Consider the following 57,671-nt stretch of genomic DNA (forward strand, 5'->3'; position numbering starts at 1 on the left):
GCCGTCTCCAGTACCGGCCAGGCACCCTGGCCGGCTTCATCGCCAAGACCGGACTCGACCTACAACCCGCGACACCCGATCCGAAAGCCCTCTAGTTCGCCCAGCGATTTCCGCCTCGCTCTGATGGCGAATCCGATGGCGAATCTGATGGCGATGGCGATGGCGATAACCGATGGCGACGATACCGACCGGTGGGCAAGGGCGCGGCCGATCCGGCCGGACCTAAGCCGGAGACCGCCGCGCACTAGGCCGGTCCGCCTCGATCGGCCCCACCATCGATCCCGCCTCCCGCCGCCGCGGCTCGCGCCCCTGCGGCTGATGCGGCGGGGTTGTCGGGGGGATCCGGGCGATGGACCGGGTGACCGGGCTGTCCTCGGCGAGGGTGATCGGGTCGCCGTGGTGCAGGATCTTCAGCGCGGGGCCTTCCAGCAGCTGATACGTGACTGTTTCCGCCGTGATCTCCACGCGGATCCTGCTTCCGCGCAGGGCGAGGTTGACCGCCAGCCGCGTGATGCCCGAGGGCAGGCGGGGGCGGAAGGCGAGCGTGTCCTCGTGTTCGCGCATGCCGGCCAGGCCGGCGACCAGGGCGATCCAGGTGCCGGCCAGGGAGGCGACGTGCAGTCCGTCGCGCGTGTTGTGCTCCAGGTCGTCCAGGTCCATCAGCGCTGCCTCGGCCAGGTAGTCCTCGGCCAGTTGCAGGTGCCCGACCTCGGCGGCCATCACCGCCTGGACGCACGCCGACAGGGAGGAGTCCCGGACGGTGAGTGCTTCGTAGTAGGCGAAGTTGCGGGCCTTCTGTCCGTCGGTGAAGGCGTCGGGGCGCAGATACATCGCCAGGACCAGGTCCGCCTGCTTGACGACCTGCTTGCGGTAGAGGTCGAAGTAGGGGAAGTGCAGCAGCAGCGGGTACTGCTCCGGCGGGGTGTCGGCGAAGTCCCAGATCTCGTGCGAGGTGAAGCCTTCGGCCTGGGGGTGGACGTCGAGGACGTCGTCGTAGGGGATGTACATAGCCGCCGCCGCGTCCCGCCAGGAGGCCGCCTCCTCGGCGTCGACGCCGGCCTCCAGCGCCCGGTCGGAGTGGCGCTCGGCCACCTCGGCGGCCGCGAGCAGATTGTGCTTCGCCATCAGGTTCGTATAGACGTTGTTGTCCGCGATCGCGCTGTACTCGTCGGGTCCGGTGACGCCGTCGATGCGGAAGCGGCCGCGGGCGTCGTGGTGGCCCAGCGAGCGCCACAGGCGGGCCGTCTGGATCAGCAGGTCCAGCCCGATCGTCTGCTCGAAGTCGTCGTCGCCGGTGGCGGCGATGTAGCGGGTCACCGCGTCGGCGATGTCGGCGCCGACGTGGAAGGCCGCGGTGCCGGCCGGCCAGTAGCCTGAACACTCGGCGCCGGCGATGGTGCGCCAGGGGAACGCGGCGCCCTTCAGGCCGAGTTGGCCGGCCCGCTCCTGGGCCATCGGCAGCGTGTCGTGGCGCCAGCGCAGGGCTTCGGCGGCGGCTTCGGGCAGGGTGTATGTCAGCACCGGGAGGACGAAGGTCTCGGTGTCCCAGAAGGCGTGGCCGTCGTACCCGGTCCCGGTCAGCCCCTTGGCCGGGATGGCCCGGCCCTGGGCCCGGGCGCCGGCCTGCAGCACGTGGAACAGCCCGAAGCGCACCGCCTGCTGGATCTCGGCGTCCCCCTCGACCTCGACGTCGGCGCGCGCCCAGAAGTTGTCGAGGTACTCGCGCTGCTCGCTGACCAGACCGTCCCATCCGGTTCGGGCCGCGGCGTTCAGCGCGCCCTCCACCTGGGCCCGTACCGCGGGCTCGGACCGTGCCTGCGACCACCCATAGGCGACGTACTTGACCAGCCGCACCCGTTCTCCCGGCTTCAGCACGGCCGTCACCGTGTACCGGGCCAGGTCCTCGAAACACTCCACGGTCTCGTCCAGCGAGGGCGGCGCCTGGACCTGATGGCCCATGGCGGCGGCGACCCGCAGCCCGCTCACGGCGGTCTGGTGCACCAGCACCGCGCCGCTGGGCCGGCTGCTGTGCTCCTCCGGCACCAGCGGCGAGTCCAGGACGGCCGAGGTCCGGGGATCGCCGGAGATGTGGGGGAGCGCCTCGTTGGCGACCAGTTCGGACTGGACCACCACCCACATCTCGTCGACGGCCTCGACCTCGTAGCAGATCGCCGCGATCGCGCGCTGGGTCATCGACACCAGCCGGCGCGAGTGCACCTTCACCTTCTTGCCGCCCGGGGACTCCCACGTCACCCGGCGCTCCAGCAGGCCGGTGCGGAAGTCCAGCACGCGCTCGTGCTCCAGGACGTGTCCGTAGCGCAGGTCGAACGGCGCGTCGTCGACCAGCAGGCGGATCACCTTGCCGTTGGTGACGTTGATGACGGTCTGGCCCGCCTCCGGGTCGCCGTACGCGGCCTCGGCGTAGGGCAGCGGATGGGACTCGTAGACGCCGTTGAGGTAGGAGCCGGGCAGGCCGTGCGGCTCGCCCTCGTCGAGGTTGCCCCGCCAGCCGATGTGGCCGTTGCCCAGGGCGAAGACCGATTCGCTCTGGCCCAGGACGTCGAGGTCGAACTCGGTCTCGCGCAGGCTCCAGGGCTCGACGGCGTAGAACGAGTGACTGATCATGCTTTGCCGCCCTGGTCGGTGTTTTCGGCCAGCAGATCGGCCAGGTCGGTCACGACCGTGTCGGCGCCGTGCTTGCGCAGTTCCTCGGCCTGCCCGATCCGGTCCACGCCGACCACGAACCCGAAACGGCCGTCCCGGCCGGCCTGCACGCCGGCCAGCGCGTCCTCGAAGACCGCGGCCTGATCGGGCTCCACACCCAGCTTCTTGGCCGCCGCCAGGTAGGTGTCCGGGGCGGGCTTGCCCGGCAGGTCCTCCTCGGCGATGGTCACGCCGTCGATGCGGACCTCGAACATGTCGGCGATGCCGGCGGCCTCCAGGACGCTTTTGCAGTTGGCGCTGGAGGAGACCACCGCGCGGTGCAGCCCGGCGTCGCGGACGGCCTTCAGGTAGCGGACCGAGCCGGGGTAGACGTGGACGCCGTCGGTCTTGAGCAGATCCAGCACGATCTCGTTCTTGGCGTTGCCCAGGCCGTTGACCGTCTCGGTGCCCGGCTTGTCGTCGGGGGAGCCCTCCGGCAGCTCGATGTGCCGCGACTCCAGGAACGAGCGGGTCCCGTCGGCCCTGGTCTTGCCGTCGACGTAGGTGTCGTAGTCGTCCTTCGGATCGAAGGGGACGAACGGTCCCGGACGGGAGCGCAGGTAGGTGTCGAACATCTGCTTCCAGGCCGCGGCATGGACCTTAGCGGTCTCCGTCAGGACGCCGTCGAGGTCGAACAAGCACGCCCGGATCCGCTCCGGCAGACCGGTCGCCGGGGTTGCCGCTCCATCGTCCGTGTGCTCTATTCGTCTGTCCATGTGCTCTATTCGTCCATAGCCGACCCGGGCGTGTCGACCCGGAGGGCCCCGGTTGTACCGCGTCCGGGCCAATCCCGGACCGGTCCCTGCTTTGGATGGCTCTGAATGCCTCACTCCACCGGAATCGACTGCTCGTGGTGGAAGACGTCCGCCGGATCCCAGCGGTGCTTCACGGCGACGAGGTTCCGTTCGTTGCTCCGGAAGTTGTCGAGGAAGTACAGCCGCAGCGCGTCGTCGACGTCGCCCCGGGAGTGGGTGCCCAGGACGTTGTCCGGATAGTTGTAGTACGCGCCGGCGACCGTTCCGCTCGGGTCGTTGGCCGGGTCGGGCGTCCCGCCGTAGTCGGCGTAGACGTCCCGGTAGAAGTCGTTGATCCACTCCAGGTGGGCGTCGGACTGGACGTCGTAGGGCGGATGGTCGCCCTCGCCGGGGCGCGCGGAGTTGAGCCAGTAGGTCTGGTACTGCAACTTCATGATCGAGTCGCGTTGGGGGACCGCGGTCGCGTCGGGGGCCACCCGGTTGACGGCCCCTCCGTAGCTGTCGACCTGCAACAGGCTCTGGTTCATGTCCGCGTCGTCGACACCCTTCGGCGTCGTGTGGAGCCAGCGGTAGATCGCATTGATCTGATTCGAGGGGAAGGCCTTGTTCATGTACGCGGACTTGTACTTGCCGAACTGATTCGGCCCGGAGCTGTTCATCGTCTGCAACGCTTCGAGGTAGGTGACCTGCTGGACGCTGTAGGTCCCCATGGGCGCCGTCATCCATCCCGGATGGCCGCCGAGCGGGGCGCGCAGCGGTGTGGGCTCGGCGACCGTTCCGAACAGCGTCCGCGCCTCGGTATACCGTCGCTCGACCTCGGCGCGGTGGTCCAGCAGGGTGGCGCCCTCGGCCGACACGGCCTGGACCACCATGCCGATCTGCCCGGCCGACACGTGCGTGAGCTTCAGCAGGCTGAACTGCGTCTCGGGCATTTCGGTCACGTACTGCGTGTAGACCGCGAGCAGGTTCTCGAACGACGCCGGGTCGATCGTCGGCCAGTCCCAGGACAGGGTGAAGATCGAGGCGAACTCCGGCGCGTCGGGCAGCGCGTCGAAGTAGTAGCGCAGGATGACGCCGAAGTTGCCGCAGCCGGCGCCCTGCAGGGCCCAGAACAGGTCGCGCTCGTCCTGCGAGGGGCTCGTCGCCGCCACGTGGTGCAGCTCGGCGCTGTCCGACTTCGCGTTCCAGGTCACGATGTCGACCCCGGTGAGGAGGTCGACGGTCAGCCCGTGCAGCCGCGACAGGAGCCCGTACCCGCCGCCGGTGATGTGGCCCCCGGCGCCGACGGAGTAGCAGCTCCCTGCGGGCAGGGTCTTGTTGTAGGCGTTCAGCAGAGTCCGGTAGACGGTCCAGTTCTCGCACCCCGCCTCGACGAAGTAGGCGGACCGTTGCTCATCCCAGCCGACCCGGTTCATCGCGGCCATGTCCACCACGGCCTTGGTCGAGTCGTTGTAGATGAAGTCCTCGTAGCAATGACGCCCCGACACGACTTTGACATCGCGGCCGTACCGCGAGATCGCTTCGCCGACCTGTGCGACCGCCTCGGCATCGTTCTCGGGGATGTAGACCGTCTCGAGATTCGGGGCGAACCAGCGCCGGTTGAAGCCCTGCCGGTCGCTCGGGACAACGGGACGTGAACCCATGGTCCCGAGCGTGACAGGTCGCGCCGGGGCCGCAAGCCGAGGAGGCCGGTCGGTGGACGCCCTCGCGCGGCCGCATTGGCTGAGGCATTTTTGTCTGAGGCATTTTTGTCCGAGGCGATCCGTAGGGTGCGGGCATGACTGCTTCCCTGACCACACAGCCCGTCGTCGAGCACCGCGCCGAACAGCCCTGTGTCGGGATCACCGAGGTGGTCACGCTGGAGACGTTCGACATCGTCGAGCGGCGACTGCCAGAGGTCCTGACCTGGCTGGCCGCCCAGGGGCTCGAACCGGCCGGCCCGCCGTACTTCCGGTACCACGTCATCGACATGTTCCGGCGGCTCGAGGTCGAGGCCGGGGTTCCCGTCGCGACGGCTGTCGACGTGGCCGGCGGCGAAGCGGCCGGCGAGGTCCGCGCCGGCGTGCTGCCGGCGGGCCGTTACGTGGCCTACACGCACACCGGCGCGCCCGACACCCATATAGATGTCATCACCGCGATCCTGGAATGGGCCGCCGGACGGGAACTGGTCTGGGACACGACCCCGACCCCGGAAGGCGACGCGTGGGGCTGCCGGCTGGCGAGCGTCTTGTCGGAGCCGGGCACGCAGCCTCCCGGCGCGGAGCTGGTCACGGAGTTCGCTTTCCGCCTCGCCGACTGACGCCCGCGCACGGCTTCGCGCAGGGTTTGCGGGATCCGGGCCGCGTCAGCTGCCGCCGGTCGCTGCTTGTGACTCGGCACGGCCGGAAACCGCCCACCACTCGACCAGCCGCTCGGCGACCGCGCCTATCTCGGCGAGAACCGGCTCCAAGCCGAAGTGATCGGTCACCTCGTGCCGGAGGAACTCCTCGACCTCACGTCGGCCGGAGCCGTCGCGGAGCCGTTCGAGGAGCGGATCGATGAGGCAGTCGTACTCATCCGCGACGAGATCAGCTACACCGATCGGATCCCACTCGTTGAGCAAGTGTCGCAGGTCGCTGATCATTTTCTCCGGCGGAGTCCACGGTTCCATGACTCAAGATTGTCACCCTTGCCGTAGCCCGACCGGCTGCCTCACGCCCTACCCCCGCCGCAAATGCAGCACCGTACTGGCGTAATCCCCCTCCGGCAGCTCAAGCGCCAGTCCGGCGCGCGCCGTCGCCCCGCTGATGCGCACGTCCCGATCGACGTCGTAATACTCCGCATCGCCGTCGAGCGCGGTCAGCCGCACCACGGGATTCGGCAGTCCGGCGCCGGTCTGCGGCCGCCAGGCGATGACCACGTGCTCGTCGCCGTCGGCCGATGCGTAGTGCACCGCTGTCGTGTGGCCTTCGGTTGTAGGTCGGTGCAGTACTCCGTGCTGCACGACGCTGCGGATGCGCTTGTACGTCGCGACCAGGTCGGCGGCCTCGGTCAGCTCTTCCTTGCTCCACTCGGTCAGCTTGCCGCCGATGCCGAGGGCGCCGGCCATGGAGACGTGGAACCGGAAGCGCAGGGGGGTGCTGCGGCCGGTGGCGATGTTCGGGCTGTCGGTGATCCAGGCGGCCATGACCTGCGCGGGGAAGTACTGGCTGAAGCCGTGCTGGATGCCCAGGCGGTCCACCGGATCGGTGTTGTCCGAGGTCCAGATCTGGTCGGTGCGGGCCAGGACGCCGGCGTCGGCGCGGCCGCCGCCGCCCGCGCAGGCCTCGATGCGCAGGTGCGGGTGGTCGGTGCGCAGGCGGTCCATGATGCGGTAGACGGCTCGGGTGTGGTCGATCCACAGCCGGTCCGGGTCGGGGTGGCCGGGTCGGCCGGCGTCGGTGACGGCCCGGTTGGCGTCCCATTTCAGGAAGTCGATGCCGTTGTCGCGGACGAGCCGGTCCAGCCACTGGTGGGCCCACCGTTCCACCTCCGGCCGGCCGTGGTCCAGCATCAGCTGCTGGCGCAGTTCGGTCGCGTCGCGGCTCGGGGTGTGCAGCACCCAGTCGGGGTGCGCGCGGTACAGGTCGCTGTCGGCGTTGACCATCTCCGGTTCGACCCAGAGTCCGAACCGCATGCCGAGCTGGTGCACCTTCTCCACGAGCGGCCCGAGGCCCTGGGGGAACGCGCCCTGATACGGCTGCCAGTCGCCCAGGCCCGCGGTGTCGTCGCGGCGGCCGCCGAACCAGCCGTCGTCGAGCACGAACAGCTCGACGCCCAGCTGCGCGGCGGCCTCGGCCAGGCGCAGCTGTCCGGCCTCGTCCACGGCGAAGCCGGTCGCCTCCCAGGAGTTGTAGACCACCGGCCGGTCCTCGGCCGGCGTCGGGATGACGTACCGCCGCAGGTAGTCGTGCCAGGCCCGGGTGGCGCCGCCGAACCCGTCGACGGTGTGCACCCCGGCGAACACCGGGGTCTGGAGGCTCTGACCCGGGCCCAGGGTCCAGCTCAGGCCCTCGTGGCCGAGGCCGCCGGTGAAGGTTACCCGGTCGGTGGGGTCGCGGTGCAGCGCGATCCGCCAGCTCCCGCTCCAGGCCAGCGCCGCGCTCCAGACCGCGCCGCGGTCCTCCTCGGCGGTGCCGTCGTCGACGGCGAGCCAGGGGTTGGCGTGGTGGCTGGTCAGTCCGCGCCGGCTGGTGAACACGGTCTCGGCGACCGGGACCGGGGTCCGGCGCAGCTGGAACTCCTGGTTCCAGGTGCCGACCAGGTGGCTCATCCGGTAGTCGGCGAGCGGCGGGAGGGTCCAGGCCGCGGAGTCGGCGCGGCCGACGGTGACCGGTTCGCCGCCGTCGTTGATCAGGACGGTCCAGCGCTCGATGACGTCGGTGTCCGGGCGTACCCGGTAGTGCAGCTCGGCGCGCAGCGGATAGCGGCGGTCGTGCAGCGCGATCACCAGGTGCCCGCCGTCGATCTCGTGGCCGGCGCGGCCCCACTGCGCGCCGCGGGTGCCGTCGGCGAAGCGGATCTGCAGGCCCGCCGGGCCGAAGCGGGCGCCGGTCTCGATGCCGAGCTCGTCGGCCGTGCCGTCGCCGTCGAAGCTGTTGGTGAGTGCGGGCCGCGGTGACGCCTCGACGGCCTCGTGCGTGCCCCACGCGACGTGGCGGGGACTGCCGTCGGGATCCTCGCGGATCACGTAGCGGGTGCGGGGTGTGGTCAGCAGCCAGCTGCCGCGTGCGGGGTCGTAGGTCACAGATTGCGGGGGAACACGCACAGGTCAACCTCACCAGGCAGGCCGAAGGCAGATCTAAGAGAAGATCGCGGAGCAGATTGAAGAGCAGATCACTAAGCGGTGGTGAGCGTAGGGCGGGCCGCGGCCTGAAATCAATACTTGACGAAAGAAATTAATCAGCGTTACGTTTCCGCCGTGTCTCCGAACAGATCACCCCAGCCGCTGGCCGCCACCCCGGCCGCGACCGCCGTGCTGGCCATGGTCCTGACCGAGGGCCCGCTCAGCCGGGTCGATCTGGCGCGGCGGCTCGGCATCTCCTCGGCCGCCGTGACCAAGGCCGCCCGGCCCTTCCTCGACGACGGCTACCTGCACGAACTGGACTCCGAACGGACCGCGCCCGGCGCCGGCCGCCCGGTCAGCCCGCTGGCGATCACCCCCGACCGGGAGTTCGTCCTCGGGATGAAGGTCACCGCCGACGAGGTGATCGGCGTGGTCTGCGATCTGAAGGCCCGGATCCGGACCTCGGCGCACCGCTCCCTGCCGGACTGCGAGCCGGCCACCGTCCTGGACACCCTCACCGTCCTGGCCGGCGAACTGCTCGACTCCGATCCGCGGGTGCGGGCCAAGACGCGCTGCCTGGGACTGGCCGTCTCCGGCGACGTGGACCAGGCCGAAGGGCTGGTCCGGCTGTCCCCGCTGCTGGGCTGGGAGAACGTGGACCTGGCCGGCCCGGTGGGCGAGGCCACCGGTCTGGCCGTGGTGGTCCAGAACGATGTCAAAGCGCTCACAGTCGCCGAGCACTGGTTCGGCGAGGGCGTGGGCACCGACGACTTCACCCTGGTCACCGTCGGGGCCGGCATCGGCTGCGGCATCGTCACCGGCGGCCGGCTGCTGTCCGGCGCGTACGGGGTGGCCGGCGAGGTCGGCCACATCTGTGTCGACGCCTCAGGCCCGGTCTGCCACTGCGGCGCCCGGGGCTGTGTCGAGGCGATCGCCGCCACCGAGGCGATCGTCGGCCGGGCCCGGCAGCTGACCGGGCGCGGCGACCTCACCTTCACTGAGGCCGCCGAGCTCGCCCGGTCCGGGTCGGCCGGTTCGGAAGAGGTGCGCGCCCTGTTCTCCGAGGCGGGCACCGCGATCGGCCTGGGCATCACGGCCGTGGTCAACCTGATCGGCCCGGAGCGGATCGTGGTCTCCGGCGAGGGCCTGGACGCCTACGACCTGTTCGAGACCGAGATCCGCGAGGCGTACGCCACCCACGCCTTCGGTGCCGCGGCCCGCGCTCCGCTCACCATCCGGCCGCTGCCGTTCGAGGAATGGGCTCGCGGCGCCGCCGCGGTCGGCATCCAGTCGCTGTTCGCACCGGCTCGCCGCTAGCCACCGGCCGTATCGGCACGGGCGAAAACCACACATCACCCACGCACCACGGGGACCCGCTCTGCCGAGCGGGTGACCTCTCATACCCGCATTCCCTCATTCAGGAGGACGTCATGTCCCGTGGATCAAGCGCTTCACCCACAGATCGTATAGACGGCATAGGCCGCCGCAGCCTGCTGCGCGGCGCGATAGGCGGCGCGGGCCTGCTGCTCGCCGCCCCCGCCCTGGACGCCTGCGCCAAGAGCACCGCCTCGGCCTCCTCCGGCAGCGGCGGCGGAGGCGGCAGCCAGGTGACGTTCGGCTCCGACGGCTCCGACCCCACGCCCCGCAAGGCGTACGGCGCCCTCACCACCGCGTTCACCGCCGCCAGCGGCATGCAGGTCCGCACCAACGTCCTGGACCACAACAGCTTCGCCCAGCAGATCACCGCCTACCTCCAGGGCACCCCGGAGGACGTGGTCACCTGGTTCGCCGGCTACCGCATGCAGTTCTTCGCGCAGAAGAACCTGCTGCACCCGATCGACGACGTCTGGGACGCCATCGGCGCCAACTTCTCCGACGCCGCGAAGAAGCTGAGCCTGGGCCTGGACGGCAAGGCCTACTTCGTCCCGCTCTACAACTACCCGTGGGGCGTCTTCTACCGGAAGAGCCTGTTCCAGGCCAAGGGCTACCAGCCGGCGGCCGACTGGGACAGCTTCGTTGCGCTGTGCGGCCAGATGAAGAAGGACGGCCTGTCCCCGCTCGCGGCCGGCTTCGGCGGCGGCGACTCCTGGACCAACCTGGGCACCTTCGACTATCTCAACCTGCGGATCAACGGTTACGACTTCCACATGCAGCTGATGGGCGGCAAGGTCTCCTGGTCCGACCCGCGTCTGAACGCCGTGATGGACCACTGGCGGCAGATCGCGGCGTTCAACCAGGCCGGCGCCTCCGGGCGCAAGTGGCAGGACGCGGCGCAGTCGGTGTTCGACAAGAAGTCCGGGATGACGGTCACCGGCCTGTTCATGGGCCAGGCCATCACCGACGAGACGCTGCGCGACGACATGGACTTCTTCCCCTTCCCGGCCATCGACCCGACCCACGGCCAGGACGCCGTCGAGGCGCCCACCGACGGGTTCGTGCTGAGCGCCAAGGCCAAGCACGCCGACGCGGCCAAGAAGATGCTCGAGTGGATCGGCACCCCGGCCGCTGAAACGGTTTACGCCGGTGTCGACCCGAGCAACGTCGGGGCCAGCACCAAGGCCGACGCCGGCAAGTACAACGCGCTCCAGCAGAAGTCGGCGCAGCTGATCGCCTCGGCGAAGTACATCACCCAGTTCGGCGACCGGGACAGCGACCCCGGCTTCATCTCCGCCGTCGTCGAACCCGGATTCGCGCAGTGGCTGGCCTCGCCCGACGACGGCGCGTCCACGCTGAAGAAGATCGAATCGCAGCGCTCCCAGTACTTCACGTCCTGATGGCGGCCGGCGAGCGGATCGGTCGGAAATGGCCGGAAAGGGGAGTGGCATGGCCCTCACAGCCGAAGTGACCGGCAAGAACGCCAAGTCCAGGGCACCACGGCGCGGCTCCCGCATGCGGGTGCTGTCGGTCGGGGACAAGGCGTTCCTGGCAGTGCTGATCGGGGTGCCGCTGCTCGCGCTGCTCGCCTTCGTCTGGCTCCCGGCGCTGGCCTCGGTCGGGATCTCCTTCACCCAGTGGGACGGCATCGGGTTCGACTCGATCCACTGGGTCGGCCTGCAGAACTACAAGAACATCTTCACGAACTACCCGCCGTTCTGGCCGGCCGTGGAGCACAACGTCATCTGGATGGTGTTCACCGCGCTGGTGCCCACGCCGGCCGGCATCTTCCTGGCCTACCAACTGGACCGCAAGATCCGGTTCAGCCGGGTCTACCAGATGGCCATCTTCCTGCCGGTGGTGCTGTCCACGGCCGTCGTCGGGTTCATCTGGGAGATCATCTACGACCCGGACCACGGATTGCTCAACAGCGCGCTGGGGACCAACAACCCCTCCGGCAAGCACTACATCGACTGGCTCGGCAACCCGCACCTGAACCTGTGGGCGGTGCTGGTGGCCTCGGCGTGGCGGCACACCGGCTACGTGATGATCCTGTACTTGGCCGGCCTGAAGAGCGTCGACCCCTCGTTGCGCGAGGCCGCCGCGATCGACGGCGCCAACGGCCGGCAGACCTTCCTGCGGGTGATCGTGCCGGCGATGAAGCCGATCAACGTGACGATCATCGTCATCACGGTGATGGAGTCGCTGCGCGCCTTCGACATGGTCTACGTGCTCTCCGGCAACAACGGCAGCAAACAGGGCATGGAGCTGCTGTCCCTGCTGATCACCAACAACACCGTCGGCGAGTCGCCCCGTCCGGGGTACGGCTCGGCGCTGGCCACCGTGCTGCTGGTGGTGTCGCTCGGCGCGATCGTCACCTTCCTCGTGCAGAACTTCCGGAAGGAGCGCCAGGCATGACCACCACCACCGGGACCGGCCTGCCCAAGGCTTCATCGAGTTCACCGACGGCGGCCCGGGCCGGCCGGACGGGCAAAAAGGGCAGCGCGCCGTCCGGAACCCGCAAGCCGCGCGGGATCGGCCGGCACGTGTTCCTGGCAACCGTCTCGATCGGCTGGCTGATCCCGCTGCTGTGGGCGCTGTTCACCTCGCTGCGGTCCTACTCCGACACCGCCGAACACGGCTATCTGAGCTGGCCGCACGGGTTGAGCTTCGACAACTTCAGCACCGCCTTCGACCAGTCCGGGATGCCGCACTTCTTCTGGAACAGCCTGCTGATCACCGTCCCGGCGGTGCTGCTGACCCTGCTGTTCGCCTCGGCCGTGGCGTTCTTCGTCTCCCGGTTCGACTTCCGGTTCAACATCGCGCTGCTGATGCTGTTCACCGCCGGGAACCTGCTGCCGGCCCAGGTGATCATCACTCCGCTGTACAAGCTCTACCTGCAACTGCCTCTGCCGAGCTTCCTGAGCGGATCAGGGTACTTCTACGACTCGGCGTTCGGCGTCATCACCATCCACGTCGCCTACCAGTGCGGCTTCTGCGTCTTCGTGCTCAGCAACTACATGCGCACGATCCCGCGGGAGATCAGCGAGGCGGCGCTGGTGGACGGCGCGCCGGTGTGGCGGCAGTACTTCCAGATCATCCTGCCGCTGTGCCGGCCGGCGTTCGCCGCGCTGGCCACGCTGGAGTCCATCTGGATCTACAACGACTTCTTCTGGTCGCTGATCCTCATGGAGACCGGGGACAAGCGTCCGGTCACCTCGGCCCTGGCCGGGCTGTCCGGCGAGTACTTCACCAATCCCAACCTCATCGCCGCCGGGGCCTTGATGACCTGCGTCCCGACGCTGGCCATCTATCTGGTCCTGCAGCGCCACTTCGTGGGCGGCCTGACCATCGGGGCGAGCAAGACCTGAGCTGTACCTGTATCTGTTCTCGTCGTTCGCGGGGGTCACCGAAGGGGAAATCAGCATGCGTACACGTATCGAACGGCCGCGCCGCGCGGCCGTGCTCGCGGCCCTGCTCGGCACGCTGCCGGCGCTCGGCCTGATCCAGCTCCCGGCCGCGGCGGGCGCGTCCGGGAACGCCGGCGGTTCGGGTCGGGATGCAAACGGCGGCACCGTCGCCGCCAAGCCCTACATGGGCTGGAGCAGCTGGAGCCTGGAGTCCACCACCGCCCCCGGCGTCAACGCCGCCGGCCAGGGCGGCTCGCTCACCGAAGCCGAGGTGCTCGCGAACGCCGACGTCATGGCCGCCAAGCTGAAGTCGCACGGCTACACCTACGTCAACATCGACGCCGGCTGGTGGATGGACGACCAGTGGAAGACGGAGTACGACGGCAACGGCATCCCCAAGGCCGACCCGACGCGCTTCCCCGACGGCATCAAGGCCGTCGCCGACCACGTCCACAAGGAGGGCCTCAAGCTCGGCCTGTACCTGCCGGTCGGGCTGGAGATCGCCGACTACCAGGCCGGCAACTTCCCGATCGCCGGCGCGCCGCAGTGCCACACCCATGACATCGTCTATCCCGACCTGCGCACCACCAACGGCTGGGACAGCGCCTACAAAATCGACTTCTCCAACCCCTGCGCGCAGAAGTTCATCGACTCCGAGGCCAACCGCATGGCCTCCTGGGGCATGGACTTCCTGAAGCTGGACGGCGTCGGGCCGGGGTCGGTGAAGAGCGGCAACAACTACGACAACACCACCGACGTCGCCGCCTGGTCCCAGGCCCTGAAGAAGACCGGGCGGAACATCCAGTTCGTCCTGTCCTGGTCGCTGGACCACGCGCACGTGGCGACCTGGCAGCAGTACTCCAACGGCTGGCGGATCGACACCGACGTCGAGTGCTACTGCAACTCGCTGGTGACCTGGCAGAACTCTGTGGTGGGACGCTGGACCGACGTCATCCCGTGGATCGCCGACGCCGGCCCCGGCGGCTGGAACAACCTGGACTCCCTGGACGTCGGCGTCGGCTCGATGGACGGCCTCACCGACGACGAGCGCCAGAGCTACATGACGCTGTGGGCGATCGAGGCCGCGCCGCTGTACACCGGCGACGACCTGACCAAGCTCGACTCCTACGGCCTGTCGCTGCTGAGCAACGACGAGGTGATCGCGGTCGACCAGGCCGGGCACCCGGCGCGGCCGCTGACGCAGGACACCGACCAGCAGGTCTGGTACAGCCGCAACCCCGACGGCTCGCTCACCGTGGCGCTGTTCAACCTCGGCACCGCGCCGGCCACCGTCACCGCTCCCTTCTCTTCGCTGGGCATCGCCGCCGGCAGCTCGGCGACGGTGCGGGACCTGTGGTCGCACCAGAGCCTGGGCACCATGTCCGGCCAGTTCTCCGCGACCCTGCCGGCGCACGGCTCGCGGCTGCTGACGGTCGTACCGAGCGGCGGAAGCCTGGTGTCGTATGAGGCCGAGTCGCCGACCAACGTCCTGTCCGGCGGCGCCGCCGTCAGCGGGTGCAGCGGCTGCTCCGGCTCGCAGAAGGTCGGCAGCCTCGGACACGAGGGCGCCCTGACGTTCACCGGCGTGCAGGCCGCGAAGGCCGGCACGCGCACCGTCACCGTGGTCTACGACGACGGCGACACCAACGGCCGCCCGCTCACCTACAGCGTGAACGGCGGAGCGCAGACCACGATCCAGGCCCCCGGCACCGGCGGCTGGAACACGGTCGGCACCCTGACGATCTCGGTGCCGCTGCGCGCCGGATCCAACACCATCACCTTCACCGGCCCCGACTCGAACACCTACTCGCCCGACATCGACCGGATCATGCTGTGACCTCTCACGATCTGGTGCTGGCGTGGCCTCGACCGGCGGACAGCTGGTTCGAGGCCGCGCCGGCCGGGAACGGCCGGCTGGCCGCCATGGTCTGTGGCACCACAGTCATTGGCGGCCGGCGGCTGGGCCACTGGCAGATCAACGACTCCACGGTCTGGTCCGGCACCCCTTCGACTCCGGCCGAGGGGCTCACCGACGTTATGGCCGCCGGTGCGGGTCCGGACCGGCTGGAAGAAGTGCGTGCGGCGATCCGGGCGCAGGACTACCGGCGTGCCGAGCAGTCGCTGATGTCCTTCGAGGGCCGGTACAGCCAGGAGTACCTGCCGTTCGTCGACCTGTGGATGTCGCTCGACGGCGAGGGCGACTACCTCGGCCGGACGCTCAACCTCGACAACGGCGTCGTCGCCGAGGAGATGGTTCTCGACGGAGGTCGGCGCGCTGTTCGCCGGACGTGGGCGAGCCGGCCGGCCGGTGCGCTGTGCGTCGTGCTGGAAGTCGCCGAGGGCACCGCCGACATCGACCTCGAACTCACGTCCGAGCTGCGGGTCGTGCAGCGCACCGGTTTGAGCATCGCCGTCGAGATCCCCGTGGACGGCGCCCCGACCCACGAGCCGACCGCCGAGCCGCACCGATATTCCGACGGCCCCGTCGACGGCTACGACCCGTACGCCGTGGCCGCGATGGCGCTCGACACCGACGGCACCGTGCACGTCGCCGACGGCGTCGCGCGCGTGACCGGACTGTCGCGCCTGCTGCTCGTGCTGACCAGCTCGACCGGCGGCGCCGACTTCTGGTCGGGGAACGGCCCGGTGTCCCGCGAAGGACACCGCGACCGCGCCGCGCGCAACGCCCAGGCGGCACTGCGGCTCGGAACCGATCAGCTGCTGCACGACCACGAGAACGACCTGCGTGCCCTGCTCGGCGGCATGGAACTGACGATCGGCGGGCGCCGCGCCGGGACGTTCGACGTGGCCGAGGAGGTGTTGTCCGGCAAGGACGAACACTTGACGGCGACCGTGATCGTCCAGCTCGGGCGCTATCTGCTGGCCTCGGCGTCCCGGCCCGGCGGCGGACCCCCGCCGACGTTGCAGGGCATCTGGAACCGGGAGATCAGCCCGCCGTGGTCGTCGAACTACACCCTGAACATCAATACCCAGATGAACTACTGGGGCGCCGAGACGGCCGGGCTCGGCGCGTGCCACGACCCGCTGTTCCGGCTGATCGAGCGGCTCTCGGAGACCGGGGCGCCGGTCGCCCGGCAGCTCTATGACGCGCGTGGCTGGCTGGCCCATCACAACACTGACATGTGGGGCTGGGCGCTGCCGGTCGGGATGGGGCACGGGAGCCCGTCCTGGGCGATCTGGATGATGGGCGGCGTCTGGCTGACCCAGCATCTGTGGGAGCACTACGAATTCAATCAGGACCTTGACTTCTTGCGCCAGCGTGCCTGGCCGCTGATGCGCGGCTGTGCCGAGTTCTGCCTGGACTGGCTGGTGGAGGGCCCGGACGGGCTGCTCGACACGATCCCGTCCACCTCGCCGGAGAACCTGTTCATCTCGGCCGAGGGCACGATCGAGTCCCTGTCGGTCTCGACGGCGATGGACATGGCCTTGATCAGGGCCCTGTTCATCCGCTGCCTGGCAGCCGCCGAACTCCTCGCGGTCGAGGATCCGGTGTGCGCCGAGATCAGTACCGCGTTGTCCCGGCTGCGGGCGCCGGGCCTGACCGCCGACGGCCGGTTGCTGGAGTGGGGCCAGGACCACGTCGAGCAGGATCCGCAGCACCGGCACATGTCCCAGATGATCGCCGTCTACCCGCTCGACCAGATCGATCCGGACCGGACACCGGTGCTGGCCGGTGCGGCGCTGGCCACGCTGGAGGGCCGCGGACCCGGGGCGATGGGCTGGTCCTGGTCCTGGAAGATCGCGCTGCGAGCTCGGCTCCGTGACGCCGCCACGGCCCGCGAGCTGCTGCTGGAGGCCACGCGGCCGTTTCCCGGCGATCCGGACCAGCCCGGTCCGGTCACCGGCACGGAGTGGGGAGGGCTGCTGCCCAACCTGTTCAGCACCCACCCGCCCTTCCAGATGGACGGGAACTACGGCCTGATGGCCGCGGTGGTGGAGATGCTGGTGCAGAGCCAGGGCGGCGTTATCAGGGTCCTGCCGGCACTGCCGGAGCAGTGGCCCGACGGCGCGTGTCGCGGCATCCGCTGCCGAGGCGGCCTGGCTGTGGACCTGGCCTGGAGTGATGGCCGGCTCGCCGCGTTGACCGTGCGCCGGTTGCACGGCGATGACGGCCCGGTTCAGCTGGAGTACCAAGGCAGGCGAAGCCAGATCCAGATGCCCCGCGGTTCCTCGGTGGACCTCGGCGCGGATCTGGAGGTCTTGTGCTGACCGATCTGGACACGCCGGGACTGTGGGAGTATCGCAGTGCTCATCAGGAGCCTGATGACTTCGACGATTTCTGGCAGGCCACCCTCTCCGAAGCGGCCGACATCCCTGTGGACGTGAAGCTGGTACCGGTCGAAACGGGACTGCTGACGGTCGACGTCTTCGACGTCACCTTCGCCGGATTCGGAGGCGATCCGATCCGGGCGTGGCTGCGGCTGCCGCGTGCGGTTTCCGGTCCGCTGCCGGCGGTAGTGCAGTTCCACGGCTATGGAAGCGGACGCGGCCACGCGTTGGACGATCTGCTCTGGGCCAGCGCCGGTTACGCGCATCTGCTGGTGGACGTACGCGGCCAGGGCGGCGGGTACGCGGGCGGCGACACCGGGGATCCATCCGGTTCCGGGCCGTCCGCGCCGGGGTTCCTCACCCGGGGGATCGAGAGCCCGCAGACGTACTTCTATCGGCGCGTCTTCGTCGATGCGGTACGGGCAGTGGAGGTGTTGCGCCAGCATGAAGCGGTCGATGCCCGGCGCGTCAACGTCTTCGGTGCGAGCCAGGGCGGCGGAATCGCGTTGGCTGTCGCCGGTCTCGCGACTGATCTGGCCGGGGTATTCGTACAGGCGCCCTTCCTCTGCGACATCCGCCGCGCGACGCTGATCACTGATACCGATCCCTACCACGAGATCAGCCGCTACCTGGCCGCACACCGCACGTCGGTCGATCTGGTGTTCGGCACCCTCGGGTACTTCGACGCCATCGGCTTCGCCCGCCGGGCCACCGCCCCGGCGTGGTTCTCCGCGGGTCTGATGGACGACGTCTGCCCGCCATCCACCGTCTTCGGCGCGTACCACGCCTACGCCGGCCCGAAGCAGATCAAGGTCTGGGACTACAACGGACACGACGCCGGCGGCTCGCAGGACCTGGCGACCGCGCTCGCGGCGTTCGGGACCGGCCTTCCCCGGCACGCAGAATCCTGAGATCGGACGGACGACTTCCATGGCACGACCGGCGAATCAGCCCTTCAACTCCTCGCGGCGCAGCGTCCTGGCAGCCGGATCGACGCTGCTGGCCGGCTTCGCCCTGGACCTCACGCTCCCCAGCGCCGGCTTCGCCGCCGAGCCCGCCGGCGCCGCAGGCCGGCCCTCGACGCCGGGGGAACTGGCCCTGTACCGGCCGGTCGAGGTCTCCTCGACGGACTACGCGGCCACGCCCGCCGAGTTCGCGGTCGACAAGGTGACGCTGGCCGGGGTCCGGGGCACCGGATGGCGCGCCGCCGACGGCGATCCGCAATGGATATCGGTGGACCTGCAGGCGGTGTGCCAGGTGACCTCCGTCCATCTGACGTTCGAAGCGGCGGCCGGGGATCCGGTGTTCGTCAAGCCGACCTCCGGCAACCCGTGGGACGGGACCACCGGGCAGGAGAACCTGTCGAGCTACGCGACGGCCTTCATCATCGAGACCTCCACGGACAAGACGTCGTGGACCAGCGTGTATCAGACCACGACGGGTACCGGCGGGGCGATGGTCATCGACCTCGCCACCCCGGCCTCGGCGCGGTGGGTGCGGTTGACCTCGACCCGGCGCTCGGACGCGAATCCGGTCGGGCTCAACGGTTTCGAGGTGTACGGCACCGCGCCGACCCCGCGGCCTTCCGCCACCGGCTGGACCGACTGGGGGACGCACGACCACCGGCCGCCCGCGCTCACCGTGGCCGGCGACGGTACCGTGCCGCTGGAATCGGGGTGGGTGCTGACGCTGGACGACTGGGCTCCGGCTTCCGGCGACGGGACCGCGTTGTCCCGTCCGAATGTGGACACCAGTGCGTGGCTGCCCGCACTGGTCCCCGGCACGGTCCTGGCCTCCCTCGTCGAGCAGGGACACCTGCCGGATCCTGTCGCAGGGTTCAACAACCTGCACATTCCCGAGGCGCTGTCCCGGCATTCCTGGTGGTACAAGCGCGACTTCGCATTGCCCCACTCCCTGCCCACCGGCTCGGGACGCCGCATCTGGCTGGAGTTCGACGGCGTCAACCACCACGCCGACGTGTTCCTCAACGGCGCGCAGGTCGGCAGCCTCACCTATCCGTTCGCTCGCGCCGCGATCGACGTGACCTCGCACCTGGTGTCCGGCGAGCAGTCGGTCGCGGTGAAGATCACGCCGATGCCGTTCCCCGGCAGCCCCGGTGACAAGGGCGCGGCCGGACAGTCGTGGGTGGACGCCGGCGCGCCGATGATGAATCAGAACTCGCCGACGTACCTGGCGGCCTCCGGCTGGGACTGGATGCCGGCCGTGCGCGACCGGGTCAGCGGCATCTGGAACCATGTGCGGCTGCGTTCCACCGGGGATGTGGTGATCGGCGATCCGCGCGTCGATACGGTGTTGCCGAAGCTGCCCGACACCTCCGCCGCCGCTGTGACCATCGTGGTGCCGGTACGAAACGCCTCATCGAGCGCCGTGAGTTCGACGGTGACAGCATCCTTTGATGCCGTGCGCGTCACTCAGACCGTAACCGTACCCGCTGGCCAGAGCCGTGATGTCGTCTTCGCTCCCGCGCAGTTCGCGCAGCTGAACCTGAGCAACCCCAAGCTGTGGTGGCCGAACGGCTATGGCGATGCCGACCTGCACGACTTGCATCTGGCCGTCACCGTCGGCGGCCGCAGCAGCGACCAGCGCACCACCCGCTTCGGCATCCGGCAGTACGACTACGAATACAAGACACCGCTGACGTTCGTCGCGACCGGCGACGCCTATACCCAGAGGGTGAGCCTCGGCGCGCGGCAGGCCCGGTACGTCCGGATCAACTGCCAGACGCGGGCCACCGGCTGGGGCTTCTCCATCTGGACGCTGGCCGTCACCGACAGCAGCGCACCCGGCACCGATCTGGCGCTGCACCAGCCGGTCACCGCCTCGTCGCAGGACCCTTCCAACCTCGCCGCCAGCGTTACCGACGGGAACTCCGGCACGCGCTGGTCCTCGGACTACGCGGACGACCAGTGGATCGAGGTCGACCTCGGCGCGTCGGTGTCCTTCGACCAGGTGGCCGTCACCTGGGAGCAGGCGTATGCGAGCACCTACTCCGTGCAGGTCTCGGCCGACGGCTCGACGTGGACCGACGCCGGCAGCGTGGACAACACGGTGATCCCGTTGCCGTTCAACGGGGGAGACGCGAGCCTGGACGTCGAGACGTTCGCCGCGGCCTCGGGGCGCTTCGTGCGGATCGGTTGCGGTGTGCGCCAGACCAGCTGGGGCAACTCGCTGTGGACCCTGTCGGTCATCGACAGCGCCGATTCCGGCACCGATCTGGCGCTGCACCAGCCGGTCACCGCCTCGTCGCAGGACCCTTCCAACCCCGCCGCCAACGCCACCGACGGCAACAGCGGCACCCGCTGGTCCTCCGACTACGCCGACGACCAGTGGATCCAGGTCGACCTGGGCGCGACGCACAGCTTCGACAAGGTCGCGATCCTGTGGGAGCAGGCCTACCCGAAGACGTACGTCATCCAGGTCTCCGACGACGGCTCGGCCTGGACGGACGTCAAGACGGTCGGCCTGGCCCCGGAGTCGCTCAAGATCAGCGTCAATGGTGTCAGGGTCCTGTGCCGCGGCGGGAACTGGGGCTGGGACGAGCTGCTGCGCCGGATGTCCGCCGAGCGCATGGACGCGGCGCTGCGCATGCACCGCGACATGAACTTCACGATGGTCCGCAACTGGGTCGCCGCCAGCAACCGCGAGGAGTTCTACGAGGCCTGCGACGCCTTCGGCCTGCTGGTCTGGAACGACTTCCCCAACGCCTGGGGCATGGACCCGCCGGACCACGACGCGTACAACACGCTCGCCGCGGACACCGTGCTGCGCTACCGCATCCACCCGAGCGTGGCCGTCTGGTGCGGCGCCAACGAGGGCAACCCGCCCCAGCCGATCGACGACGGCATGCGCGCCGCCGTGACCACCGGCGCCCCCGGCATCCTGTACCAGAGCAACTCCGCCGGCGGGAACATCACCGGCGGCGGCCCGTACTACTGGATCGAGCCCGCGAGCTACTTCGACCCGGCCACCTACGGCAGCCACAGCTTCGGCTTCCACACCGAGATCGGCATGCCGGTCGTCCCCACCGCGCCGAGCCTGCAGGCCATGGCCGGCGACCAGCCCGCCTGGCCCATCGGCGGCCCGTGGTACTACCACGACTGGAGCGAACACGGGAACCAGTCGCCCTCGATCTATCAGGGCGCCATCGAAGCCCGCCTACAGCCCTCGGACACCCTCGACGACTTCGCCCGCAAGGCCCAGTTCGTCAACTTCGAGAACGCCCGCGCCATGTTCGAGGCCTGGAACGCCAACCTGTGGGCGGACGCCAGCGGCCTGATGCTGTGGATGTCCCACCCGGCCTGGCACAGCACGGTGTGGCAGACGTACGACTACGACTTCGACGTGAACGGGATGTACTACGGCGCACGCACGGGCTGCGAGCCGATCCACGTGCAGGCCGACCCGGTGAACTGGCAGGTCATGGCGCTCAACCACACGCCGGGGACGCTGACCGGGGTGACGGTGTCGGCGCAGTTGTTCACCCTGTCGGGCAGCCAGATCGGCCCGGTGCAGACTGCCACGATCAACGTCGCCGCGGCAGGCAGTGCGAAGGCCTTCGCCCTGCCGTGGACCGACGCGTTGCCCGACCTGCACCTGCTGCGCCTGACGCTTCGAGACGCATCCGGCCGCCAGCTGTCGCAGAACACGTATTGGCGCTACCGTGCGCCATCGGCCATGCGGGCCCTGAACACGATGCCGTACACACGCCTCACGGCATCCCTGGGCCGCATGACCACCAGCCCCGACGGCCGCCACCACGCCACGGCGACGGTCGGCAACCACGGCTCGTCCGTCGCGGCAATGGTCAGACTGTCGCTGCTGAACCGCACCACCGGCGACCGGATCCTGCCGACGCTCTACGACGACAACTACATATGGCTGCTGCCCGGCGAGACCCGCACCCTCGGCGTCTCCTTCCCGGCTGGCGCGCTGGCGTCCGGGGTACCGGAACTGCATGCCGAGGGCTACAACACGGCAGCGGTCATCGCAGGCTGATACCGCGTCGGCGGCCGCCGCTCCGCTCGTTGGTGCGGCGGCCAGGAAAACCATTCGCAATTCAAGCCATCCACCGGCGACAATCATTCCGACGGGATGGGGAAGTTCGGTCGTTCTCGCGGGCCTCATAAGCCCGAGGTCGCCGGTTCGAATCCGGCTCCCGTCACTTCGGGCTTATGGTGTCAACGGCAGCACGGCCGCCTTGCACGCGGCTGGTCCGGGTTCGAATCCCGGTGGGTCCACAGAACGGCGGCGGCTCCCTGCGAGTGGTCGCTCTGAAGATTGCTTTTCCTCAGAACCCCAGCTTCTTCAGGCTGCAAATCATCGGCCGCACCTGACTTGTATAAGCATCCACATTCGCCCAGTACCCCGCCGCCACGCCGGAGACGCCGGTCGCCGCTGCCGTGAGTTGCGCGCACGTCGCGCCGTCGGAGGGGGGCTTGCTGCGGCCGAGGCCGGCGAGGAAGAGGGCGGCGGGGTTTGCTGCCTTGACTTGGTTGGCGACCCTTGTGGTGATTGAGGTGTAGGTGGGGGCGTCGAGTTCTAGTTGTTGGCCCTGATATTCGAAGATGTCGCCGGGGGCGAGGTACTGGGCCGCGGCGGCCAGGTTGTGGCGGATGAAGGCGTTGTAGTCCATGCCGTGGTCGTGGGCGGTGAGTGGGTACTGCGGGTTCCGGCCCGGGTAGGCGGGGTTGGGGGAGTTGTTGCACAGGTCGTTGCCGGGGGACAGGACCACTCGCAGGTTGTGGCTGTGGGCCGTGACGCAGAATTCCTGCGCGTAGCTGATCTGCGTGTGCCGGTTCAGCAGCCATGAGCCCTGTTCGATGTCCGGGGTGTCGGACCATGACTCCGCGTCGTACTGCACGGCCTGCACCCAGGTCGGCAGGCCGGCGGCGATCGCGTCCACGAGGCCGGTCGTCCCGTTCTGATAGCTCTCGAACCTCAGTACCGCGACGCCGCTGTAGCCGGCCGGGATCGGTGAGGCGATGGTGTTGTCGCCGGCGTACGTGGTGCTGAACCATGTGCGACCGGTGTTGAACGCGCTTTGGCAGACCGCCGGACTGCCGGAGAGCACGGGGTCGGCGAGGTTGTCGAACGCTTCGCGGGCCAGCAGCCAGGTCAGCTCAGGCGCCTGATGGGTGGCGGCGGACGCGGTGGACGTGCCGAGCACCGAGGCCGTGACGGCGATCCCGGCCGCCGCACCGCTGTCGCGGATGAACTGCCTGCGGGTCCTGGAAGTGCTGGAAACCGACATGAGAGTGCCTTTCGCTACGTTGAATCAAGTTGAATCAAGAAGAGAAGCCCGGCAGCCCGGCCAGCCGCCCGTCGGTCAAAGCCGCGACCGCGACATCCGGCCGGGGCGCGTTGCACTTCGGGCAGTCGCTGCCTTTGCCGGGGACGTTCATCCAGAACCCCGACACGTGTCCGGCCCCGGCGAGCATCGCGGCGACCAGCATGTCGGGCGTGATCGCCGAACCGTGCGGGTTGGTCGACAGTCCGGCGAGCACCGTCGCCGCCGGGTTGACCGCCCGGATCTGCGCGGAGACCTGCGCCACGAAGCTCCCGTAAGCTTTCGCGTCCCGCTCCAGGCTCTGCGCCTGGATGTCGACGACGTCGGCGAACCGTGCGGCCTCGGCCCCGATCCGCCGCCGCACGAACGCCGCCGCCGGGTCCGCGGCCTTCCCGCCGCCGGCGTTCACCAGGTCCATCGCGGGCGTCGCTATGAAGATCAGCCCGTGCGCGTGCGCGAGTTGAGCCGCACGCTGGTAGAACGCCGCCGGATCGCGCTGCTCGTCGTCCGGGGTCTTCGACCAGTGTTCCGCGTCGTAGATGACCGCGCGGATGTCCGGTCGCAGGGTGCCGCGACTCAGGGTGTCGTCGAGGTCTGTGAAGCTCTTGAACGACATGGTCGGCACGACCGGCACGACGGTCGCCGGGCGCTCATTACCAGTGAGTATCTCGAAAACCTGCGCCCCGGAAAGCCGAGCACGCGCATGGGGATCAGCGGTGAGCGCGTTCAGCGCCGCCTTGGTCAGGATCCAACTGGCGCGGTTGCCGGCCGTTGTTTGAGGTGTGTGCGATCTGGATCCGTGGTGTGTGCCGGCGGAACAACCGGCAGAAATCGCCATCACTAGCGCGCAGACCGCCGCCCGCACCAACCCTGCCCGCACCAACCCCGCCCGCCTCATCGCGCAGCCCCCTGCCACCGCACCCGCAGCCGCCACGGCAGCTTGACCGGCCGCATCCCGAACGACAGGAACGCCTCGATCATGAAGAACCTCTTGAGGAACGAGAACGGAATCCACAGCACCAGCCACGGCAACAGCCGCAGCCGCCGGTAGTACGCCATCACCACCAGCCGCGGCACGAACGAGCTCACCTGGCTGACCAGCAGCAGCACCAGGAATCGCAGAACGTTGTGACGCACCGCCGGCTCCAGCACCGACAGCTCCAGCGTCAGCAGCAACATGGCTGTCCCGAACGGCTTGAGCAGCCCCTTGCCGGCCCCCAGCGGCATCTTGAACCAGTTGCGCGGCCCCGGCGCACCGCACCCGAACGGCGTGTACGCGGCGAAGCTCATGATCCCGCCCTTGCACCACCGGAACCGCTGCACCCGCAGCTGGCGCACCGTGGTCGGGACGTCCTCGTAGGAGATCACCCGCGGATCGATGGCCGCCCGGTATCCCAGCCGCGCCATCGAGCAGGTGAAGAACACGTCCTCGCCGAGCGTGCCGTGCACGAATCCGCCGATCGCCAGCGCCGGCAGCCGCCGGAACGCGCAGAACGTGCCCGGTACGCACGGCACCGCGTCGACCTCGGCCAGCATCACCCGCGCGAAGCCGAAGCTGAAGATCATCTCCAGCGCCCGCATCCGGTCGATCCACGTGGTGTACGGCTCCTTCGGCAGCACGAACGCCCCGACCAGGCCGATGTCCGGGTGGGCCAGGAAGTGCGGCACCGAGTACACGAAGGCGTTCGCGTCCAGCGCGCAGTCGGCGTCGATCCGGTAGACGTAGTCGGCGGTGCATTCGGCGAGCGCCAGGTTCAGCGCCATCGACTTGCCGGCGTGCTTGCCCTGGATGACCTCCCCGCTCGCGTGTCCGAACTGCTCGATGACCGTTTCGGCCAGCGCGCGGGTGTCGTCGGTGGACCCGTCGTCGCACAGGATCACCCGGACCGGACCCCCGTACGCCGCGGCGGCGCGGTCGATGGAGCGCAGCGTCCGCTCGATGACCACCGCCTCGTTGTACGCCGGGATGATGACGTCCAGCGGCGGCCGCCGGGCATCGGGTTTCGGCGCCCCCGGCCCGGCGAACCGGACCAGGCCGAGCAGCACGTAGATGCTGTCCATGACCCCGGCCCGCAGCGCGCGCACGACCAGGAACGCGACGAGCAGATCGGCCCCGGCCTTCGCGATCAGCACCACCGCCAGACTCCCCATCAGGCACAACGAGGCGGCCAGGCACAGCAGCAGCACCAGCGTCTCCCGCCGCCGTCCCGGCTTCCTGGCCGGCACCTGGGTCACGCGCGGGAACTGGAAACTCGTGAAGGCGAACCGGTACACCACGAAGAACGCGACCGATTCCTGCAACACCAGGTCGATCAGCGGCAGCGGACCGACCGAGGTGTGCAGTGCGCGCGCGACCAGGGCCAGGACCGTGGTCGTCACGACCGACATCGCCAGGAACAACACGCCGTGCGCCGCGATCATCAGCCGCCGGCCGGGGGTGGCCGGCAGGACCAGCGCGGTGATCACCATGAATTCGAGCACTGTCGTGGGGACCAGCGGCAGCAGCTTGCCCGCGTAGTACGTGGCGAACGCGGGGTCGTGGACCACCGAGTCCAGCAGCCGGGCCACCAGGGCCCGGTACAGCTGGACGAACGGCGACGTGCGGAACGCCACGATCACCACGTTGGCGGCCATGACCAGCGTGAGGAAGACGACGACCCGGGGGAGCGAGGGACGTTGGAACGGCGGGAGCCTGACCACGGTTCCCGAGCCCCGGTCCGAGTCGTCGAAGTGCCGTCCGAGCGGTTGTAAGACCACGTACAGCAGGACGGCGATGTCCACGATCAGCAGTACGAGGCCTGACGTGTGCCTCATGAGGTGAGGCCGACGTTCACGGTCATGCCGCACAGGACGCCGGGCGGCGTGGCGGTCATGGAGATGACGACGTCGTAGTAGACACCGCTGGACACCCGCGCGGGATCCAGAAGGACCTTGTCGACGGTCCCTCGCACGGTTCCATTGACCGCCGCCACGGTCAGCGTCACCTGCTGCCCGGTGTGGATCTTGCCGATGTTCGCTTCGGGGACCTGCGCGGTCACCGTGAACGGTTCGGAGTACAAGGTGATGAGCGGTTGGTAGCCGGCCTGCTGGTTGGCTCCGGAACCGCTGCCGGCGCCGGCCGCGGGCTGCCCGGCGAACAGCTGGAAGCCTTGTTGCTGGCCGCCTCCCGCTGCTCCGGACTGCCCCGGAGGGCCCTGATACAGCCGGATTCCGTCGGAGCGCACCTGGTCGCCGACCGCGCCCGCGGTGTCGGCGACGGTGCCGTCCGCGGGGGCGGTGATCGAGGCGTCCTTCAGGGCCTGTTCGTCTTTGGCGACCTGGGCCTGGGAGGCGGCGAGCTGCGACTTGGCCTGCGCCACGGTCACGGCGGCCGGGGCGACCGCCGCGCTCGACTGGCTCAGGACTGTCTGTTGCAGGGATTGGGCCTGGGTGAGTTGGTCGGCGTCCCGCTGTTGTTCGCCCTCGACGGCGAACTGGATCGAGGCCAGTTGGCTCTGGGCGTCCGACAGCGACGAGCTGTCCCTGACCACTTGGGCTTGCAGCGATTGGCAGAGTGCTGCGTCGGAGGTCGGTGGGGCGGATGTCGCTTTGGTGGTCGTCGGACTGGACGGTGTCGGTGTGGAGGCCCCCGGCGGCGCGCACGCCGCCGTCAGCCTTGCGTTGTCGCTGTCCAGGATCTTCTGGCGCCCGGCGACGACGGAGGCCTGAAGGTCCGTGCTGCTCTTGGCCTTGCTCTGAGCCAGGGTCAGGGCGCTCTGGGCGCTGCTGACCGCCGACTGGGCCTTGGCCGCGGCGAGCTTGGCCTGGTTCTGCTGCGCCGTGCTGGTCTGCGGGTTCTGCGCGGCGGCCAGCTCGGTGGTGTCGGCCTGTACCAGGGCCTGCGCGGCCTGCAGGTCCGAGGCGGCCACAGTGGTGTCCTCGGTGGCCAGTACCTGCCCGGCCTTGACCTGCTGGCCCGGCCGCACGTTCAGCGCGGTGAGCGTGCCGTCGCCGCCGAAGTTGAGGTAGTAGGCGTGCGCCGGCGTCACCTGGCCGGTGACGGCCGGCGCCGGGTCGGCCATCGCACGGTAGGTGGTCACCACGGCGGCGGCGCCGACCGCGACGGCGGCGGCCGCCACCAGCAGCTGCCGGGGCCGCAGCGGCGCCCGGGCCGGCCGCATCTCGCCGACCCCGGCCTCGCCGCTGCTCAAGGCCGCGTTCATGCCGCGGACCCGGTCCTTGGTTGCCATCGTCCTCTCCTTGTCCGATCGCGTCGGGGAATCAGGGCGTCGGGCCGCTCAGCGGTCGAGGGCCTGCGGCATCAGGTCGTCGGAGGTGGCCATCCCGGCCCGCCACACCGAGCGCGCGATGATCTTCGACGGGTCGGCGCGGTGCCGGTGGCGCACGGCGATGTCGGTGCACTCCTCCAGCAGTCCCTCGGACAAGGTGGTCGGTCGCAGGCCCAGGGCCAGGAACTGGTCATTGCGCACGGCCAGGTCGTTCTGGTCGGCCTCCTGCCGCGGGTTGGGCAGGTTCGCGATCTCCGCACCGGTCAGCTCGCTGACGAGCTTGGCCAGGTCGGCCACCTTGTAGATCTCGGTGACCTGGTTGAACACCCGGGGCCGGGGCCCGTCCGGCGGGTTCTCCAGGGCCAGCTCGATGCAGCGCACGGTGTCCCGGATGTGGATGAAGGCGCGGGTCTGGCCGCCACTGCCGTGGACGGTCAGCGGGTGGCCGATCGCGGCCTGCATCAGGAACCTGTTGAGGACCGTGCCGTAGTCGCCGTCGTAGTCGAACCGGTTGACCAGACGCTCGTCCAGGACGGTCTGCGGGGTCTGGGTCCCCCACACGATGCCCTGGTGCAGATCGGTGATGCGGAGCCGGTCGTTCTTGGCGTAGAACCCGAACATCAGCTGGTCCAGGGTCTTGGTCAGGTGGTAGACCGACCCGGGGTTGGCCGGGTGCAGGATCTCCCGGGCGACCTCGCCGTCGGGCGTCGGCACCTTCACCGTCAGGTAGCCCTCGGGGATCGGGGCCGACCCGGACCAGCCGTAGCCGTAGACGCCCATCGTCCCCAGGTGCACCACCGCGGCGTCGACGCCGGTGGTGACGAGCGCTGAGAGCAGATTGTGCGTGGCGCGCACGTTGTTGTCGACCGTGTAGCGCTTGGCCTGGGCCGACCGCATCGAGTACGGAGCCGCGCGCTGCTCGGCGAAGTGCACGATCGCGTCCGGCCGGAGCGCGGCGAGCACGGCGGCGAGCCGTTCGTATTCGGTGGCCAGGTCCAGGCGGACGAAGCCGATGGTGCGGCCGGAGACCGACTCCCAGGCGCGGATCCGCTCGCCGAGCGGGCGGATCGGCGTGAGCGAGTCGACCTCGAGTTCCAGGTCGATGACCCGCCGGCTGAGGTTGTCGACGATCGTGACGTCGTGGCCCCGGTCGGACAGGTGCAGGGCGGTCGGCCAGCCGCAGAAGCCGTCGCCGCCGAGAACGAGGATGTGCATGGTGGTGATCCACTCCGTGAGATGGTGAACGGGGAGTGGACTGTTAGGAAACCTGCCTTACTAGAAGCTCAGGGGAACCGTAGGGCGGCATCGAGGACGTGTCAAGGGGCTGCGAAGCCGATCTTCGGTCACCGTCCGCAGTGGATGCTTGACGGTTCTGTCACGGACGAGTATTACTGTCCCTGGGCTTGTTAGGAAACTTGATTAACTAAATGCGACGCGGCGTCGCGCCACCTCTCGCCCGCACCTCCCACCTGCCACCGCTCGCCGGTGGCGCGCCGCCGCCTCGCCCACGCCGTCAGCACCGGCACTGACCGCGTCACCTGTTCCTCCCACCGCGCCCGCACGTCATCACCGCATCGCCGGCCATCGGGCGCACCCCTGAGGAGTCCTGGGATCCATGCCCATGCCCATTCCCGTGCCCACACCCATGTCATCGCCTTCGCGCGGCGCCCCATCACCCGGCACCCCGTCACCCGGAACCCCGGCCGCGACCGCTCTGGACGCCCTGGACGTCCTGGAATCCGAGGCCGTCCATATCTTCCGGGAGACGGCCGGCGAGTTCGACCGGCCGGTGATCCTCTTCTCCGGCGGCAAGGACTCCACGGTGCTGGTGCACCTCGCGGTCAAGGCGTTCTGGCCGGCCCCGGTCCCGTTCCCGCTGCTGCACGTCGACACCGGCCACAACTTCCAGGAGGTCATCGCCTTCCGGGACCGGCTCGCGGCCCGCCAGGGCCTGCGTCTGGAGGTGGCCCGGGTCCAGGACTGGATCGACGACGGCCGGCTGGCCGAACGCGCCGACGGCCTGCGCAACCCCCTGCAGACCGCCCCGCTGCTGCACGCCATCAGCTCCCTGCGATTCGACGCGGCCTTCGGCGGCGGCCGCCGCGACGAGGAACGCGCCCGGGCCAAGGAGCGCATCTTCAGTCTGCGCAACGGCTTCGGGCACTGGGAGCCACGCCGGCAACGGCCCGAGCTGTGGAACATCTACAACGGCCGGCACCGGGTCGGCGAGCACGTCCGGGTGTTCCCGCTGTCCAACTGGACCGAGCGCGACGTCTGGCGCTACATCGAGCGCGAGGACATCGAGCTGCCCTCGATCTACTTCGCGCACCGGCGCGCCGTGTTCCGCCGATCCGGCATGTGGCTCACCGCCGGCCCCTGGGGCGGGGCCCGCGAGGGCGAGCAAGTCCGTGAGCTGACGGTGCGCTACCGGACGGTCGGCGACGGCTCGTGCACCGGCGCGGTGGAGTCCCGGGCCGCCACGGTCGGCGAGGTGATCGCCGAGGTGAGCGCCAGCCGGCTCACCGAGCGGGGCGCGAGCAGGGCGGACGACCTGGTGTCGGAGGCCGCGATGGAGGACCGGAAAAGGATGGGGTACTTCTGATGGCACATCAGGATCAGTTGCGGCTGGCCACCGCCGGCAGCGTCGACGACGGCAAGTCGACCCTGGTCGGCCGCCTGCTGTACGACACCAAGTCGGTGCTCGCCGACCAGCTCGACGCGGTCCGCCGGGCCAGCCTGGACCGCGGCCTGGCCGCCCCCGACCTGGCCCTGCTGGTCGACGGCCTGCGCTCGGAGCGCGAGCAGGGCATCACGATCGACGTCGCCTACCGCTACTTCGCCACCGCGCACCGCTCGTTCGTCCTGGCCGACACCCCCGGCCACGTGCAGTACACGCGCAACACCGTGACCGGCGCGTCCACCGCGCAACTGGCGGTGGTCCTGGTGGACGCGCGCAAGGGGGTGGTGGCGCAGACCCGCCGGCACGCCGCCGTTCTGGCTCTGATGGGCGTCCCGAAACTGGTCCTGGCCGTCAACAAGATCGACCTGGTCGACCACGACGAGTCCGTGTTCGCCCCGATCGCCAAGGAGTTCGGGACGCACGCGAACGCGTTGGGCTACGCGGAGTCCGACGTCCTGGCCATCCCGGTATCGGCCCTGGTCGGAGACAACGTGGTCGAACCCTCTCCGCGCACGCCGTGGTACGCCGGGCCGACCCTGCTGCGTCATCTGGAGACCGTGCCGGTGGAGCCGGAGGCGCAGGACGCGCCGCTGCGTTTCCCGGTGCAGTACGTCATCAGGCCACGAACATCGGAGCACCCGGAGTACCGGGGCTACGCCGGCCAGATCGCGGGCGGTACCGCGACCGTGGGGCAGGAGGTCGTGGTCCTCCCGGCCGGACATCGCAGCACCTTGATCGGCATCGACACCATGGACGGTCCGCTGTCCGAGGCCGGCGTCGGCCGCTCGGTGACCCTGCTGCTCGCCGACGATCTCGACGTGTGCCGGGGCGACGTGATCGTCGCCCCGACGGCGCCGCCGAGGGTCACCGACGAGGTGGAGGCGACGGTGTGCTGGCTGTCGGAGGCACCATCGCAGGTCGGGGCATCGGTCTTGCTCAAGCACGGGACCCGTACGGTGTCGGCGATCATCGCCGCACTGGAGTCCCGGTTCGACGAACAGAACCTGTCGACGATCGACGCCCCGGAATCCCTGCGCCTGAACCACATCGGGCGTATCAGGCTCCGCACGTCCCAACCGCTGCCGATCGACGACTACATAACCAGCCGCCGAACCGGCTCTTTCCTCCTGATCGACCCGATGGACGGCGCCACCCTGGCCGCAGGCCTGGTCGGGGCGCCGTTGGCGGTGCTGGAGAAGGGGCGTCGCCAAGGCGCTGATCACATGGCCTGATCACCCCGCGTACCCACAGAACGCCGGAACCTTGTTGCCGCCACGAACGCGTCGACACACTCCTCGATGTCCCCGGCCGAATGCGCCGGCGCGGCCATGTCGAAGTCGATGAGGCCGTACGCCTCGCCGTCGCGGAAGACGACGTTCTCGACGCAGGCATCGCTGTGGCACAGCATCGTGCCGCCGCGCGGATCGGCCAGGTCCGTGGTCCATGCGACGCCCGGCTCCACCGCGATCCCCGCCGAGGCCTGATGGAACCGCCGAAGGAGCGCGCCGACCGAGGCCAGCGCCGCCTCGCTCATCGACCAGGCGGGATACGGCATCACCGCGACGTCGCCGGTCAGGAACGTGAGCTGCTCGCGTCCCCCGCCCAAGCCGACGGGACGCGGAGCGCCGGCGAAACCGTACTCCGGCAACGCCTCCAGGAAGCGATGGATGGCCGCCGCGTGCGCCTGCGCCAGCCGGTCGGCGACCTCGCCGCGTCGGACGACGGCGCCCGCGTTCGTGACTCCGCCGCTGAGCACTTCGTCCACGGGCATCAGCCTAGCGAGTCCGGCCGTCGCCGGACCGGGACCTTCGGCCCTACGAACCACGGCGCGGCTGCGGTGGACTGGTCTGGTGACCGGCTCGCTGAGTGTGCCGTGGGACGACCGTCTGCTGGAGTACGACTTCGGCCACGACCATCCGCTCGCGCCGGTGCGTGTGGCGCTCGCCATGGCGCTGGCCCGGTCGTTCGGGGTGTTCGAGGGCTCCGGGGTGGCTGTGGTCGGGGTGCCGCCGCTGCCCGATGACGGTCTGCTGGAGCTGGTTCATTCCCGCGAGTACATCGCCGCTGTGAAGCACTCCGCGCAGGTGACGGCTGCCGAGCGGGTGCGCTTCGGTTTCGGGACCGACGACAATCCCTACTTTCCGGGCATGCACGAGGCCTCCGCGCGGATCGTCGGTGCCTCCGTCGCTGCCGCGCGCCAGGTGTGGGGCGGTGTGAGCGAGCACGCGGTGAACATCGCCGGGGGACTGCATCACGCGATGCGCTCGCACGCCTCGGGGTTCTGTGTGTACAACGATCCGGCGATCGCGGTGGCCTGGCTGCTCGCCGAGGGGGCGCGGCGGGTGGCCTACGTCGATGTCGACGTGCACCACGGGGACGGGGTCCAGGCGGCGTTCTGGGACGAGCCCAGGGTCCTGACGATCAGTCTGCACGAGCATCCCGCGAGTCTGTTCCCGGGCACCGGACTGCCGGGGGAGTCCGGCGGGCCGGACGCGCAGGGCGGGGCGGTGAACGTCGCGCTGCCGGCGGGCACCGGGGACGAGAAGTGGCTGCGGGCCTTCGACGCGGTCGTCCCGCCGCTGGTCCGGGCCTTCGAACCGGAGGTCCTGGTCACCCAGCACGGCTGCGACACCCACGCCCTGGACCCGCTGGCCCACTTGCTGCTCACGGTCGACGGGCAGCTTGCGGCGGCCGAACGGCTGCACCGCCTGGCGCACGAGTGCGCCGACGGGCGCTGGGTCGCCTTCGGCGGGGGCGGCTACGAGGTGGTGGACGTCGTGCCACGGGCCTGGACGCACCTGCTGGCCGAGGCCGCCGGCCACCCGATCGCCCCGAGCTCGGCGATCCCCGCCGAGTGGCTGGCCCTGGCCCGCGAGCTGACCGGGCGCCCGGCCGGCGTCGCGAGCATGACCGACGGGCGCGATCCGCTCCCGCGAGCGTGGACCAGCGGGTACGACCCGGCCGACGCTGTGGATCGGGCGGTCATGCTCACCCGGCGCGAGGCGTTTCCCTGGCACGGCTTGTTCCCGGAGCCTTGAGGCGGCTGGCGGCTGGCGGCTGGCGGCTGGCGGCTGGCGGCTGGCGGCTGGCGGCTGGCAGCAGGCAGCGGGCAGCGGGCAGCTGGCACCAGGCCCGACAGCAGGCGGCGGGCACCAAGCCGCCGGCGCCTCACCGACCGCCAGCCGCCGACCGCCGACCGCCAAGCAGCGAGCTACCGCGCACGGGCCGATCGCGGCGCCGCGGACAGGCTGCGCAGCGCCAATGAGAGCTGCTGATGTCGCGTCGTCTCGGCAAGCCGTTCGGCCCGGTCCTTGATGCCGTGCAGCATCCTCCGCTCCATGACCAGGCTGCCCGGCTCCATGATGAACAGCCACAGCGCGCTGGTCGCGGGTCCTGCCTCCGGGAGCCGGATGCGGTTGCGGCTGATCAGGCGGGTCAGGCACTTGCCGGGGGTGGAAGGGGCCTGGGGGTAGAGCCCGAAGGACCACACCCACGCGCCGTCGATCGAGCGCACCACCAGCGCGTGTTCGGCCTCCAGGACCTCCACCCGCATCCGTTGGCCTTTGCCCAGCGGGAGCTCGTCGCCGACGGCGAGGTCCTGCAGCTCGGGGACGATCTCGTCCGCGCTGTGCATGTTCAGCCCGAAGAAGTTCTCGATCCAGTCGTAGGTGTAGGCGCCACCGCGCCCCGAGCCCATCTGCACCAGCCACGGCCAGATCGCCCAGGCGGGCGCGTCGACGCCGATCGCCCTGGTCGTCACCACCGTGGCCGCGGGCAGGAACTTGTCGCCGGGCATCTGGCGGGCGACCTCGTCGTCGCGGGCGCCCCAGTTCAGGCAGCGGTCCCGCCACAGGGCGGGGTAGGCAGCGGCGGCGAAGCCGAGCAGCCCGCCGGCGAGCAGGGCCGCCGGCCATCCGCGATTCATGGTTCCTCCTTGGATCAGGAACGGCTCAGGACGACCTTGAGGGCACCGGTGTCCGCGGCGTCGGCGAAGACCCGGTAGGCCTCTTCGAAGTCGTCGAGGGCGAACCGGTGCGTGACCATCGGCCGACGTCGAGCTGGCCGGCGCCCAGCATCCGCAGCAGTGTCGGGGTGGAGGCGGTGTCGACCAGGCCGGTGGTGATCGTGACGTCCTTGATCCACAGGCTCAGCGTGGTGACGGCGGCGCCGACCTCGACGACGGTGCCGACGGCCTCGTGGCCCAGGGTCGTGCCCGGCCGGGTCTCGGGGACGTCGCCCTTGAGGATGTGCAGGTCGGTGCCGCAGATGGTGACGGCGTCGACCTGGATGACCGCGTCGCGCGGATCGGCGATGACCGGATCGGGTTCGGAGGTCCAGGACTTCTCGCCGGGTCCGCCGTAGACCAGTGCTTTCATGGTTCTGTCTCCAAGGGGTCGCGTCGGCCGGGGGACGGCTTCAGCCCAGCGGCACCACGGCGACCGGGCACTCCGCGTGCTGCAGCAGGGTCTGGCTCACCGGGCCGATCAGCATGCCGTGCCGGCCCTCCGCGTGCCGCCGCGCGCCGGTCACCAGCAGGTCCGCGTGCCGGGAGGTGTCGACCAGCAGGCCCGCGGCCGAGCCGATGGCGAGCTGGTGGAAGGAGCGGACCTCGGGGTACCGCGCCTGGAAGGAGCGCACCAGGGCCGCGAGGCGGTCGTCGCGTTCGCGCTCGATGCGGGCGACGTCCTCGGCGATGCCGGGGTCCTGCTGGCCGTAGGCGACGATCCAGGGCTCGTCCCAGACATGGGTCACGGTCAGCCCGGCGCCGCGGCGCGAGGCCTCGTCGAAGGCGAAGTCCAGGACGGCGTCGCAGTCCCCGTCGATGTCGACGGCGGCGACGATGCGGCGGTGGGCGTCCAGGAGGTTCCCGCGGGCCACGATCACCGGGCAGCAGGCTTCGGCCAGGGTGCGCAGCGAGGTGGAGCCCAGCATCATGCCCTGGAATCCGCCGGTGCCCCGGTTGCCGACCACGAGCAGGTCCGACTCGTGGCCGGCGGCGGCGAGCACCTTGCCGGCGTACCCGGCCACCGCGCGCGCCTCGACCGGCACCTCCGGATGCCGCCGGCGGGCCCGGGCCGCGCCGCTTTCCGCGATCTTCTCGGCGGCCTTGCGCGCGGTGGACTCGGTGTCGGAAGTCGTCAGAGTGTCCGGCGCCGGCGGGGTCAACCAGTGGTAAGCCGTGATGACCAGCAGCGATCCGCCGCGGCGGGCCGCTTCGGACGCGGCGAGGTCCAGCGCCCGCTCCCCGGGCAGTGCCTGGTCGTATCCGACGGCGACGACGGTGTTCATGATGTCCTCCACAACGAGCGCGATACTTTTCGGCTGCCACTTTCACCCTCGTCTTTGCCGGATTCGGCTGCCAGGGCTTGAAGACCGGTCCGCATCAGGCCTTTGGACCTGGTGCGACCTGGTGCGACCTGGTGCGACCCGGTGCGTGCCGGGCGACGGTGCGCCTTGTCACGTCCGCGGCACCACCACGACCGGGCAGTCCGCGTGATGCAGCAGCGTGTGCGCGGTCGGTCCGGGCCGCATGCCGAGGTGGCCGTCGCCGCGGCGGTGCGCGCCGGCGACGATCAGGTCCGTGTTCGCGGTCAGGCCGGTGAGGGTCGCGCTCGGGGTGCCGCCCAGGACCTCGACGGTGAGGCGGACGTCCGGGTGCTTGGCGTGCCACGGGTTCAGCTGGCGTTCCAAGGCGGAGCGGATGTCCGTCAGGGCGTTGCGTTCGGCCAGGACGAGGCTGTCGGCGGTGTCGGGGTCGTCGGCCCCGGTCCAGTCCAGGTCCCACACGGTGACCGCCTTCAGCCGCGCCCCGCGTGCGGCGGCCTCGGTGAACGCGAAGTCCATCGACTCGTCGTTGGGGTCCGCGACGTCCGCCGCGAGGACGACCGTGTCGGTGGACTTGCGCGGCGTGCCGCGGACGATCATCGTCGGGCACGAGGCCAGCGTCAGGGTCCGCATCGACACCGAGCCCAGCAGCAAGCCGGTGAACCCGCCTCGGCCGCGGTTTCCGAGGACCAGCAGCTCGGCGTCCCGGGATGCCTCGGCCAAGGCGTCGGCGGCGGGCCCGGCGATGACCTTCGCCTCCGCGCCGATGCCGGGATAGCGGTTGCGCAGCCACTGCAGGCCATCGCCGGCGATCTTGGTGGCGGCGCCTTCGATGTTCACCGGTATATAAGAGGCCGGATACGACATGGCGACCCAGTGGTATCCGGTCACGACCTCGACGGCCGCGTCGCGCCAGGCGGCCTCGCGCCCGGCCTGGGCCAGGGCGCGGTCGGCGGACGGGCTCTGGTCGTAGCCGATGACGACGGTGCGCTTCATGATGGCTTCTCTCCTCACACGATTGCTGCGGTCAGCGCAGGCGGCGCAGGTAGGGATCGGTCGGGGTGCGCGGTTCGACCCGGATGCGGAAGTCCGCTGCCGTCACGCCGTCCGGGGTGGCGATCAGGGGGTTGATCTCGGCCTCGGCCACACAGGTCTGCTCGGCGGCCAGCTGCGCCAGTCGGGACAGCACCCCGCGCACCACGGCCACGTCGCCTCCGGGCCGGCCGCGATAGCCGGCCAGCAGCCGGGCGGCGCGCGTGGAGCGCACCAGTTCCTCGGCGTCCGCGCCGGTGAGCGGGGCCAGCCGGTAGGCGCGGTCGGCGGCCAGGTCGGTGACGGTGCCGCCGATACCGAAGGCCACCAGCGGGCCGAAGACCGCGTCGTCGTCGACGCCGAGGAGCAGCTCCACGCCGATCGGGGCCATCTCCTGCACCACCACGCCCGCGAGACGGTCGCCGAATCGCTGGTGCAGCAGACGCCAGCCGGCGCGGATCTCCTCGGCCCCGGACAGGTTGAGCAGCACGCCGCCGACGTCGCTCTTGTGGACCAGCTCGGGCCAGTACGCCTTCAGCGCGACCGGCCGGCCCCACACGTCCGCGGCGGTCACGGCGCTCTGTACGTCGGTGGCCAGGACCAGGCGCGCGCAGTGGATCCCGTAGCAGGCCAGAAGGTCCGCGGCCCGGTCCGGCGGCAGCCATCCGCCGTCCGGACGCGCGGCCAGGAACAGGGAGATCAACCGTGCCGCGTCGCGGGAACGGACGTCGGACAGCGTCGGCGCCTCACCGCCGGGGCGGCGCAGCCACTCCGCGTAGTCGCACGCGTGGCTCAGAGCCCTGGCGGCGTTCTCGGCGTCCCCGTATACCGGGGCGAGCGCTCCGTCGGATCCCCTCACGGTCTGGACCCCGGCAGCCTGATCCACCCGCACGGCGATCGCCGGCACCGGACCGGTCCGGGCGTCGGCGGCCAGGGTCGCGGGCAGCTCCGCCAGCGCCGTGGGAACCAGCAACAGCAACACCGCGTCCACCTCGCCGGAGGCCGCCACGGTCGCCACGGCTTCCCGCAGCGGGTCCGCGCCGGCACCGGCCCCGGCGTCCACCGGGTTGCCGCAGGCCGCCGCCGGTCCCAACAGGGCGCTGAGACGCTCGCGCAGCGCGGCACTGAATTCCGGGACGACCAGACCGGTCTCGACGCACGCGTCGGCCCCCAGCACGCCCGTGCCTCCGGCGTTGGACACCACCGCCACTCGATGGCCGGCAGGCCGCGCGCCGGTGGCCAGCAGCGCGGCGGTCTCCACCAGCTCGGCGACCGAGTGCGTCGCGATGACCCCGGCCTGCCGGTACAGCGCCTCGCCGGTGGTGCCCGGCGTCACGGAGGCCGCGGTGTGCGACGCCGCGGCCCGCGACCCGGCCGCCGAGCGTCCGGCCGCGACGATCAGCACGGGCTTGGCGCGCGCCACGCGCCGGGCGTAGCGGGCGAACTTGCGCGGATTGCCGAACGACTCCAGGTGCAGCAGCACCAGCCGCGTCGCCGGATCGCGCGACCACCAGGCGAGCAGGTCGTTGCCGGAGACGTCGGCCTTGTCGCCGAGCGAGGCGAAGGAGGCCGCGCCGATGCCGAGCCGGGACAGGTGGTCCAGCATCGCGATGCCCACGCCGCCGGACTGCACGCCGATCCCGGCCGAGCCGCCGAGCGGGGTCTGCGGCCCGAAGGTGGCGTCCATCGCCAGGTCCGGCCCGAAGGCGGCGACCCCGAGGCAGTTCGGGCCGACCAGGCGCATGCCGTAGCGCCGGCAGATCCCCTTCAGCCTCGCGCGCACGGACGCCGGTACCGGTGTAGTGACGATGGTCAGGGCCCTGATGCCGCGGTGTCCGCAGGCGACGGCGGCCTCGGCCAGACCGTCCGGCGGCACGGCCACCACGGCCAGGTCGATCCGGTCCGGCAGCAGGTCGATCGAGCGCGCGCAGGGCACGCCGGCGATCTGGTCGGCGTGCGGATTCACCGCGAACAGCGGCCGGTCGAACCCCGCGGCCAGCAGATGGTCCAGGATCGCGCGCCCCACTCCGCGGCTGCGCCCGACACCGACCACGGCCACCGCACGCGGCCGGAACAGCGGCTCCAGCGACGCCGCACTCGCCGCGAACTCGCGATCGGCGACGACCTCCAGGTACGCGTCGTCCTCGGTCAGATCGATCTCGTGGAAGACGGTGCCGCCGTGCTCGAAGGTCGCGCTGTGGTGCAGTCCGGCCGAGGCGATGACGCGCTTCATCGCCAGGTTCTCGGCCAGCGTCTCGGCCACGAACGTGCGGATCCCGGCGGCGCGCGCGGCGCCGGCGAGGTGCTCCAGCAGCAGGGTGCCGATGCCCAGTCCGCGCCGGCCCTCGGCGACGGTGAAGCCGACCTCGGCGGCGTCGGCGTCCGGGCGCAGCCGCCAGGCCTCGCCCTCGCCGATGATCTCCTCGTGCTCGCCGTGGTGGGCCGTGACCACCAGCGCGATGCGGTCCGGATGCGGCTCGCACAGCCGCTTCGCCGCTGCGCGGCCGGCGGCGGTGCCGGAGGCGAAGAACCGCATGCGCAGGCTTTCCGGCGACAGCGCGGAGAACAGGGCGTTCAAGCCGTCGAGGTCCTTTGGCGTCGTCGGACGGATGGAAACCGTGGTGCCGTCCGTGAGCAATGCGTGGACGGCCTTCTCCGCCGGGGCGGGCGGCAGGACCGTGGGTGCCATGCCGGTCATGGCGTCCACTTCCATGCGCGGATCTCCGGCAGGTCCTCGCCGTGCTCGACGATCCACTCCCGGTGCCGGGCCCGGGCGTCGGTCATCGCCTGCCGCGCCGCCGCGGCTTTCGGCGCCAGACCCGGCACCCGGTCGATGACGTCGCAGACCAGTTGGAACCGGTCCATGTCGTTGCGGACCAGCATGTCGAAGGGCGTGGTGGTGGTGCCCTGCTCCTTGTAGCCGCGCACGTGCAGGTTCGCGTGGCCGTGCCGGCGGTAGGCCAGGCGGTGGATCAGCGAGGGGTAGCCGTGAAAGGCGAAGATGACCGGCTTGTCGACGGTGAAGAGCGCGTCGAATTGGGTGTCCGGCAGTCCGTGCGGGTGCTCGGATTCGGGCTGCAGGCGCATCAGGTCCACGACGTTGACCACGCGGATCCGCAGTCCGGGCAGGTGCTCGCGCAGCAGCTGCGAGGCGGCCAGGACCTCCAGCGTCGGCACGTCGCCGGCGCAGGCCAGCACCACGTCCGGCTCGGTCGCGGAGTCGTCCTCGGTGGCGGAGTCGTCCTCGGTGCCGGCCCACTCCCAGATGCCCAGGCCGCGGGCGCAGTGCAGTTCCGCCTCCTCCGGCGTCAGCCAGTCCGGGCTGGGGTTCTTCCCGGCCACGATGACGTTGACCAGGTCCCGGCTGGACAGACAGTGCTCTGCGACCGACAACAGGGTGTTGGCATCCGGCGGCAGGTACAGCCGCACCACATCAGAGGTCTTGTTCGCGACGTGATCCAGGAACCCGGGATCCTGATGGGAGAAGCCGTTGTGGTCCTGGCGCCACACGTGCGAGGTGAGCAGATAGTTCAGCGACGGCACCGGCGCGCGCCAGGGCAGGGCCCGCGCGGTCTTGAGCCACTTGACGTGCTGGTTCAGCATCGAGTCGACGATGTGGATGAAGGCTTCGTAGCAGGAGAACAGCCCGTGCCGGCCGGTGAGCAGGTAGCCCTCCAGCCAGCCCTGGCACAGGTGCTCGGACAGGACTTCCATGACCCGGCCGTCCGGGGCCAGGTGGTCGTCGCCAGGTTTGGTGGGCAGCATCCAGGTCCGGTCCGTGACCTCGAAGACCGGGTCCAGGTGGTTGGAGGCGGTCTCGTCCGGTCCGAACAGCCGGAAGGTGCGGTGGGCCGCGTCGGCGGCGATGACGTCGCGCAGCCAGGCGCCCAGGACGCGGGTGGGTTCGTGCTCTGTCTCGCCGGGTTTGGCGACCTGCACTGCGTGATCGGCGATCTGGGGGAGATCCAGGGAGCGGGTGAGCGAGCCGCCGTTGGCGTGGCGGTTGGCGCCGATGCGCGCTTCGCCGTCCGGGACCCAGGTCAGGACGTCCGGTTCGGGCCGGCCGAGGTGGTCGAACAGTTCGTCGGGCCGGTAGGACTTCATCCAGTCGGCGAGCATGTGCCGGTGCTTCGGGCTCTCCCGGACCCCGGCGAGCGGCACCTGGTGCGAGCGCCACGTGCCCTCGACCTGCACGCCGTCCACGGTGCGCGGGCCGGTCCAGCCCTTGGGCGTGTGCAGGATGATGACCGGCCAGGGCGGGACGCCCTCGTGGGCGGCTTTCGGGTTCCGTTTGGTGCTTTGGATGAGGCGGATGGTGGCCAGCGCGGAGTCCAGAGCTTCGGCCATCTTGTGGTGCATGGTGTGCGGGTCGTTGCCACCGTTCTTAGAATGAGCACAGACCCAGCGGGGGTCCCAGCCGTGCGCGGCCAGCAGTCCGTCGAGCTGTTCGCGCGGGATCCGGTCCAGCACGGTCGGGTTGGCGATTTTGTAGCCGTTCAGGTGCAGGATCGGCAGGACCGCGCCGTCGGTGGCCGGATTCAGGAACCTGATGGACTGCCAGGAGGCGGCCAGCGGACCGGTCTCGGCCTCGCCGTCGCCGACGACGCAGGCCACGATCAGGTCCGGGTTGTCGAAGGCCGCCCCGAAGGCGTGGGCCAGGCTGTACCCGAGCTCGCCGCCCTCGTGGATCGAGCCGGGGACGTTGGCGGCGATGTGGCTGGGGACGCCGCCGGGGGCGGAGAACGCGGCGAACAGCTTGGTCATGCCGGCCTCGTCGCGGGTCACGTCCGGGTAGTGGTCGGTGTAGGTGCCGTCCAGCCAGGAGCAGGCCAGCGCGGCCGGACCGCCGTGGCCGGGGCCCACGACGGTGATCAGGTCCAGGCAGTTCTGCGTGATCAGACGGTTGAGATGCGCGTGGACGAAGTTCAGGCCGGGGCTGGTGCCCCAGTGCCCGAGCAGCCGCGGCTTGATGTCCGAGGGCTCCAGAGCGTGGTGCAGCAGGGCATTGTCGCGCAGGTAGATCTGACCGGCGGCGAGGTAGTTCGCGGCGCGCCAGTAGCGATCGACGGCTGAGAGGTCGACGCCCCCGAGACGGGGAGCGTGGATGGGGGCGTGCACGGTCACGGCAACAGGACCTTTTCTCCCGGGCGGGCGATGACGGCGTGGCCGCGAAGTGGCCACAGCCCCAAGCCTGGTCCGGAACCCGGTCGCCCGGCAGCGGCGCATGGCCTGGCCGGATCGGGACTTTCGGCCCGGTGCGGTTCCGTTGGAGGATGAGCTCAGTGGTGGACGACTGGGCTCAGTGGTGGCGGGACTGCCCGGACTTGATCTCGGAGACCATCACCGCGGCCTGGACGCGGCGGGTCAGGCCGAGTTTGGCCAGCATCGCCGAGACGTAGTTCTTCACGGTCTTCTCGGCCAGGAACATCCGCTCGGCGATCTGCCGGTTGGTCAGACCTTCGCCGATCAGGTCCAGCACACGGCGACCCGGGGCCGCAGCGCCGGGACCCGCGCCAGGGCCTCGGCGGCCGTGGCGCCCTCGAAAGTCCTGTCTTGCACGAGCTCGTAGATCAGGAGGTGGCCGGCCCTCAACGATGGCGCACAGCGGCCAGCTGCTCGGTGAACCACTCGGCCGCCAACTCTGCCACCTGTTCCAGCGCCCCGGTCTCGGGGAACAGGTGCGTGGCGCCCGGGACCACCGTCACCTGGCCGGGGCCGCCCAGGAGGGCCGCGGCCTGCCGGTTGAGGGTCAGGACCTGGGCGTCGGCGCCGCCGACGATGAACAGGGTCGGCGCGGTGACGTCCGGCAGCCGGCGCATGGCCAGGTCCGGGCGGCCGCCACGGGACACCAGCGCCGCGATCGGCGAGCCGGGTTCGGAGGCCGCCCACAGGGCTGCGGCCGCGCCGGTGCTGGCGCCGAAGCAGCCGATGGGCAGGTTCCGCACCTCCGGCCGCTCCTGCAGCCACTCCACGGCCGCGCTCAGGCGCCGGGCCAGCAACAGGATGTCGAAGACGGTGCGGCGGTGGTGTTCCTCGTCCGGGGTGAGCAGGTCGAACAGCAGGGTGGCGAGTCCGGCGCGGTTGAGGGTGTCGGCGACGAGCCGGTTGCGCGGGCTGTGCCGGCTGCTGCCGCTGCCGTGGGCGAACACCACGACGCCGGCGGGGTGGTCCTGCGGGACGGCCAGGGACCCCGCCAGTGCGACCCGTCCGGCTTGGACCCAGACCTCCGGGTCCGCTATGCGAGGTGCCTTCGCTGCTGCGGACGCCGCGGCGCGTGCTTTCGGGGAGTCGCTTTCGGCCGGCTGTCGCCCACCGACTCTGGCCGCGGCCTCGTTCAGACAGTCGACGACTTCCTCGTCGGTGGTCTGGGCGAAAACCCGGTACCACTGCCCGATGGCCTGGAAACCGAACGGGGTCGCCACGCACACCATCTCGTCGGCGACGTCCGCCAGCCGCTTGGTCCAGCCGCGCGGGGCGACGGGCACCGCGAGCACGACGCGTGCGGCGCCGTGGGCCCGCGCGACCCGGCACGCGGCGCGCGCGGTGGAGCCGGTGGCCAGACCGTCGTCGACGACGATGGCGGTGCGTCCGCGCAGATCGATGCGATCGCGGCCGCGGCGGTAGCGGCGGGCTCGGCGGTTCAGCTCGGCGGACTCGGCGGTCTGGACCGCCTCGAGCTCGTCCTGGGTGACGCCGGTGTTGTTCAGGACCTCCTGGTTCAGGACCCGGATACCGTCCTCGCCGATGGCACCCATGCCCAGCTCCGGCTGGAACGGAACGCCGAGCTTGCGCACCATGATCACGTCCAGCGGCGCGCCGAGGGCCTCCGCGACCAGGGCGGCCACCGGCACGCCGCCGCGCGGAAGGCCCAGGACCACGACGGCGGCGTCGTCATCGTGGTCGGCGTCGTGACTGGCGTCGTGGTCGGCGAGCGTCTTGAGGGCATCGGCCAGCTGCCGTCCGGCGTCGTCACGGTCGGCGAAATTCATGATCCGGCCTTCTTCCATAGACAGTCGTCAGATCCTCATCGACGGCGAGCCCGGTCAGCTTGGCCAGCCGGTCGGCCTCGTGGGCGGTGGCGAGCGCGTCGTAACCGCCGGCCTCCGTGACGCGGCGCGGGTGGTCGCGGTCCCGGATCCACGCCGCCTGGTCGGTGAACATCGCCCGCAGCAGTTCGCCGTACCGGCGGGTCTTGAGGATCTCGCGGCCGGCCGTGTCGGGCGGGCCAGGCGGGTCAAGCGGGTCAGGCATGTCAACCACCTGATCCGGCTCCTGCTCCGCTCCCCGGCTCCAGTATTCGCGCGGCGGTGCGGCGTACCTTTCGACGATGTCGAGTCGCGCGCCCGGGAACATCTCGGTCACGACCCGGGTCTGGCTCGGCGGGACCAGCGCGTTCACCCGCACCCTGGCGGGGATCCAGTCCAGCAGGATCACGTCGCCGAGTTCGAAGTAGAGCTTGAGGGTCTGCCGGTCCGTGCTCGAGGCCTGACGGAACCCGTCATAGAAGTCGACCCAGCCCCCGCCGTCGTAGCGCACGGTGCAGCCCGCCTGTTCTTCGACGACGGATCCGGGCCGTACTCCGATCCGGGCCGTCTGGACGCGGCCGGTGCCCAGCCATCCGGCGAACAGGTCGAAGAAGTGCACGCCGTGCTCGAGGAAGATGCCGCCGCTCTTGGACCGGTCCCAGAACCAGTGGTCCGGCGGCAGGGTCCGGTCCGAGACCAGGTCCTCGAGGGAGCCGTGCAGGAACTGCCCGAGCGACCCCGACGGGAGCAGGCGCGCGACCGCCTCGAACAGCGGGTCGTAGCGCTGCGGGAAGTCGGTGACCAGCACCCGGTCGCGGCGGCCGGCCTCGGTGATCATCTCCGCGCCGTCATCGAGGTCGATCGCCAGCGGATTCTCACAGATGACGTGCTTGCCCGCGGCCAGGGCCCGCATGGCCTGGTCGTGGTGCAGGTACGGCGGCGTGGCGATGTAGACGGCGTCGACGTCGTCGCGCTCCAGCAGGGCGTCCAGACCGGCGGCCACGTCGACGCCGAAGAGCTCGCCGGCCCCGGTCGCGGCCTGGCCGGACACGTCCGTCACCGCGACGAGGTCCAGGCCCGGGACCTGGACCAGCTGCTGGAGTGCGAAAAGGCCGAAACCGCCGCAGCCGACCGCCCCGAAACCGATCACGCCGCCGTTCATCGCCTCGACCGCCCTGAAATCGCGATGGTGCTCCGCGCGGCCCCGATGAGGGCCACACCGCCAGCCTCTCTCGATGAGCGGTCGCCGCAGAATGGGCTTTGGACCCGGAGCCGGTACGGCCATTGGACCCGATCCGGCCCCCACCCGGCGGTCACACGGCCTCCGTGCGACGGCCACCCGACGGCCGCCGGCCCGGCGGATGCGCCGGAAACGGGACCATCGGCCCTGGTCACCGGTCGGCACCGGACGTGAGCTGGACCTATGGACACGCCCCTGCACACGCCCCACTACGTCGATGAGGTGATGACCTACCCCGTCATCGCCGTGCAGCCCGGCGCCGCCGTGGAAAAGGTCGCCGCGCAGTTGGCGCGGCGGCGGATCGGGTCCCTCCCGGTCGTGGACACCTCGTTGCGGGTCGTCGGGATCGTCACCGAGACGGATCTGCTGCGCACCGGCGAACAGGGATGGGACACCGCCGGCGACGTCATGTCCGCACCCGCCCTCACCGTCGCGGCCGGCACCACCGTGGGCGAGGTGCGTTCCCTGCTGACAGAGCACCGCATCGGGCGGCTGCCCGTGGTCGACGACCGGGGCCGGCTCGTCGGCATCGTCAGCCGCCGGGACCTGCTCGCGGCGGTCCCGTCCACCGACGGCCGGATCAGGCGCCGGGTGGTCGACCGGGCCGTCGACATCGGGGCCGAGATCGATTCCCTGTCCGTGGAGTCGGGAGTGGTGCGGATCCGTGTCCGGCTTGCGGACAGCGCCGACTGCGCCGTGCTGGAACACCTGCTGGGACGGATCGCCGGCGTGACCCGGGTCGAGGTGGACGTCGACCGGGTCGCGTACGGGGCCGGCAGCGCCGTCCCGGGAGGCCCGGCAGCCGCTTATCCCCGGGGCACGAGAGGCTGAGGTGTCTGCCGGCTCGGGCCGGTGGGCTCAGGCGCGCCGCTGGATGAGGCGGCCCGGGTGGGAGACTTCGTGAGCCACAGCCCGGTGAGCACCGCGGTGGCCACCGTGATCCCGCCGGCCGCGACGAAGGCGCTGTTGAGACCAACCTCGAAGGAGGCGCCGCCGGACTGCCTGGTGCGCACGATCGCCCCGAGCACCGCCACGCCGAGCACCGCGCCGATCTGGCGGGTCGTGCTGCTGATCCCCGACGCCAGGCCGCCCTCCTGCGGACTGACCGCCTGGATGGCGGCTCCGGTCAGCGGGGACATGGTCAGGCCGAAGCCGACGCCGACCAGTGCCAGCCGCCACCACACGTTCCCGTAGCCGGTGTCGGCGTGCACCATGCCGAGTGCCAGCAGTCCCAGGCCGGCCACGGCCAGGCCGGCGGTGACCACGATGCGGAAGCCGTACCGCGCGGCGATCCGGCCCGCGACCGGGCTGACGATCACCATGGCCAGCGACGTCGGCAGGGTCTGCAGGCCGGCGCGCAGGATCGAGCTGCCCTGGACGTCCACGAAGAACTGGGAGAAGAAGAACGACGAGCCCATCAGCGCGAACCCCACCACGACCATGGCCGTGTTGGACACGGTGAACAGCCGCTGCCGGAACAACCTCAGCGGCAGGATCGGCGCCGAGCGCCGGGCCTCGACCGCGATGAAGGCGGCGAGCAGGACCACCGCGACGGCGAAGCCGCCCAGGATCACCGGCGAGGTCCAGCCGCGCGCGCCGCCCTCGATCAGCCCGTAGGTCATGGCCCCCACGCCCAGCACGGACAGCGCCGTTCCGGGGACGTCGATCGCAGGCGCGTTCGGGTTGCGGGTCTCCTCGAGGCTGCGCAGGCCGACCAGCAGCAGGACCACGCCGATGGGCACGTTGACCAGGAATATGGCCGGCCAGCCGAAGGCGTCGATCAGCACGCCGCCGACCACGGGCCCCGCGGCCAGCCCGATTCCGCTGAATCCGGCCCACAATCCGATCGCCTTGATCCGCTCCCGCGGCACCGGATAAGCGGCGGCGAGCAGCGCGAGGGAGGCGGGACTCAAGGCGGCGGCGCCGATGCCTTGCACCACCCGGCCGCCGATCAACCAGCCGACCGAGGGCGCCAGGCTGCACAGCGCCGAGGCGGCCGTGAACACCGCCACGCCGGCCAGGAACACCCGCTTGCGGCCGAACCGGTCGGCGAAGACGCCGCCGGACAGCAGCAGCATGGCGACCAGCAGGACGTACGCGTCGACGATCCACTGCAAGCCGGTCAGCTGCGTGTGCAGCCGGCGCTGCATGTCGGGCAGCGCCGCCCCGACGATCGTGTTGTCGAGCAGCACCATGAACTGGCCCAGGCAGGCCACCGTGAGCAGCACGGCCCGGTTCGATCGGCTGCCGGGGGCTCCGGTGGCTCCGGTGGCTCCGGTGGCTCCGAGGGCTCCGGGGGCTCCGGGGGCCAGCGGCGATGCGGCCATGGGGGTTCCTCTCGATCGGTGATCCCACGCACTAACGCAGTCATTGACTGCGTTAGTGACTGTAAGGGGCCCCGCTCCGCAAACGCAAGTCTCGACTGCGTTAAGCTCGAGGGCATGGCCGAGGGCACGGAAGAACAGCAGCGGGCAAGGCGACCCGGCGGACGCGGCGCGCGCGTCGCCGCGGCGGTACACCAGGCCGTCACCGACCTGATCAGCGAGCGCGGCTACGGCACGTTCTCCATCGGCGACGTCGCGGCCCGCGCGGGCGTGGCCGACAGCAGCGTCTACCGGCGGTGGGGGAGCCTCGAAGCCCTGCTCGCCGACGTGATGCTCACCTACCTGAACGCGCGCTCGCCGATGCCCGACACCGGCACCCTGGCCGGCGACCTGCGCGCCTACGCGGCCGCCGTGGCCCGCGAGATCACCGGGCCCGACGGCCTGGCGCTGCTGCGTCTGGCCGTCGCGCTGTCCACGACCGGCGAGCAGGGCCTACAGGCGCGCGATGCCCTCCGGGACGAGCGCACCCGGCAGCTCCAGGCCATGCTCGACCGCGCCGCCGAACGCGGCGAGGACGCTCCCGACGCGCTCGCCATGCTGGACCACGTGCTGGCGCCGATGTATATCCGGGTCCTGTTCGGCATCGGTCCGCTCACGCCGGAGTACGTCGAGGGGCTGGTCGACCGGTTGTTGTCGGCTTGATCTGATTCGGCAGTCAATGCCGTTATTCTCGTAATTAAGCTACTACGCTTCGATATGTGGAATTCAGAGTCCTCGGCCCCGTCGGCATCTTCAGCGACGGGGCGTACGTCCACCTGGGCGGAACCAAAGCCCGGACGGTCCTCGCCGCCCTGTTGCTGCGGCCCGGAAAAGTCGTCTCGACCGATCACCTGATCGACGCGGTCTGGGGCGAGCAGCCGCCACCCACTGCTCCGGCCCTGATCCAGACCCAGATCGCCGCGCTGCGCAAGGTGTTGGCCGCCGTCGGGGGCGACGCGGGTCCGTGCATCGTCACCGTGTCGCCGGGCTATCTGCTGCAGCGCGCGGACACCCCGCTCGATCTCGTCACGTTCGAGGAATCCGCCGGCCGTGCCCGCCGGGCGCAGCGGGCCGGGGACGTGGAGCAGGCCGCGATCGAGTTCGGCACCGCGTTGGGTGCCTGGACCGGACCGGCTCTCGGTGGCGCGGCCTCCCCGCTGGCCAGCGCCGAGGCGTTCGGGCTGGAGCAGCAGAGGGCTCGGGTGCGCAAGGAGTGGATCGAGGTCGAACTGGCCTGTGGGCGGCACAGTGCCCTGCTTCCCGACCTCTACACGATCGTCGGCGAGTCACCCGTGGACGAAGTGCTGCGGGGCCTGCTGATGGTGGCGCTCTACCGGTCGGGGCGGGTCAGCGAAGCTCTGGCCGTCTGCCGGGACGGACGTCGGCTGCGGGCCGAGGAGTTGGGCATGGATCCAGGCCCGGCGATGCGGGAGTTGGAGCGTGCGATCCTCAACTGCGATCCCTCCCTTGAACTTCAGCCGGCGGTCCTGGCTCCGGCGCCTTCAGCCGGCCCGACATCGAACCCTGACACGGAACCGAATAAGGAACCGAGCACGGAACCGGACGCACCCCACCGTTCCCGCCGCCGACTCTGGATCCTGGCCCCGCTCGCCGGGCTCGCCGGGCTCGGCGTGCTGGCCGGAGCCTGGTGGCTCGTCGCGGGGCCCACCACCGCGAACCCCCGCTTCACCGTCGCCGCGGAACCATTCCACGCCCCGACCACCACGTGCCTCCTCAAGACCACGGCGAACAGCGACGAGCGCAACGGTGCCTTCCTCCAGAAGTGGGACAAGGCCGCGCTGTGCCAGAACGTCGACCGCGCGCCGCTGTACCTGGCCCCGTCGACCGCCGCCGCCTCCCCGGTCGTCTCCCGTCTGCGCACCGGGGCCGTCAACGACCCGAGCTGGTTCCTGTGCTGGACGGTCGGCGCCCCGGACGTCACCGGCAACAAGATCTACTACTACACGAGCGGCGACGAACAGGCCCCGGGGCGGGAGTACCGGTTCGGCTGGGGCTTCGTCCCCGCCCCCTACCTGAGCATCGGAGCCGACCACACCCGCTCCGGCCTGCCGGAATGCCCTCCGGTACCGGACTGACAGCCGACCGGTGGCCCATCGGCAGCCGATCGGTAGAACCGGCGCCGATACCCCTGACAGAGGGCTCCGACGGACCGGGGCCGCTGAGAGATCAGGGAGTGCCACCATGTCACGACGCAGAGCATTCATCCGGCGGGCGATCACCCGGCCGCCCGGGCGCCGTCGGGCCGCCGGACTCACGACGGCCGCCGTGTGCGGCCTCGCGCCGCTCGCGCTGCTCTCGACCGCCGGCCCGGCGCACGCCTCGGACATCGGCGGCTCGATCAGCCGCGCCGAGGTGATCGCCAGGGCGAACGACTGGCTGAACCGGGCCCCGGCCTACAGCCAGACCACGTACATCTGGGACGTCGGGCACACCGCGCAGTACCGCACCGACTGCCAGGGCTTCGTCGACATGGCCTGGCACCTGGCGTCCAACCCGAACACCGACGGCATCGTGGCCGGCGGCCTGGTCGACCAGATCGCCAAGTCCGACCTGCAGTCCGGCGACGAGCTCGACGACACCGCCGACGGCCACGCGATCCTGTTCGACCAGTGGCAGCCCGACCACGTCCACTTCTCCTACTTCACCTTCGGCGGCGGCGCCTCCGGAGTCGCCCCGCCGAGCCACACCGTCGGCGGTATCAACGACGCGAACCTCGCCGGCTGGCCCGCGTCCCACTACACGGCCTACCGCTACAAGCGCATCGACGGCGGCCCCGGCCCGGGCCCCGGGCCCGGCAAGGTGAACGTCCAGACGTTCGCCGACGCGCCGGGCTTCAACGCGCCGGGCGGCACCCAGACCGGAACTCTCAACAAGGGCCTGAACTACGTCTACTGCCGCGTCTGGGGACCGGACTACCCGGCGGGCAACCCGGCGCAGCACAACCACTACTGGCTCAAGACCGACCTGGACACCGGCAACCCGACACAGAACCAGTACGTCCCGGCCTACTTCATCGCGAACGAGGGCAACGACGTGGCCAACGACGTCAACGGTGTGGCGATCCCGAACTGCTGACCGAATCAATCCATACAGGACCTACCCGTACAGGACCAACCCTTACAGGGAGCTCGACTGTGAAAACCAAGAACTTCGCACGCGCCGGCGCTCTGGCCGTCATCTCCTGTGCCGCGCTCGCGACGCTGACGAGCCCGGCCCCGGCCTTCGCAGCCGCCACCGCAGCGGTGCCGGCCCGTTTCGCCTCCTGCGACAACCAGGACCCCGGCGGCAACACCGACGCCCAGACCGTCCGCACCGCCACCGCCGGCTCGGCGTCCGTCGAACTGCGCTACAGCCCGAGCGCGCAGTGCGGCTGGGGCCGGGTCTTCGGCAAACTCGGCACGTCGGTGTGGGTGGACCGAAGCACCGACGGTGGTGCGACCTGGCAGGGGAAGCTCGGCGAGGCCACCATCACCAGCGGCACGGACGCGCACACCCCCGAGTTCGACGACCACGGAGTACTGGTGCGGGCCTGCGCCGACGACCACAACGGCAACATCCACTGCACCGGGTGGTACTGAGCCGCCCCGCCGTTCGGCGGGGTGATCGGATCTCTCTGTAACTTTCGTGCTCTGCGACGCTCCGGCGCGGGTCAGCGCATCGAACGCACATCCGCGCCTTGACCGTCTCCTGGGCTGTATCGAGCATCACTCGGTGATGCCAGACCAGCTCGACGATTCCCCAGCCCAGGAGAGCTTGATGCGAATACGAGAAAGCCGGTTCCCCCGCCCCCGGACGGTGGCCGCCGCGGCGGCGCTGTTCCTGGGCTTGGCCGCCGCGCCGCTGGCGGCCGGCGCCGGGCCGGCCGCTGCCGCCGCCAGTGAACGACGACCCGACCAACAGCTACACCGTGGGCCTGAACTACAGCGGCTTCACCCCGGCCTCCGGCGCCCCGTCGGTCGCGACCCTGGCACCGCCCGGCACCGGCATCACCACCGCCGCCGGCGGCTCGGCGTCCTCGCAGACCATCGCGCCCTACAGCGCCGAGGTCGTCACACTGCAGCCGGGCACAACCGCCACGCCGCCCACCACCCCGGGCACCCCGACCGCCTCGAACGTGACGTCCACCGGGGCGACGCTGAGCTGGACCGCCTCCACGAGCAGCAGCGGCCTGGCCGGCTACGACGTGGTGTCGGTCACCGGCGGCACCGAGACCGTGGTGGCCTCGCCGACCACGAACTCCGCGACGCTCACCGGCCTGACGCCGTCCACCGCCTACACCTTCGCGGTGTACGCCCGCGACACCGCGGGGAACCGCTCGGCGCGCTCCGGCACGGTCGCGGTCACGACGAGCGCCGGTTCCACCGGCGGCGCGTCCTGCAAGGTGACGTACACACCGAACGTCTGGGGCGGCGGCTTCACCGGCAACGTGACCGTCGCGAACACCGGCACGGCGCCGTGGACGTCCTGGACCGTCGCCTTCGCCTTCCCGGGCGACGAGAAGGTCACCAGCGCCTGGAACGCCACGGTCACCCAGTCCGGCGCAAACGTCACGGCGACGAGCCTGAGCTACAACGGCGCCATCGCGCCGGGGGCCACCACGTCCTTCGGGTTCCAGGGCACCTGGAGCGCGAGCAGTGCGTCGCCGACGGCGTTCACTGTCAACGGCAGCGCCTGCACGACGGGCTGAGCTCGATTCGGTCGATCTGCTCGATCCGCCTTCCGCGCCCATGCCGTGAGCACGCGGCATGGGCGCGACTGTGCCTCGTCGCCCTCTCTGGCTTGCTAACTCCATAGCCAGCCGGTAGCCTCCTGACTATGCAAACCCATAGTCAGCAGCGGACCAGGCTCGCGGTGGCGATCCTGACCGGTTCGGCGTTCCTGGCCAGCCTTGATCTGTTCATCGTGAACGTCGCGTTCGGCGAGATCGGGAAGGACTTCGGGACCTCCTCGCTCGGTTCGCTGAGTTGGATCCTCAACGGCTACGCGGTCGTGTACGCCGCGCTGCTGGTGCCCATGGGGCGCCTGACCGACCGTTACGGACGCAAGAGCGGGTTCGTGGCCGGCATGCTCGTCTTCACGCTGGCCAGCCTGGCCTGCGGGCTCGCGCCGGGGCTGTGGTGGCTGGTGGGCTTCCGCATCGTGCAGGCCGCGGGGGCGTCGCTGATGACGCCGGCCTCGCTCGGACTGCTGCTAGCCACGCTGCCTGCGGAGCGGCGGGCCGCCGGTGCGCGGCTGTGGGCGATGACCGGTGCGGTCGCGGCCGCCTTCGGGCCGGCGGTGGGCGGCGGGCTGGTGCAGATCTCCTGGCAGACGGCGTTCTGGATCAACGTTCCGATCGGCCTGGCGCTGACGTTCGCCGCCGTCAGGGTCGTGCCCGATGTGCGGCACAACGCCGATGCTCCTCGGCCGGACCTGCTTGGCGGGGCGGTCATCGCCGTGGCCATGGGTGCGCTGGTCCTCGGTCTGGTCCAGGGCAACGACTGGGGCTGGGACTCCGGTCCGGTGCTCGCCGCGTGGGCGGTGGCGGTCGTGGGTGTGGCCGCGTTCGTCTGGCTGATCACGCACCACGACGCCCCGGTGATCGATCCCGCGCTGCTGCGAATACCTTCATTCGCCTGGGCGAACATCGCCCAGCTGCTGTTCAACGCGGCCTTCGGCGTCGGTCTGTTGTCGCGCATCCTGTGGTTGCAGGAGCACTGGGGATACTCCGCCGTGCGCACCGGGCTGGCCGTCGCGGTGGGTCCCGCGCTGGTGCCGATCACCTCGCTGTTGGCCACCCGGTACCTTCCGCGCGTGGCGCCGGGGCGCCTCATCGCGGCGGGCTGCGTGCTCTTCGCCGCCGGCGGTATCTGGCAGGCCGCCGCGGTGGGCGAACAGCCGGCCTACGCCACCCAGATGCTGGGCCCGTGGATCATCTCCGGCATCGCGGTCGGTCTCGCCCTTCCGCAGCTCACCGCCGCCGCGACGGCGTCCCTGCCGCCGCACCAGGCGGCCACGGGCTCCGGCGTGGTCACCATGGCGCGCCAACTCGGCCTGGTGGTCGGAACCTCGATCATGGTCAGCCTGCTGGGCGACGGCGTGGCCGCTTTGAGCAGCTTCCAGCACGTCTGGTACTTCCTGGCGGCCGCGTCGGCGGCGGCCGCGATCGCGGCACTGGTCATGGACGCCGTCCAGCGCTCGGCGGCGCGGCCGGCGGGGGGTTCACCGGTGGGCGCCGCCGGGAGTCCGATCGGTGAGGCGGCGGCGGAGGCGGCCGTACGGTGAATCAGGGCTCGACCGCCGCGCCGGGGACGATGTTCTACTTCGTCGCCGGCGCGGCGGCGGTACCGGCGGGCGCGGGTGCGGGTGCATGGTCCGCCATACTGAAATACCGCACCAGGTCGGACAGCTCGAGGTCGAACGTTCCCTCCGGCTTCTTCACGCCGGTCTGCGCGCCCAGGGCGAGCGGGTTCCAACTCGTCGTATAGCCGCGACCGAACACGCCCCACGGATTGCGGACCCTGACGTACTTGATCTCCTTGCCCGTTCCCTTGTCGATCTCGCTGTGAACGCCCATGACCGTGTACGCGTGCGTCGCGGCGATGCCCGGCACGACCTTGATGTCCTCGCCGGCCGAGTGGCCCTCGCCCCGGCTTCCCCAGGTCTTGCTCGACAGCACGATCATCTCCCCGGCCAGGAACTTCGCCTGGATCTTGTTCCAGAGGTGCTCCGCCGTGGCGCTGTACTTGCCCGACTTGAGGGGCTCCTCCAGGTGATCCGCGCTGTACGCCCGCAGTTTGGTCTTCGCGGCGGCGTCGGAGGCGCACCCCAAGACCACAGCGATGTCTGTATAAGCGTGAGGGCTCTTCTCCATGACCGCCTCGCGGTTGGCGTATTGGCGGCTGCGCGTATGGAACGACTTCGCCTGGGCGGCGGTGAGGCCCACCTTGCCCACCAGCGCGGCCTCGTCCAGGGAGAAGGGGTGGATGAACTTCTCGTCGGTGATCGCGAACGGATTGGGCTTTTCCTTCGTCGACTGCGCGAAGGCCCCGATCTCGTGGCTGCCGGCCTCGGTGCCGAGGACGGCTTCGAACGCGTCCCTCGGCCGGCCGCCGCGGCCGATGCCCTCGTAGCCCCTGGCGCGTCCCTTGAAGATCGCGTACGCCTTCTCGATCATCGCCGGCCACAGCGACTTGTGCGCGTTGGCATAGACCGGCTTGGTGTCGTTGCCCTTGGCGAACAGGCGCATGTCGACGTCGACCCACTCGGCGGTGAAGGTGGCGCGGGTTCCCTTCTGGCCGCCTTTCTTGCGGTAGAACCGGACGTGCACGCCGTCGGCGTCCTCGCGGACCATGCCGTTGATGAAGTGCGGCTGCTGGAGCGCGACGGCTGCGAGCGCCGCCATCAGGTAGCAGTCGCCGATCTGGCCCTGGGCCACGTCGTTCGGCTCCGCCTGGCCGGCGCCCATCGGGGTCTGGGAGAAGTCCTTGGCGGTCGGCGCGGCGTCGACCTGGACCTCGCTGGTCTTGATCCAGTAGGGGGAACCCTCCGGATCGTGCATGGGGACCACGGTGATCCAGCCCGGGGCGTGGTGCGGCTGGTCGATGATTTCCACGACCTGCTTCTCGGTGAACTTGACGTCACTGGGGGTCGGGGGCTTGATGGTCCCGTCGCCGATCTCGAGCGGGGGCGTGTAGTGCCCCGTGCAGTTCATGAGGATCTTGCCGCGGCGCGGGTACTGCGCCGGCATCGGATGGTGGCGCGCGGGAGCCGGCCTGGGCGGTGTGGCTGTGGCCGGGGCGCGCTGCACGGTCGGTGCGGCCGGCGCCCCGCCCACGCCGCCCACGCCGTCCACGACGCGGGAGAAAGCCGCGTTGCCGATGGCTCGCTGGATCTGGAACATGCCGGCGGACGCGTGGCCGAGTCCCGCGGACGGCAGGGACTGCATGGACTGCATGGACTGCGCGGACTCCGCCAGCGACAGATCCAGCTGCGTCGTGCTCCGCGTGCTCGCCTGCCGGCCAGGTGCGGCCTTGCCGCCACGCGCGGATTCCCCGCTGTCAGAGTTCCGCTGTGCCTGCCCTTGCGAACGCATGAGCTCCAGTTTGGTCGGGGTGCGGCCCGGCGACCAGGGCGGAACGCCAGCGGCGTCCTTGTGGCCGAGGTTTTTGCCCCCACGGCCGTCGGAACGTGGCAGGTATCAGGCCTGCGGAAGCTTCACTTCTTGCGCAGTTCGGCGACCGCGAAACCGAGTCGGGGGCTCAGGAACGTGTCGTCGTAGTCGACCCCGGTGACCCCCGCGACGAAGGCCATGTCGTATCTGGCGTCGTCGGGGGCGTAGTCCCAGACGAACGGCACGGTGGAGAGTACAGCTTGTCGCGGCTGCTGTGGTGGAACCGGTGCGAGGTGCCCAGGACGGCGCCGAGGAAGTCCTCGTTGCTCGTCAGCTCGGTCAGGGCCTCGCCATGGCCGCGCGAGCTGACGGGGGTATCGATGATGACTGACATGCCGCCATTCTGTGGCGGAAAACCCTTTGCCGCCGCATCGGGGGTCGCATTACTGTCGTCGACATGAGCCGGGCAACAGGCACCGGCCGCAAGGAAGCAGGAGCAGCGTCGTGAACCCCCAGACCCGCGTGTATCGACGGCCGGCGCGATGCGCCGAGGGCCGACGCCATGCCGCGGTGTCCCGACGTATCTGACCGGCTCTCCGGGCGCTCGTCGCAGCGCCGAACAATCTCTCTTCTTCTCTCTCCTTTTGCCTTTCACGCCCTTGTAGCTCAGCGGATAGAGCTCCGGCCTACGAAGCCGGGCGCGGTGGTTCGAGTCCACCCTGGGGCACGACGGCACGCTGCCCTGCGTGCCGTGGCGAGCGGGTGCCCCGGAGCCGGAGATCCGGGCCTGGCTGTAAACCAGGTGGCTTCGTCCTGAGCAGGTTCGACTCCTGCCACCCGCACCAGCGTTTTTGTATCGCGCGCCCTCACTGCCCGGCGGTGGTGAGCATCGCGGCGATCGCCGGTCCCGCGGACTGGTCGCCGAAGTTGCCGCCCTGCACGACGCAGGCCACGGCTATGTCGCCCTGGTAGGCGATCATCCAGCTGTTGTTCGGGCCCTGGTCCCCGGGTTCGGCGATGCCGGTCTTCGCCCCGACCGCCGGGCTCAGGGTCCGCAGCGAGGTCGCGGTGTGATCAGGACTTTTTTCCCGGGCATGATTCCCGTCGACCCCCACCCCGTTGCGGCGCCTTGGCGAAGTTCAGGCACCTGCTTGTTTGTGCAAAGCATATGCACGTCGTGGGGTGTCACCCATGGAATATCCACAGGGCGATGAGCCTTGCCCGCATCCCGTGCCTTCGGGCCGGGCTCACCACCCGGTCATGTCTTCACGCCCTCAGGCGGCCGGCGCCACCACCTCGTCGACGATCTCCACCACTTCCGGTTGCGGCTCCGCGATCAGCGCGAACGCCTCCCCGGCGCCGGGGATGGTCACCACGTTGTCGATCGCGCGCTGCATGTGCTCGGCCGTCTCCCACCGCCACTGGTCGATCCACGTGCGCTCGTCGACCCGGGCCAGCCGGGTCTCGGTCAGCCCGGGGAACCGCTTTTGGGTCGCCGTGATCAGGCCGGCCCGGGTTTCCAGCATCTCGCCGGTCCGCGCCGGGTCGGTGGTGAAGCGCACTATTCGCAGAACAGCCATGGTCCCGCCTCCTGGGGTCTCTGACTAGAGTTGGTCTCTAGAGTTCAACTCTAAAGCTAGACTTCAGTCATGAGCCCGGTCAACAGCAAGCAGGCGGAGAAGGCGCGGCAGACCCGCCGGTCGATCCTCACCGCGGCCGAGGGGATGTTCGTCGAACGCGGCTACGGCAGCACGACGCTGCAGGAGATCGCGGACCGGGCCGGGGTCTCGGTGCAGACGATCTACTTCACGTTCCGCAACAAGCGCGCCCTGCTGAAGGAACTCGCCGACGTCACGGTCGCCGGCGACGGCGAAGCGGTGCCGACCATGCAGCGCCCCTGGTTCACCGCCGCCATGGCCGCCGCCACCGCCGCCGAGCACCTGGACGCGCACGTGGAAGGCGCGAGCGCGGTCATCGCCCGG

At 70.4% G+C, this 57,671-nt stretch carries 44 protein-coding genes, 4 tRNA genes and 1 pseudogene (1 of these 49 running past the window's edge); 24 read left to right on the forward strand and 25 right to left on the reverse strand.

Annotated features, from left to right (window positions below):
* Positions 1-222 precede the first annotated feature (222 nt).
* The 3 genes from ABIA35_RS10065 to ABIA35_RS10075 all read right to left on the reverse strand — a co-directional run bounded on the left by ABIA35_RS10065 (position 223) and on the right by ABIA35_RS10075 (position 5,101).
* Positions 223-2,625, reverse strand: coding sequence for a glycoside hydrolase family 65 protein (locus tag ABIA35_RS10065; RefSeq protein WP_370357634.1), 2,403 nt, complete (start codon positions 2,623-2,625; stop codon positions 223-225).
* On the reverse strand, positions 2,622-3,419 hold the full coding sequence (locus tag ABIA35_RS10070) for an HAD family hydrolase (protein WP_370357635.1): 798 nt from the start codon (positions 3,417-3,419) through the stop codon (positions 2,622-2,624). The genes ABIA35_RS10065 and ABIA35_RS10070 overlap by 4 nt, the downstream gene beginning before the upstream one ends.
* Positions 3,420-3,529: 110 nt before the next feature.
* Entirely contained in the window at positions 3,530-5,101 is a 1,572-nt protein-coding gene (locus ABIA35_RS10075) for an FAD-binding protein (protein WP_370357636.1), read from the reverse strand.
* Positions 5,102-5,235: 134 nt separating this feature from the next.
* On the opposite strand from ABIA35_RS10075, the gene ABIA35_RS10080 reads away from it, so the two are divergent.
* Positions 5,236-5,757: a GyrI-like domain-containing protein gene (locus tag ABIA35_RS10080; protein ID WP_370357637.1), complete on the forward strand. Its 522-nt coding sequence runs from the start codon at positions 5,236-5,238 to the stop codon at positions 5,755-5,757.
* Between the two features lie 45 nt (positions 5,758-5,802).
* Here the strand turns inward: ABIA35_RS10080 and ABIA35_RS10085 are convergent, their stop codons facing one another.
* Entirely contained in the window at positions 5,803-6,081 is a 279-nt protein-coding gene (locus ABIA35_RS10085) for a hypothetical protein (RefSeq protein ID WP_370357638.1), read from the reverse strand.
* A 75-nt stretch (positions 6,082-6,156) separates the two neighbouring features.
* Complete coding sequence (locus ABIA35_RS10090; RefSeq protein WP_370357639.1) at positions 6,157-8,223, reverse strand: alpha-galactosidase; 2,067 nt, start codon at positions 8,221-8,223, stop codon at positions 6,157-6,159.
* Positions 8,224-8,397: 174 nt separating this feature from the next.
* Between ABIA35_RS10090 and ABIA35_RS10095 the strand changes: the two genes are divergently transcribed.
* The 10 genes from ABIA35_RS10095 to ABIA35_RS10140 all read left to right on the forward strand — a co-directional run bounded on the left by ABIA35_RS10095 (position 8,398) and on the right by ABIA35_RS10140 (position 22,594).
* Positions 8,398-9,579 carry an ROK family protein gene (locus ABIA35_RS10095; RefSeq protein ID WP_370334082.1) on the forward strand — a complete coding sequence of 394 codons (1,182 nt, stop codon included), beginning with the start codon at positions 8,398-8,400 and terminating at the stop codon, positions 9,577-9,579.
* Between the two features lie 113 nt (positions 9,580-9,692).
* The gene (locus ABIA35_RS10100) at positions 9,693-11,036 is read left to right on the forward strand and encodes an ABC transporter substrate-binding protein (protein ID WP_370357640.1); all 1,344 of its coding nucleotides are present in this window, start codon (positions 9,693-9,695) and stop codon (positions 11,034-11,036) included.
* 49 nt (positions 11,037-11,085) lie between these two features.
* Positions 11,086-12,054, forward strand: a complete 969-nt coding sequence (locus ABIA35_RS10105; RefSeq protein ID WP_370334084.1) for a carbohydrate ABC transporter permease — start codon at positions 11,086-11,088, stop codon at positions 12,052-12,054.
* A complete protein-coding gene (locus ABIA35_RS10110) occupies positions 12,051-13,007 on the forward strand; it encodes a carbohydrate ABC transporter permease (RefSeq protein WP_370334085.1) in 957 nt (318 codons plus the stop codon). The genes ABIA35_RS10105 and ABIA35_RS10110 overlap by 4 nt, the downstream gene beginning before the upstream one ends.
* 55 nt (positions 13,008-13,062) lie before the next feature.
* Positions 13,063-14,883: a carbohydrate-binding protein gene (locus ABIA35_RS10115; RefSeq protein ID WP_370334086.1), complete on the forward strand. Its 1,821-nt coding sequence runs from the start codon at positions 13,063-13,065 to the stop codon at positions 14,881-14,883.
* Positions 14,880-17,276: a glycoside hydrolase N-terminal domain-containing protein gene (locus ABIA35_RS10120; RefSeq protein WP_370357641.1), complete on the forward strand. Its 2,397-nt coding sequence runs from the start codon at positions 14,880-14,882 to the stop codon at positions 17,274-17,276. The genes ABIA35_RS10115 and ABIA35_RS10120 overlap by 4 nt, the downstream gene beginning before the upstream one ends.
* Complete coding sequence (locus ABIA35_RS10125; protein WP_370357959.1) at positions 17,273-18,247, forward strand: acetylxylan esterase; 975 nt, start codon at positions 17,273-17,275, stop codon at positions 18,245-18,247. Before ABIA35_RS10120 ends, ABIA35_RS10125 begins: the two co-directional genes overlap by 4 nt.
* 19 nt (positions 18,248-18,266) lie before the next feature.
* Positions 18,267-22,352 carry a discoidin domain-containing protein gene (locus tag ABIA35_RS10130; RefSeq protein ID WP_370357642.1) on the forward strand — a complete coding sequence of 1,362 codons (4,086 nt, stop codon included), beginning with the start codon at positions 18,267-18,269 and terminating at the stop codon, positions 22,350-22,352.
* A 90-nt stretch (positions 22,353-22,442) separates the two neighbouring features.
* Positions 22,443-22,518: transfer RNA gene (locus ABIA35_RS10135), tRNA-Met, on the forward strand.
* Positions 22,519-22,522: 4 nt separating this feature from the next.
* Positions 22,523-22,594, forward strand: a tRNA-Ala gene (locus ABIA35_RS10140).
* Between the two features lie 50 nt (positions 22,595-22,644).
* Here the strand turns inward: ABIA35_RS10140 and ABIA35_RS10145 are convergent.
* The 5 genes from ABIA35_RS10145 to ABIA35_RS10165 all read right to left on the reverse strand — a co-directional run bounded on the left by ABIA35_RS10145 (position 22,645) and on the right by ABIA35_RS10165 (position 29,126).
* Positions 22,645-23,607: a twin-arginine translocation signal domain-containing protein gene (locus ABIA35_RS10145; RefSeq protein ID WP_370334089.1), complete on the reverse strand. Its 963-nt coding sequence runs from the start codon at positions 23,605-23,607 to the stop codon at positions 22,645-22,647.
* Between the two features lie 34 nt (positions 23,608-23,641).
* The gene (locus tag ABIA35_RS10150; RefSeq protein WP_370357643.1) at positions 23,642-24,268 is read right to left on the reverse strand and encodes a hypothetical protein; all 627 of its coding nucleotides are present in this window, start codon (positions 24,266-24,268) and stop codon (positions 23,642-23,644) included.
* 269 nt (positions 24,269-24,537) lie between these two features.
* Positions 24,538-26,457, reverse strand: a complete 1,920-nt coding sequence (locus ABIA35_RS10155) for a glycosyltransferase (protein ID WP_370357644.1) — start codon at positions 26,455-26,457, stop codon at positions 24,538-24,540.
* Positions 26,454-27,872, reverse strand: coding sequence for an HlyD family efflux transporter periplasmic adaptor subunit (locus ABIA35_RS10160; protein ID WP_370357645.1), 1,419 nt, complete (start codon positions 27,870-27,872; stop codon positions 26,454-26,456). The genes ABIA35_RS10155 and ABIA35_RS10160 overlap by 4 nt, the downstream gene beginning before the upstream one ends.
* Positions 27,873-27,920: 48 nt before the next feature.
* Positions 27,921-29,126: an NAD-dependent epimerase/dehydratase family protein gene (locus ABIA35_RS10165; RefSeq protein WP_370334094.1), complete on the reverse strand. Its 1,206-nt coding sequence runs from the start codon at positions 29,124-29,126 to the stop codon at positions 27,921-27,923.
* A gap of 430 nt (positions 29,127-29,556) precedes the next feature.
* Here ABIA35_RS10165 and cysD point away from each other — a divergent pair, with 430 nt between their 5' ends.
* Complete coding sequence (cysD, locus tag ABIA35_RS10170; protein ID WP_370335161.1) at positions 29,557-30,513, forward strand: sulfate adenylyltransferase subunit CysD; 957 nt, start codon at positions 29,557-29,559, stop codon at positions 30,511-30,513.
* Positions 30,513-31,823 carry a sulfate adenylyltransferase subunit 1 gene (locus ABIA35_RS10175; RefSeq protein ID WP_370357646.1) on the forward strand — a complete coding sequence of 437 codons (1,311 nt, stop codon included), beginning with the start codon at positions 30,513-30,515 and terminating at the stop codon, positions 31,821-31,823. The genes cysD and ABIA35_RS10175 overlap by 1 nt, the downstream gene beginning before the upstream one ends.
* Here ABIA35_RS10175 and ABIA35_RS10180 read toward each other — a convergent pair.
* Positions 31,811-32,356 (reverse strand): phosphotransferase, encoded by a 546-nt coding sequence (locus tag ABIA35_RS10180; protein WP_370357647.1) that lies wholly within the window; start codon positions 32,354-32,356, stop codon positions 31,811-31,813. The two genes, ABIA35_RS10175 and ABIA35_RS10180, sit on opposite strands and share 13 nt — an antisense overlap.
* 103 nt (positions 32,357-32,459) lie before the next feature.
* Between ABIA35_RS10180 and ABIA35_RS10185 the strand changes: the two genes are divergently transcribed.
* A complete protein-coding gene (locus ABIA35_RS10185) occupies positions 32,460-33,629 on the forward strand; it encodes an acetoin utilization protein AcuC (RefSeq protein WP_370357961.1) in 1,170 nt (389 codons plus the stop codon).
* 173 nt (positions 33,630-33,802) lie between these two features.
* On the opposite strand, the gene ABIA35_RS10190 is transcribed toward ABIA35_RS10185, so the two are convergent.
* The 9 genes and pseudogenes from ABIA35_RS10190 to ABIA35_RS10230 all read right to left on the reverse strand — a co-directional run bounded on the left by ABIA35_RS10190 (position 33,803) and on the right by ABIA35_RS10230 (position 45,135).
* Positions 33,803-34,516, reverse strand: coding sequence for an SRPBCC family protein (locus ABIA35_RS10190; RefSeq protein ID WP_370357648.1), 714 nt, complete (start codon positions 34,514-34,516; stop codon positions 33,803-33,805).
* 223 nt (positions 34,517-34,739) lie between these two features.
* Positions 34,740-34,967 (reverse strand): annotated as a pseudogene (locus ABIA35_RS10195) (alcohol dehydrogenase catalytic domain-containing protein); the annotation flags it as partial.
* 40 nt (positions 34,968-35,007) lie between these two features.
* Entirely contained in the window at positions 35,008-35,880 is an 873-nt protein-coding gene (locus ABIA35_RS10200) for a universal stress protein (RefSeq protein WP_370357649.1), read from the reverse strand.
* A 168-nt stretch (positions 35,881-36,048) separates the two neighbouring features.
* On the reverse strand, positions 36,049-36,912 hold the full coding sequence (locus ABIA35_RS10205) for a universal stress protein (RefSeq protein ID WP_370334099.1): 864 nt from the start codon (positions 36,910-36,912) through the stop codon (positions 36,049-36,051).
* Between the two features lie 31 nt (positions 36,913-36,943).
* On the reverse strand, positions 36,944-39,661 hold the full coding sequence (locus ABIA35_RS10210; RefSeq protein ID WP_370357650.1) for a GNAT family N-acetyltransferase: 2,718 nt from the start codon (positions 39,659-39,661) through the stop codon (positions 36,944-36,946).
* Entirely contained in the window at positions 39,643-42,129 is a 2,487-nt protein-coding gene (locus tag ABIA35_RS10215; RefSeq protein ID WP_370357651.1) for a phosphoketolase, read from the reverse strand. The genes ABIA35_RS10210 and ABIA35_RS10215 overlap by 19 nt, the downstream gene beginning before the upstream one ends.
* A gap of 118 nt (positions 42,130-42,247) precedes the next feature.
* Positions 42,248-42,427: a response regulator transcription factor gene (locus ABIA35_RS10220; protein WP_370334102.1), complete on the reverse strand. Its 180-nt coding sequence runs from the start codon at positions 42,425-42,427 to the stop codon at positions 42,248-42,250.
* Between the two features lie 109 nt (positions 42,428-42,536).
* Complete coding sequence (locus ABIA35_RS10225) at positions 42,537-43,937, reverse strand: phosphoribosyltransferase family protein (protein WP_370334103.1); 1,401 nt, start codon at positions 43,935-43,937, stop codon at positions 42,537-42,539.
* Positions 43,918-45,135, reverse strand: a complete 1,218-nt coding sequence (locus ABIA35_RS10230) for a Gfo/Idh/MocA family protein (protein WP_370334104.1) — start codon at positions 45,133-45,135, stop codon at positions 43,918-43,920. The genes ABIA35_RS10225 and ABIA35_RS10230 overlap by 20 nt, the downstream gene beginning before the upstream one ends.
* A gap of 261 nt (positions 45,136-45,396) precedes the next feature.
* Between ABIA35_RS10230 and ABIA35_RS10235 the strand changes: the two genes are divergently transcribed.
* Positions 45,397-46,044, forward strand: a complete 648-nt coding sequence (locus tag ABIA35_RS10235; protein WP_370357652.1) for a CBS domain-containing protein — start codon at positions 45,397-45,399, stop codon at positions 46,042-46,044.
* Here ABIA35_RS10235 and ABIA35_RS10240 read toward each other — a convergent pair.
* Entirely contained in the window at positions 46,020-47,408 is a 1,389-nt protein-coding gene (locus tag ABIA35_RS10240) for an MFS transporter (protein ID WP_370357962.1), read from the reverse strand. The genes ABIA35_RS10235 and ABIA35_RS10240 overlap by 25 nt on opposite strands.
* A gap of 246 nt (positions 47,409-47,654) precedes the next feature.
* Here ABIA35_RS10240 and ABIA35_RS10245 point away from each other — a divergent pair, with 246 nt between their 5' ends.
* The 6 genes from ABIA35_RS10245 (at position 47,655) to ABIA35_RS10270 (ending at position 53,861) form a co-directional block, all read left to right on the forward strand.
* The gene (locus ABIA35_RS10245; RefSeq protein WP_370334107.1) at positions 47,655-48,239 is read left to right on the forward strand and encodes a TetR/AcrR family transcriptional regulator; all 585 of its coding nucleotides are present in this window, start codon (positions 47,655-47,657) and stop codon (positions 48,237-48,239) included.
* A 56-nt stretch (positions 48,240-48,295) separates the two neighbouring features.
* The gene (locus ABIA35_RS10250; RefSeq protein WP_370357653.1) at positions 48,296-49,672 is read left to right on the forward strand and encodes a BTAD domain-containing putative transcriptional regulator; all 1,377 of its coding nucleotides are present in this window, start codon (positions 48,296-48,298) and stop codon (positions 49,670-49,672) included.
* Positions 49,673-49,778: 106 nt separating this feature from the next.
* A complete protein-coding gene (locus tag ABIA35_RS10255; RefSeq protein WP_370334109.1) occupies positions 49,779-50,672 on the forward strand; it encodes a hypothetical protein in 894 nt (297 codons plus the stop codon).
* A gap of 59 nt (positions 50,673-50,731) precedes the next feature.
* Complete coding sequence (locus ABIA35_RS10260) at positions 50,732-51,175, forward strand: DUF2690 domain-containing protein (RefSeq protein WP_370357654.1); 444 nt, start codon at positions 50,732-50,734, stop codon at positions 51,173-51,175.
* Positions 51,176-51,474: 299 nt separating this feature from the next.
* Complete coding sequence (locus ABIA35_RS10265) at positions 51,475-52,284, forward strand: cellulose binding domain-containing protein (protein ID WP_370357655.1); 810 nt, start codon at positions 51,475-51,477, stop codon at positions 52,282-52,284.
* Between the two features lie 128 nt (positions 52,285-52,412).
* Positions 52,413-53,861 (forward strand): MFS transporter, encoded by a 1,449-nt coding sequence (locus ABIA35_RS10270; RefSeq protein ID WP_370357656.1) that lies wholly within the window; start codon positions 52,413-52,415, stop codon positions 53,859-53,861.
* A 34-nt stretch (positions 53,862-53,895) separates the two neighbouring features.
* On the opposite strand, the gene ABIA35_RS10275 is transcribed toward ABIA35_RS10270, so the two are convergent.
* Both ABIA35_RS10275 and ABIA35_RS10280 read right to left on the reverse strand, forming a co-directional pair.
* Positions 53,896-55,671, reverse strand: a complete 1,776-nt coding sequence (locus ABIA35_RS10275) for a C2 family cysteine protease (RefSeq protein ID WP_370357657.1) — start codon at positions 55,669-55,671, stop codon at positions 53,896-53,898.
* A gap of 122 nt (positions 55,672-55,793) precedes the next feature.
* Entirely contained in the window at positions 55,794-55,934 is a 141-nt protein-coding gene (locus ABIA35_RS10280) for a hypothetical protein (RefSeq protein WP_370357658.1), read from the reverse strand.
* A gap of 410 nt (positions 55,935-56,344) precedes the next feature.
* Between ABIA35_RS10280 and ABIA35_RS10285 the strand changes: the two genes are divergently transcribed.
* Positions 56,345-56,416: transfer RNA gene (locus tag ABIA35_RS10285), tRNA-Arg, on the forward strand.
* A 31-nt stretch (positions 56,417-56,447) separates the two neighbouring features.
* Positions 56,448-56,534, forward strand: a tRNA-Tyr gene (locus ABIA35_RS10290).
* Positions 56,535-56,555: 21 nt separating this feature from the next.
* Here ABIA35_RS10290 and ABIA35_RS10295 read toward each other — a convergent pair.
* Together ABIA35_RS10295 and ABIA35_RS10300 are read right to left on the reverse strand one after the other, a co-directional pair.
* Entirely contained in the window at positions 56,556-56,804 is a 249-nt protein-coding gene (locus ABIA35_RS10295; protein WP_370357659.1) for a hypothetical protein, read from the reverse strand.
* A 159-nt stretch (positions 56,805-56,963) separates the two neighbouring features.
* Positions 56,964-57,269 (reverse strand): hypothetical protein, encoded by a 306-nt coding sequence (locus ABIA35_RS10300; protein ID WP_370357660.1) that lies wholly within the window; start codon positions 57,267-57,269, stop codon positions 56,964-56,966.
* Positions 57,270-57,338: 69 nt separating this feature from the next.
* On the opposite strand from ABIA35_RS10300, the gene ABIA35_RS10305 reads away from it, so the two are divergent.
* Positions 57,339-57,671, forward strand: the 5' portion of a protein-coding gene (locus tag ABIA35_RS10305) for a TetR/AcrR family transcriptional regulator (RefSeq protein WP_370357661.1). It continues 300 nt past the right edge of the window; the window shows 333 of its 633 coding nt (coding positions 1-333); the start codon lies at positions 57,339-57,341; its stop codon lies off the right edge, out of view.

The organism is Catenulispora sp. MAP12-49 (assembly GCF_041262705.1).
Taxonomy (GTDB): Bacteria; Actinomycetota; Actinomycetes; order Streptomycetales; family Catenulisporaceae; genus Catenulispora.

Excerpts from the sequence above, each read along its gene's own strand:
- ABIA35_RS10275 (WP_370357657.1), bottom strand. The coding sequence starts at position 55,671 with ATGCGTTCGCAAGGGCAGGCACAGCGGAACTCTGACAGCGGGGAATCC.
- cysD (WP_370335161.1), top strand. The coding sequence starts at position 29,557 with ATGTCATCGCCTTCGCGCGGCGCCCCATCACCCGGCACCCCGTCACCC.
- ABIA35_RS10300 (WP_370357660.1), bottom strand. The coding sequence starts at position 57,269 with ATGGCTGTTCTGCGAATAGTGCGCTTCACCACCGACCCGGCGCGGACC.
- ABIA35_RS10130 (WP_370357642.1), top strand. The coding sequence starts at position 18,267 with ATGGCACGACCGGCGAATCAGCCCTTCAACTCCTCGCGGCGCAGCGTC.
- ABIA35_RS10085 (WP_370357638.1), bottom strand. The coding sequence starts at position 6,081 with ATGATCAGCGACCTGCGACACTTGCTCAACGAGTGGGATCCGATCGGT.
- ABIA35_RS10245 (WP_370334107.1), top strand. The coding sequence starts at position 47,655 with ATGGCCGAGGGCACGGAAGAACAGCAGCGGGCAAGGCGACCCGGCGGA.
- ABIA35_RS10210 (WP_370357650.1), bottom strand. The coding sequence starts at position 39,661 with ATGGAAGTGGACGCCATGACCGGCATGGCACCCACGGTCCTGCCGCCC.
- ABIA35_RS10205 (WP_370334099.1), bottom strand. The coding sequence starts at position 36,912 with ATGAAGCGCACCGTCGTCATCGGCTACGACCAGAGCCCGTCCGCCGAC.
- ABIA35_RS10155 (WP_370357644.1), bottom strand. The coding sequence starts at position 26,457 with ATGAGGCACACGTCAGGCCTCGTACTGCTGATCGTGGACATCGCCGTC.
- ABIA35_RS10080 (WP_370357637.1), top strand. The coding sequence starts at position 5,236 with ATGACTGCTTCCCTGACCACACAGCCCGTCGTCGAGCACCGCGCCGAA.
- ABIA35_RS10200 (WP_370357649.1), bottom strand. The coding sequence starts at position 35,880 with ATGAACACCGTCGTCGCCGTCGGATACGACCAGGCACTGCCCGGGGAG.
- ABIA35_RS10065 (WP_370357634.1), bottom strand. The coding sequence starts at position 2,625 with ATGATCAGTCACTCGTTCTACGCCGTCGAGCCCTGGAGCCTGCGCGAG.
- ABIA35_RS10175 (WP_370357646.1), top strand. The coding sequence starts at position 30,513 with ATGGCACATCAGGATCAGTTGCGGCTGGCCACCGCCGGCAGCGTCGAC.
- ABIA35_RS10255 (WP_370334109.1), top strand. The coding sequence starts at position 49,779 with ATGTCACGACGCAGAGCATTCATCCGGCGGGCGATCACCCGGCCGCCC.
- ABIA35_RS10115 (WP_370334086.1), top strand. The coding sequence starts at position 13,063 with ATGCGTACACGTATCGAACGGCCGCGCCGCGCGGCCGTGCTCGCGGCC.
- ABIA35_RS10160 (WP_370357645.1), bottom strand. The coding sequence starts at position 27,872 with ATGGCAACCAAGGACCGGGTCCGCGGCATGAACGCGGCCTTGAGCAGC.
- ABIA35_RS10110 (WP_370334085.1), top strand. The coding sequence starts at position 12,051 with ATGACCACCACCACCGGGACCGGCCTGCCCAAGGCTTCATCGAGTTCA.
- ABIA35_RS10225 (WP_370334103.1), bottom strand. The coding sequence starts at position 43,937 with ATGAATTTCGCCGACCGTGACGACGCCGGACGGCAGCTGGCCGATGCC.
- ABIA35_RS10100 (WP_370357640.1), top strand. The coding sequence starts at position 9,693 with ATGTCCCGTGGATCAAGCGCTTCACCCACAGATCGTATAGACGGCATA.
- ABIA35_RS10240 (WP_370357962.1), bottom strand. The coding sequence starts at position 47,408 with ATGGTGCTGCTCGACAACACGATCGTCGGGGCGGCGCTGCCCGACATG.
- ABIA35_RS10230 (WP_370334104.1), bottom strand. The coding sequence starts at position 45,135 with ATGAACGGCGGCGTGATCGGTTTCGGGGCGGTCGGCTGCGGCGGTTTC.
- ABIA35_RS10075 (WP_370357636.1), bottom strand. The coding sequence starts at position 5,101 with ATGGGTTCACGTCCCGTTGTCCCGAGCGACCGGCAGGGCTTCAACCGG.
- ABIA35_RS10145 (WP_370334089.1), bottom strand. The coding sequence starts at position 23,607 with ATGTCGGTTTCCAGCACTTCCAGGACCCGCAGGCAGTTCATCCGCGAC.
- ABIA35_RS10165 (WP_370334094.1), bottom strand. The coding sequence starts at position 29,126 with ATGCACATCCTCGTTCTCGGCGGCGACGGCTTCTGCGGCTGGCCGACC.
- ABIA35_RS10105 (WP_370334084.1), top strand. The coding sequence starts at position 11,086 with ATGGCCCTCACAGCCGAAGTGACCGGCAAGAACGCCAAGTCCAGGGCA.
- ABIA35_RS10070 (WP_370357635.1), bottom strand. The coding sequence starts at position 3,419 with ATGGACAGACGAATAGAGCACACGGACGATGGAGCGGCAACCCCGGCG.
- ABIA35_RS10235 (WP_370357652.1), top strand. The coding sequence starts at position 45,397 with ATGGACACGCCCCTGCACACGCCCCACTACGTCGATGAGGTGATGACC.
- ABIA35_RS10190 (WP_370357648.1), bottom strand. The coding sequence starts at position 34,516 with ATGAATCGCGGATGGCCGGCGGCCCTGCTCGCCGGCGGGCTGCTCGGC.
- ABIA35_RS10270 (WP_370357656.1), top strand. The coding sequence starts at position 52,413 with ATGCAAACCCATAGTCAGCAGCGGACCAGGCTCGCGGTGGCGATCCTG.